General features: G+C 38.1%; 57 protein-coding genes and 3 tRNA genes (1 of these 60 only partly in view). 20 read left to right on the top strand and 40 right to left on the bottom strand.

What is annotated here, in order from left to right:
* From HMPREF0850_RS04550 to HMPREF0850_RS04470, 18 genes are all read right to left on the bottom strand, one after another.
* A protein-coding gene (locus HMPREF0850_RS04550; RefSeq protein ID WP_001211263.1) for a CtsR family transcriptional regulator crosses the window boundary here: on the bottom strand, positions 1-27 show its 5' end (the start). It extends 432 nt beyond the left edge of the window; the window shows 27 of its 459 coding nt (coding positions 1-27); the start codon lies at positions 25-27; the stop codon falls past the left edge of the window.
* 221 nt (positions 28-248) lie between these two features.
* On the bottom strand, positions 249-419 hold the full coding sequence (locus HMPREF0850_RS13005) for a helix-turn-helix domain-containing protein (RefSeq protein WP_000841982.1): 171 nt from the start codon (positions 417-419) through the stop codon (positions 249-251).
* Positions 416-664 carry a hypothetical protein gene (locus tag HMPREF0850_RS04545; RefSeq protein WP_000039417.1) on the bottom strand — a complete coding sequence of 83 codons (249 nt, stop codon included), beginning with the start codon at positions 662-664 and terminating at the stop codon, positions 416-418. The genes HMPREF0850_RS13005 and HMPREF0850_RS04545 overlap by 4 nt, the downstream gene beginning before the upstream one ends.
* 176 nt (positions 665-840) lie before the next feature.
* Positions 841-1,086 (bottom strand): hypothetical protein, encoded by a 246-nt coding sequence (locus HMPREF0850_RS04540; RefSeq protein WP_009013827.1) that lies wholly within the window; start codon positions 1,084-1,086, stop codon positions 841-843.
* Between the two features lie 72 nt (positions 1,087-1,158).
* Positions 1,159-1,887 carry an ABC transporter ATP-binding protein gene (locus tag HMPREF0850_RS04535; RefSeq protein WP_000136237.1) on the bottom strand — a complete coding sequence of 243 codons (729 nt, stop codon included), beginning with the start codon at positions 1,885-1,887 and terminating at the stop codon, positions 1,159-1,161.
* Complete coding sequence (locus HMPREF0850_RS04530) at positions 1,887-2,894, bottom strand: ABC transporter substrate-binding protein (protein WP_000754531.1); 1,008 nt, start codon at positions 2,892-2,894, stop codon at positions 1,887-1,889. Before HMPREF0850_RS04530 ends, HMPREF0850_RS04535 begins: the two co-directional genes overlap by 1 nt.
* A 38-nt stretch (positions 2,895-2,932) precedes the next feature.
* Complete coding sequence (locus HMPREF0850_RS04525; protein ID WP_025168363.1) at positions 2,933-3,691, bottom strand: ABC transporter permease; 759 nt, start codon at positions 3,689-3,691, stop codon at positions 2,933-2,935.
* The gene (locus HMPREF0850_RS04520) at positions 3,654-3,944 is read right to left on the bottom strand and encodes a thiamine-binding protein (RefSeq protein WP_000647670.1); all 291 of its coding nucleotides are present in this window, start codon (positions 3,942-3,944) and stop codon (positions 3,654-3,656) included. The genes HMPREF0850_RS04525 and HMPREF0850_RS04520 overlap by 38 nt, the downstream gene beginning before the upstream one ends.
* Positions 3,945-4,219: 275 nt before the next feature.
* Complete coding sequence (gene polA / locus HMPREF0850_RS04515) at positions 4,220-6,853, bottom strand: DNA polymerase I (RefSeq protein ID WP_009013825.1); 2,634 nt, start codon at positions 6,851-6,853, stop codon at positions 4,220-4,222.
* An 84-nt stretch (positions 6,854-6,937) separates the two neighbouring features.
* On the bottom strand, positions 6,938-8,047 hold the full coding sequence (locus tag HMPREF0850_RS04510; protein WP_000143410.1) for an SH3 domain-containing protein: 1,110 nt from the start codon (positions 8,045-8,047) through the stop codon (positions 6,938-6,940).
* Positions 8,048-8,138: 91 nt separating this feature from the next.
* A complete protein-coding gene (locus HMPREF0850_RS04505; protein ID WP_001278166.1) occupies positions 8,139-8,414 on the bottom strand; it encodes a Veg family protein in 276 nt (91 codons plus the stop codon).
* Position 8,415: 1 nt separating this feature from the next.
* Complete coding sequence (gene dnaB, locus HMPREF0850_RS04500) at positions 8,416-9,768, bottom strand: replicative DNA helicase (protein ID WP_000852472.1); 1,353 nt, start codon at positions 9,766-9,768, stop codon at positions 8,416-8,418.
* A gap of 43 nt (positions 9,769-9,811) precedes the next feature.
* Positions 9,812-10,264, bottom strand: coding sequence for a 50S ribosomal protein L9 (gene rplI / locus HMPREF0850_RS04495; protein ID WP_000864206.1), 453 nt, complete (start codon positions 10,262-10,264; stop codon positions 9,812-9,814).
* Positions 10,261-12,165 (bottom strand): DHH family phosphoesterase, encoded by a 1,905-nt coding sequence (locus tag HMPREF0850_RS04490; protein ID WP_000905411.1) that lies wholly within the window; start codon positions 12,163-12,165, stop codon positions 10,261-10,263. The genes rplI and HMPREF0850_RS04490 overlap by 4 nt, the downstream gene beginning before the upstream one ends.
* 226 nt (positions 12,166-12,391) lie before the next feature.
* Positions 12,392-13,570 (bottom strand): acetyl-CoA C-acetyltransferase, encoded by a 1,179-nt coding sequence (locus HMPREF0850_RS04485; RefSeq protein ID WP_009013824.1) that lies wholly within the window; start codon positions 13,568-13,570, stop codon positions 12,392-12,394.
* An 87-nt stretch (positions 13,571-13,657) separates the two neighbouring features.
* Positions 13,658-14,206 (bottom strand): ribosome hibernation-promoting factor, HPF/YfiA family, encoded by a 549-nt coding sequence (hpf, locus tag HMPREF0850_RS04480; protein ID WP_000599119.1) that lies wholly within the window; start codon positions 14,204-14,206, stop codon positions 13,658-13,660.
* A gap of 79 nt (positions 14,207-14,285) precedes the next feature.
* Positions 14,286-14,948 carry a ComF family protein gene (locus tag HMPREF0850_RS04475; protein ID WP_000995711.1) on the bottom strand — a complete coding sequence of 221 codons (663 nt, stop codon included), beginning with the start codon at positions 14,946-14,948 and terminating at the stop codon, positions 14,286-14,288.
* A complete protein-coding gene (locus HMPREF0850_RS04470; RefSeq protein ID WP_000861783.1) occupies positions 14,945-16,243 on the bottom strand; it encodes a DEAD/DEAH box helicase in 1,299 nt (432 codons plus the stop codon). Before HMPREF0850_RS04470 ends, HMPREF0850_RS04475 begins: the two co-directional genes overlap by 4 nt.
* A gap of 56 nt (positions 16,244-16,299) precedes the next feature.
* Between HMPREF0850_RS04470 and HMPREF0850_RS04465 the strand changes: the two genes are divergently transcribed.
* The gene (locus HMPREF0850_RS04465) at positions 16,300-16,935 is read left to right on the top strand and encodes a YigZ family protein (protein ID WP_000395731.1); all 636 of its coding nucleotides are present in this window, start codon (positions 16,300-16,302) and stop codon (positions 16,933-16,935) included.
* Between the two features lie 155 nt (positions 16,936-17,090).
* Positions 17,091-18,017: a cysteine synthase A gene (gene cysK, locus HMPREF0850_RS04460; RefSeq protein WP_001029448.1), complete on the top strand. Its 927-nt coding sequence runs from the start codon at positions 17,091-17,093 to the stop codon at positions 18,015-18,017.
* 114 nt (positions 18,018-18,131) lie between these two features.
* On the opposite strand, the gene tsf is transcribed toward cysK, so the two are convergent.
* The 12 genes from tsf to yfmF all read right to left on the bottom strand — a co-directional run bounded on the left by tsf (position 18,132) and on the right by yfmF (position 29,305).
* Positions 18,132-19,172: a translation elongation factor Ts gene (gene tsf / locus HMPREF0850_RS04455; protein ID WP_000808060.1), complete on the bottom strand. Its 1,041-nt coding sequence runs from the start codon at positions 19,170-19,172 to the stop codon at positions 18,132-18,134.
* A 78-nt stretch (positions 19,173-19,250) separates the two neighbouring features.
* Positions 19,251-20,030, bottom strand: coding sequence for a 30S ribosomal protein S2 (rpsB, locus tag HMPREF0850_RS04450; protein WP_000268473.1), 780 nt, complete (start codon positions 20,028-20,030; stop codon positions 19,251-19,253).
* Between the two features lie 222 nt (positions 20,031-20,252).
* Complete coding sequence (gene pcsB / locus HMPREF0850_RS04445; protein ID WP_000726997.1) at positions 20,253-21,458, bottom strand: peptidoglycan hydrolase PcsB; 1,206 nt, start codon at positions 21,456-21,458, stop codon at positions 20,253-20,255.
* Positions 21,459-21,551: 93 nt separating this feature from the next.
* Entirely contained in the window at positions 21,552-22,046 is a 495-nt protein-coding gene (gene mreD, locus HMPREF0850_RS04440) for a rod shape-determining protein MreD (RefSeq protein WP_001237918.1), read from the bottom strand.
* 2 nt (positions 22,047-22,048) lie between these two features.
* A complete protein-coding gene (mreC, locus tag HMPREF0850_RS04435) occupies positions 22,049-22,864 on the bottom strand; it encodes a rod shape-determining protein MreC (RefSeq protein ID WP_001078966.1) in 816 nt (271 codons plus the stop codon).
* A 59-nt stretch (positions 22,865-22,923) separates the two neighbouring features.
* A complete protein-coding gene (locus HMPREF0850_RS04430; RefSeq protein ID WP_000377875.1) occupies positions 22,924-23,718 on the bottom strand; it encodes an energy-coupling factor transporter transmembrane component T family protein in 795 nt (264 codons plus the stop codon).
* Positions 23,711-24,550, bottom strand: coding sequence for an energy-coupling factor transporter ATPase (locus HMPREF0850_RS04425; RefSeq protein WP_000513214.1), 840 nt, complete (start codon positions 24,548-24,550; stop codon positions 23,711-23,713). Before HMPREF0850_RS04425 ends, HMPREF0850_RS04430 begins: the two co-directional genes overlap by 8 nt.
* Positions 24,535-25,362 carry an energy-coupling factor ABC transporter ATP-binding protein gene (locus tag HMPREF0850_RS04420; RefSeq protein ID WP_000835734.1) on the bottom strand — a complete coding sequence of 276 codons (828 nt, stop codon included), beginning with the start codon at positions 25,360-25,362 and terminating at the stop codon, positions 24,535-24,537. Before HMPREF0850_RS04420 ends, HMPREF0850_RS04425 begins: the two co-directional genes overlap by 16 nt.
* Positions 25,359-25,904, bottom strand: coding sequence for a CDP-diacylglycerol--glycerol-3-phosphate 3-phosphatidyltransferase (gene pgsA, locus HMPREF0850_RS04415; RefSeq protein ID WP_000712144.1), 546 nt, complete (start codon positions 25,902-25,904; stop codon positions 25,359-25,361). Before pgsA ends, HMPREF0850_RS04420 begins: the two co-directional genes overlap by 4 nt.
* Positions 25,905-25,914: 10 nt before the next feature.
* Entirely contained in the window at positions 25,915-26,739 is an 825-nt protein-coding gene (gene rodZ, locus HMPREF0850_RS04410) for a cytoskeleton protein RodZ (RefSeq protein ID WP_001227950.1), read from the bottom strand.
* 35 nt (positions 26,740-26,774) lie between these two features.
* A complete protein-coding gene (yfmH, locus tag HMPREF0850_RS04405; RefSeq protein WP_000189297.1) occupies positions 26,775-28,058 on the bottom strand; it encodes an EF-P 5-aminopentanol modification-associated protein YfmH in 1,284 nt (427 codons plus the stop codon).
* A complete protein-coding gene (yfmF, locus tag HMPREF0850_RS04400) occupies positions 28,055-29,305 on the bottom strand; it encodes an EF-P 5-aminopentanol modification-associated protein YfmF (RefSeq protein WP_000424565.1) in 1,251 nt (416 codons plus the stop codon). The genes yfmH and yfmF overlap by 4 nt, the downstream gene beginning before the upstream one ends.
* A gap of 160 nt (positions 29,306-29,465) precedes the next feature.
* Here yfmF and yaaA point away from each other — a divergent pair, with 160 nt between their 5' ends.
* Together yaaA and recF are read left to right on the top strand one after the other, a co-directional pair.
* Positions 29,466-29,834, top strand: a complete 369-nt coding sequence (gene yaaA, locus HMPREF0850_RS04395) for a S4 domain-containing protein YaaA (protein ID WP_000455873.1) — start codon at positions 29,466-29,468, stop codon at positions 29,832-29,834.
* 2 nt (positions 29,835-29,836) lie between these two features.
* Entirely contained in the window at positions 29,837-30,934 is a 1,098-nt protein-coding gene (gene recF, locus HMPREF0850_RS04390; protein ID WP_000266697.1) for a DNA replication/repair protein RecF, read from the top strand.
* A 49-nt stretch (positions 30,935-30,983) separates the two neighbouring features.
* Here recF and guaB read toward each other — a convergent pair whose 3' ends face one another.
* Together guaB and trpS are read right to left on the bottom strand one after the other, a co-directional pair.
* Complete coding sequence (gene guaB / locus HMPREF0850_RS04385) at positions 30,984-32,462, bottom strand: IMP dehydrogenase (RefSeq protein WP_000073416.1); 1,479 nt, start codon at positions 32,460-32,462, stop codon at positions 30,984-30,986.
* Between the two features lie 161 nt (positions 32,463-32,623).
* Positions 32,624-33,649: a tryptophan--tRNA ligase gene (gene trpS, locus HMPREF0850_RS04380; protein WP_000165466.1), complete on the bottom strand. Its 1,026-nt coding sequence runs from the start codon at positions 33,647-33,649 to the stop codon at positions 32,624-32,626.
* Positions 33,650-33,844: 195 nt separating this feature from the next.
* Between trpS and HMPREF0850_RS04375 the strand changes: the two genes are divergently transcribed.
* Positions 33,845-35,467, top strand: coding sequence for an ATP-binding cassette domain-containing protein (locus HMPREF0850_RS04375; RefSeq protein WP_000958794.1), 1,623 nt, complete (start codon positions 33,845-33,847; stop codon positions 35,465-35,467).
* Positions 35,468-35,528: 61 nt separating this feature from the next.
* Positions 35,529-38,081, top strand: a complete 2,553-nt coding sequence (locus HMPREF0850_RS04370) for a YfhO family protein (RefSeq protein WP_000834503.1) — start codon at positions 35,529-35,531, stop codon at positions 38,079-38,081.
* Between the two features lie 21 nt (positions 38,082-38,102).
* Here HMPREF0850_RS04370 and HMPREF0850_RS04365 read toward each other — a convergent pair whose 3' ends face one another.
* Complete coding sequence (locus HMPREF0850_RS04365) at positions 38,103-40,757, bottom strand: YhgE/Pip domain-containing protein (protein WP_000472062.1); 2,655 nt, start codon at positions 40,755-40,757, stop codon at positions 38,103-38,105.
* 128 nt (positions 40,758-40,885) lie between these two features.
* Between HMPREF0850_RS04365 and HMPREF0850_RS04360 the strand changes: the two genes are divergently transcribed.
* On the top strand, positions 40,886-41,428 hold the full coding sequence (locus tag HMPREF0850_RS04360; protein ID WP_000665074.1) for a TetR/AcrR family transcriptional regulator: 543 nt from the start codon (positions 40,886-40,888) through the stop codon (positions 41,426-41,428).
* A 37-nt stretch (positions 41,429-41,465) separates the two neighbouring features.
* Here HMPREF0850_RS04360 and HMPREF0850_RS04355 read toward each other — a convergent pair.
* The 7 genes from HMPREF0850_RS04355 to rlmH all read right to left on the bottom strand — a co-directional run bounded on the left by HMPREF0850_RS04355 (position 41,466) and on the right by rlmH (position 44,646).
* Positions 41,466-41,539, bottom strand: a tRNA-Asn gene (locus HMPREF0850_RS04355).
* A 5-nt stretch (positions 41,540-41,544) separates the two neighbouring features.
* Positions 41,545-41,616, bottom strand: a tRNA-Glu gene (locus HMPREF0850_RS04350).
* A gap of 51 nt (positions 41,617-41,667) precedes the next feature.
* Entirely contained in the window at positions 41,668-42,420 is a 753-nt protein-coding gene (comE, locus tag HMPREF0850_RS04345) for a competence system response regulator transcription factor ComE (RefSeq protein ID WP_000866081.1), read from the bottom strand.
* Positions 42,417-43,736 (bottom strand): competence system sensor histidine kinase ComD, encoded by a 1,320-nt coding sequence (gene comD / locus HMPREF0850_RS04340; protein ID WP_001048119.1) that lies wholly within the window; start codon positions 43,734-43,736, stop codon positions 42,417-42,419. Before comD ends, comE begins: the two co-directional genes overlap by 4 nt.
* A 21-nt stretch (positions 43,737-43,757) precedes the next feature.
* On the bottom strand, positions 43,758-43,883 hold the full coding sequence (comC, locus tag HMPREF0850_RS04335; RefSeq protein ID WP_000799680.1) for a competence-stimulating peptide ComC: 126 nt from the start codon (positions 43,881-43,883) through the stop codon (positions 43,758-43,760).
* Between the two features lie 166 nt (positions 43,884-44,049).
* Positions 44,050-44,123: transfer RNA gene (locus HMPREF0850_RS04330), tRNA-Arg, on the bottom strand.
* A gap of 43 nt (positions 44,124-44,166) precedes the next feature.
* On the bottom strand, positions 44,167-44,646 hold the full coding sequence (rlmH, locus tag HMPREF0850_RS04325) for a 23S rRNA (pseudouridine(1915)-N(3))-methyltransferase RlmH (protein WP_000694218.1): 480 nt from the start codon (positions 44,644-44,646) through the stop codon (positions 44,167-44,169).
* 184 nt (positions 44,647-44,830) lie between these two features.
* Between rlmH and HMPREF0850_RS04320 the strand changes: the two genes are divergently transcribed.
* From HMPREF0850_RS04320 to HMPREF0850_RS0103110, 13 genes are all read left to right on the top strand, one after another.
* A complete protein-coding gene (locus tag HMPREF0850_RS04320; protein WP_000681799.1) occupies positions 44,831-46,021 on the top strand; it encodes a S1C family serine protease in 1,191 nt (396 codons plus the stop codon).
* A gap of 57 nt (positions 46,022-46,078) precedes the next feature.
* On the top strand, positions 46,079-46,837 hold the full coding sequence (locus HMPREF0850_RS04315; protein ID WP_000410355.1) for a ParB/RepB/Spo0J family partition protein: 759 nt from the start codon (positions 46,079-46,081) through the stop codon (positions 46,835-46,837).
* Positions 46,838-47,060: 223 nt separating this feature from the next.
* Complete coding sequence (dnaA, locus tag HMPREF0850_RS04310; protein ID WP_000660603.1) at positions 47,061-48,422, top strand: chromosomal replication initiator protein DnaA; 1,362 nt, start codon at positions 47,061-47,063, stop codon at positions 48,420-48,422.
* A 158-nt stretch (positions 48,423-48,580) separates the two neighbouring features.
* Positions 48,581-49,717: a DNA polymerase III subunit beta gene (gene dnaN, locus HMPREF0850_RS04305; RefSeq protein ID WP_000581140.1), complete on the top strand. Its 1,137-nt coding sequence runs from the start codon at positions 48,581-48,583 to the stop codon at positions 49,715-49,717.
* A 64-nt stretch (positions 49,718-49,781) separates the two neighbouring features.
* The gene (locus tag HMPREF0850_RS0103115) at positions 49,782-49,976 is read left to right on the top strand and encodes a DUF951 domain-containing protein (protein WP_000285184.1); all 195 of its coding nucleotides are present in this window, start codon (positions 49,782-49,784) and stop codon (positions 49,974-49,976) included.
* Positions 49,977-50,060: 84 nt separating this feature from the next.
* Complete coding sequence (ychF, locus tag HMPREF0850_RS04300) at positions 50,061-51,176, top strand: redox-regulated ATPase YchF (RefSeq protein ID WP_001218697.1); 1,116 nt, start codon at positions 50,061-50,063, stop codon at positions 51,174-51,176.
* A 71-nt stretch (positions 51,177-51,247) separates the two neighbouring features.
* Positions 51,248-51,817, top strand: coding sequence for an aminoacyl-tRNA hydrolase (gene pth, locus HMPREF0850_RS04295; protein WP_000163925.1), 570 nt, complete (start codon positions 51,248-51,250; stop codon positions 51,815-51,817).
* On the top strand, positions 51,818-55,321 hold the full coding sequence (mfd, locus tag HMPREF0850_RS04290) for a transcription-repair coupling factor (RefSeq protein WP_000258073.1): 3,504 nt from the start codon (positions 51,818-51,820) through the stop codon (positions 55,319-55,321).
* A 57-nt stretch (positions 55,322-55,378) separates the two neighbouring features.
* Entirely contained in the window at positions 55,379-55,645 is a 267-nt protein-coding gene (locus HMPREF0850_RS04285) for an RNA-binding S4 domain-containing protein (protein ID WP_001234973.1), read from the top strand.
* Positions 55,638-56,006, top strand: coding sequence for a septum formation initiator family protein (locus HMPREF0850_RS04280; RefSeq protein ID WP_000041917.1), 369 nt, complete (start codon positions 55,638-55,640; stop codon positions 56,004-56,006). The genes HMPREF0850_RS04285 and HMPREF0850_RS04280 overlap by 8 nt, the downstream gene beginning before the upstream one ends.
* Before the next feature lie 4 nt (positions 56,007-56,010).
* A complete protein-coding gene (locus HMPREF0850_RS13215) occupies positions 56,011-56,133 on the top strand; it encodes an SP_0009 family protein (RefSeq protein ID WP_000429343.1) in 123 nt (40 codons plus the stop codon).
* A complete protein-coding gene (locus tag HMPREF0850_RS04270; RefSeq protein WP_001224824.1) occupies positions 56,126-57,397 on the top strand; it encodes a serine hydrolase in 1,272 nt (423 codons plus the stop codon). The genes HMPREF0850_RS13215 and HMPREF0850_RS04270 overlap by 8 nt, the downstream gene beginning before the upstream one ends.
* On the top strand, positions 57,394-57,671 hold a 278-nt coding region (locus HMPREF0850_RS0103110; protein ID WP_001205616.1), incomplete at its 3' end, for an ATP-binding protein. The genes HMPREF0850_RS04270 and HMPREF0850_RS0103110, both read left to right, overlap by 4 nt.

Below are 57,671 nucleotides of genomic sequence, written 5' to 3'. Positions count from 1 at the left end.
GTGATCTGATGTATTTTTAAATCTCATAGTAAATCAAACTCCTTCTTTGAACCTTGACTATCTTTGACTATACTATCATTTAACACTCTATAAGTCAAATTTTTAAGGCTCAACCATTGGAAATACTGACTTTTTTAAAAAATACTTTGGCATTAATTCGCCTTAGTTTTTCTTGAAAGTTCCTAAAAAAGTCCACAAAAAAGAGCCCTGAAAAGGGCGTAACATTGACGAGTTCAGCAGGCAAGGAACTATAATTCGTTAAGCTGTTCCTGTTTTAATTCTGCTATAGCGTCTTTTAGTTCTTTTTCCCAACTGCTACAAGTTGACTTACTGATACTTAGTTCTTTAGCTATATAGTCAAATGATTTCCCAGACGCTCTTAGTTTAATAAATTCTGTTTTAGTTTCTTGACTTTTCATTCGTCGCCTTTGTTTTTTTCGTTATACTTGCCTAACATTTCAAAACCTTTATCAAAAGCGAAAAAACCTAAACCTAAAGAAAACGGCGCTCCGACTATTTCTATAACTTTTGCCCACCTTGTCCCAAAATCTTCTGAAAAATAAGCAAGTGCCCCAACGGCTACAACTGCTAAAATTAAAAAATACGCTCCCAAATCTGCATTTTCTGTTACTTTGGCTTTTTCTGTTCTACTTTTTTTACTCATAATAATCGCCTTTCATTTTTAGCCTTTCTACTTCCGCTAGCACGGTCAAACGTGCTTTTTTCTATATCTCCATTTCCCTAGTAAAGGAAACCTATTCCACCAACAATTCTAATTTTCTCTTAACTTTTAAAATTGTCTCCCAACTCATTCTGTTTTTCTTTTAGTATTTTCTGTTCCTATTTAATTTCTTTTCGATATTTATCTACAGATTTTTCAAAAATTAAATAACCTATAAATAATAATGTCGGAGTTAAAACTGTTCCCACTACGTTTTCAAATCTTTTTTCATCTAATCCTAATAACTTTGCAATATCAGGACTAAAGTAAATTATAAATCCTGATACTATAGCAATTGCAATAAATGCAAAGGAGACAACTGATGTTCCATTTTTTCTCCGTAATTTCTTCAGTCTGCTTAACATGTCGTACACTATTTCTATTGCTTTACAAAAAGGGCGCTGGTAAAGGATAATCTTCACCAACTCCCTATTTTTCTACTTATTTAAGCCTAATTCTGCTAATATTTGACGTTTGTAGGCAATTTTTTGTACTTCCTTGTCCTCGTCTTCAGACCAATCTAGTTTAATTTCTGAAACAATTTGCCCGGGGCGGTTTTTCAAGATATAGATGCGATCGCTGAGATTGAGTGCCTCCTCGATACTGTGGGTGATAATCAAGGTCGTCAACTCCAGCTGTTTGTGAATATCCAGATACCAAGCGTGAAGTTCCATCTTGGTCATCTCATCCAAGGCACTAAAGGCCTCGTCTAAGAGAAAGAGTTTGTGCCCAAAAAGGTAGGTACGGAGTAGGGCCACGCGCTGGCGCATTCCTCCGCTAAGTTCATGAGGATACTTATCCCTTACAGCCGTCAACTGAAAAGTAGCAAGGATTTCATCCGCGCGAGCAATAGCTTCTGCCTTATCAACCTTTTGAATCAAGAGGGGCAGGATAATATTGCCAAGTACCGTCTTATGTTCTAAGAGCAGATCCTTTTGCAACATATAACTCACGCGCCCCTTGGGATTCTCCTCGCCATCAAGGACAATTCTTCCCGACTGGACTTCTAAAATTCCTGCAATCAGGTTAAAGAGGGTAGTCTTTCCAACACCACTTGGACCTAGGATAGAAACCACTTCACCTGAAGTGACCTGCAAGTTGATATCCTCTAAAATCTTTTCCTCGCCATAGGCATAGCTTACCTGTTCTAGTCTAATTTCTGTCATTATTTTACAAATTCGTTAGTGAAGCCTTTGTCTGTCAAGTCTTCTTTAAGGATGCCATTTTCTTTATCCCACTTGTAGAAGGCATTCCAGCGAGCTGCATCAAATTGTCCCCATTTTTCCTTGTCGCTTGCGTATTCTTTCGACAAGTATTTTTGAGATTCAATGACAAAGTCACGTTTTTCCTTAAGTTCAGGTGCATTCTTGATGAGGATATCAGCTGCTTCCTCTGGGTGTTCCATAGCGTATTGGTAGCCTTTTTTGATGGCTTGGATGATTTTACGAGCTTCTTCTTTATTGTCTTTCAAATAGTCGTTGTTTGCGATGATAACGGGTGAGTAGTAGTCAAACTCCTTGACATAGTCTTTTAAGTACATGAAGTTAGCATCTACGCCTTGAGATTTGGCAAGGATACCATCCCAACCGTAGTAGATCCAAGCAGTGTCAAAGACGCCATTGGCAATCGGTGTGATGGAGTTTGAGTCGTTGTTTGGTACTTTTTCAACCTTTTCAAAATCTCCACCTTGTGATTCTACCAATGTTTTCAACATAGCAAGCTCAGTGGGGTCATTCCAAGTACCGTATTTCTTGCCAACCAAGTCTTTTGGACTGGTGACATTGTCAGATTTACGTGAGATGATCCCTGATGTATTGTGCTCTACGATAGCGGCAACGGCAGTGATTCCTGCCCCTTTTTCCAATTTCTTAGCCATGTAGTCTTGGAAATACACTGCAAATGGTGCCTTACCATTGATAACCAAGTCAGAAGAGCTTTCTTCTGGTGGCAATTTCAAATCAACATCCACTCCAGCTTCTTTGAAATAGCCTTTTTCCTTGGCTACATAAAGCCCTGTGTGGTTGGTATTTGGCGTCCAGTCTAGAATAAAGTCAATCTTCTTGAGTTCTGCTTCTTTGTTATCCTTAGAAGCAGTCCCTTGACCACAAGCCACAAGCACGACAGCTACAAAAGCCGTTATAAGCGTTAAAAACACTTTCCATGTTTTTTTCATTTTGATTTCCTCTTTTCTTTTTCTCAAACGTTCTTGTCCTATGAACGTTTCCATTTAATCACATATTTTTCGCTGACATCGACCAACTTCATACCCAGAAGGCTAATAATCGACACCAGAATAATAATGGCAAACATAGTATCATACTGAAACAGTTTCTTGGACTGAATCATGTAAACACCTAGTCCTTCAAAGCCTCCCAACCACTCAGATACCACTGTTGTGATAAAGGCGTAGGAGACACTGACCCTCAGACCTGCATAAAAGTAGGGCAGGCTGACAGGGATTTTAAAATGCCAAAGGATTTGCCAAGGCTTGGCCCGCATCAGACTAAACAAGGTCAGCATATCCTTGTCACAATGCCTAAATCCGTCTAAAATGCTGACGATGATAGGGAAGGTTGTCGTCAAGATAATCAAGACAATCTTGGGCAAAATCCCATAACCTAGCCACAAGACCAAGATAGGGGCTATGGCAATGGTCGGGATAGTCTGGACAACCACCATCATAGGGTAGATAAGGTCATTGAGCCAAGTCAGACTATCCATGAGCACAGCCATGATACAAGCAATCAAGACTCCTAAAACTAGACCTAGCAAAGCCACTCTCAAGGTCGCCCAGCTATGGTGCCAGAGAAATTCTCTGTCACGAACAAAGGCCTGGAGAATTTCAAAAGGGGTTGGCAGGATAAACTTGGGTAAAAGTTTGAATATTCCCGCTAACTGCCAGATTGACAAGACTCCTAGAAAACCAAATAGACTAATGTGACGTCTCAGTATACTTTTTAAGTTTCTCATCAATACTTAAAATTTCTCCTACATTTATTTTGACATTGGCAAAGACATTATCTGCCTCCTGCCCTGCCACTTCTAGTGCGTCTTTGAGAATGCGCATGAGCTCATCAAACTCCCCTTCCAAGACCGTTTCAAATGGTGTCACCACCATGATCACGGACTGAGCTTGCAGATAAGCAATAACCTGATCGATAATAGCAATTCGATCAATCCCCTGTGATAAGGGCAAGACCTGCAAGGCAATGCTTGCTTTCATAAAAACCTCCTCTTCTAGGCTTCCTTTTGACAAAAAGAAAACCCCTTCCATATACGGAAAAGGTGCAGAATTCGGCTAAGTATCCTTCCCTACGCTGGCATTACCCAGATCAGGTGCGGTCGAAGTTTAACACTTCCTCTCAGACTGTACACAGACTCCCGTATCTTATATGGACATATGATAACGCAAAAAAAAGGATAAGTCAAGGAAACTGCTTACAGAAAATCATGAAAAAGAGTTTGAAGGCAAGTACTTCAAACTCTATCATATCTTTCTTATTTAGCCTCGTACCAAGTTGCTCCTTCATTTTCATCTGCAATGAGAGGAACACTGAGCTGGATGGCTTCTTCCATGGTTTGTTTCACCAGTACTTTGACGGCTGCTAATTCTGCCTTTGGAACTTCAAGAACGATTTCATCGTGCACTTGCAACAGCATCTTGGTCTGATAGCCACCTTCAACTAGAGCTTTGTCTAGCTGGATCATAGCAATCTTGAGAATATCTGCTGCTGAGCCCTGGATAGGAGAGTTGATGGCAGTTCGCTCTGCAAAACCACGAATGTTGAAGTTGCGCGAATTGATATCTGGCAACTCACGACGACGCTTGAAGAGGGTCTCTACATAGCCCTTATCACGCGCTTCACGCACCACCTCATCCATGTAGTTTTTAATACCTGGGAAACGTTCAAAGTAAGTGTCAATGTAGGCTTTTGCTTCCTTACGGCTGATGCCTAGATTATTAGACAAACCAAAGTCTGAAATCCCGTAAACCACTCCAAAGTTAACCGCCTTGGCATTACGACGGTCGTTTGGAGTCACATCCTCAGGACGTTCAATTCCAAAGACCCGCATGGCCGTTGAAGTATGGATATCAGCTCCTTCTTGGAAAGCCTTAATTAAGTGCTCATCTTTAGAAATATGAGCCAAAACGCGCAACTCAATCTGCGAATAGTCCGAGCTGAGCAGCACACTATCCTCCCACTCAGGCACAAAAGCCTTACGAATGAGACGGCCTTGCTCCAAACGAACAGGGATATTTTGCAAGTTTGGATCCACACTAGACAGACGCCCAGTCTGGGTCAAATCCTGTACATAGCGCGTGTGAATCTTGCCATCAGCCAAAATCCAGTCCTGCAAACCAATCACATAGGTAGATTGAATCTTAGCAATCTGACGATAATCGAGGATTTTCTTAACAATCGGCGCAATAGGAGCCAGTCGCTCTAGCACATCCACCGCTGTCGAGTAACCTGTCTTGGTTTTCTTGGTGTATTCTAGAGGCAGACCAAGCTTTTCAAAGAGCAGCACGCCCAACTGCTTAGGGGAATTGATATTAAACTCTTCACCAGCTAGTTCGTAAATCTCTTGAGTGAGTTGCTCAATGACGACCTCATTTTCAGCCTGCATCTCAAGCAGGGTTTCTTTTTTGACCTTGATCCCAGCGATTTCCATCTTGGCAAGGACAAAAGCTAGAGGTTGCTCCATGTCATAGAGGAGATCTAACTGCCCGTGTTCACTGAGTTTTTCAAGCAAAACAGGCTCGGTCTCAACCAAAACAGCAACCTTGCGAGCCAAATGCTCCAAGAATTTCTCTCGTTCAGGGATGGCTTTCTTAACTCCCTTGCCGTAGAAAGTCTCATCATCAACCAAGTAAGTCTGGCCATAGAGATTCGCAATGGTTGAAATTTCATTGTTCTCGACAGTAGAGAGGAGGTATTTGGCCAAGCGACTGTCAAAAGCAGGAGCCTGCAGGTTCAAACCAAAACGATTTAAAAGAACCTTAGCTTTCTTAAAGTCATACACTTTAAGAGGTGTTTTTTCTAAAAATTCCTTGAGAATCGGCTCCTGCAAGAGCTCAAGTTTATCTGTGGCGTAAAGTCTATCTCCGCAGGACCAGGCAAAACCAACCAAGTCATCTGTATGGTAGTTCTCACCAAAGAGTTCAAAGTGGAAGATAGAGTCGGCACTCAGCATGTCTTGACTGACGTGGTCAACGATAGTGAAATCCAAGCTCTCAGGCGCATCCTTCGACGAAACATTTAGAGCTTGTTTGAGCTGTTTGAAGCCCATCTCATCGTAGAATTTCCCGAGATTTTCCACATCTGGGCCATTATATACCAAGTCTTCCAGACCAATCTCAATCGGTGCCTGAGTCTCAATGGTCGCCAAGGTTTTAGACAAAAAGGCTTGTTCCTTATCATTGATGAGATTTTCCTTCATCTTAGAAGCCTTCATCCCATCGATATTTTCATAAATACCCTCAAGCGAACCATGCTCCAGCAAGAGTTTGATACCCGTCTTTTCACCAATCTTAGTAACACCAGGGATATTATCAGATTTATCCCCCATGAGGGCCTTAAGATCGATAAACTGAGCTGGGGTAATGCCCATCTTTTCCATAAGGTAATCTGGTGTAAAGGCCTCAAACTCAGCCACACCTTTCTTGGAAATCTCGACCACCGTATGCTCATCCGTCAACTGGATCAAGTCCTTGTCTCCGCTGACGATTGTCACATCAAAAGAATCCTTCTCAGCCAAACGACCTAGGGTCCCGATGATATCATCTGCCTCATACTGGGGCAGCTCATAGTGGCGAATCCCAAGATGGTCTAACAACTCACGAATGAAGGGAAATTGCTCACGAAACTCATCTGGAGTTTTAGCACGACCACCCTTGTAGTCTGCATACATCTCTGTTCGGAAAGTCGTCTTACCTGCATCAAAGGCTACCAAAACATGGCTGGGCTCAACCCGCTCTAAGACATGATTCAACATGAGTTGAAAGCCATAGATTGCATTGGTATGAAGGCCATTAGCATTTTTAAAACGATCCAACTGCTGATAGAGCGCAAAAAAAGCTCGAAAAGCAACAGAAGATCCATCAATTAATAATAATTTTTTCTTGTCCATACACCCATTATAAAGGAAAGAGGGGAAAAATACCATAGGAAAGAATAGGCAAATGGTAGTGAATTCCTCTTTTTTATATTCTTTCTAGATTCTCGCTCCATTACTATCTACTCGATAGCCATCCACAGTGGTATTCACTGCTAAAGCCCCTGAAGCCTTGACGTAGTAATACTTTCCTCCTACTTGGAACCACTGGCTAGACTTCATAGCCCCTGAACTTTCCAAATAATACCATGTTCCATTTTCCTTGAGCCAACCTGTCTGCATCTCCCCTGATGCCTTTAGATAGTACCAATGCGAGCCATCCTTCACCCAACCTGTTGACATAGTACCATTGCCTTTAAAGTGATACCAACTGCCATTTATTTTCTTCCAACCAGTTGCGAGTTTCCCGTTCTCACGGTAATTCCAAATACCGTTTTGCTTCTTCCAACCATTCTCCACCGATTCTGGTTCCATATACTGGACGTATCTCCTCATTCCACTATAGGACAGGTAACTAAGCCACTTATAACCGTCCTTTTCTACGATTTGATCGTAGCTAACATTTTCACCAGGATAGTAGTAGTCGATAACTTGCGCTGTGCTTGACGGCTGGTTTCGAATGGCAGACTTTTGAGTAAACGTGTGAGTCCCACTATACGCCAACCCTGACCTGATAGGATTTCCAGTTCTACCATCATTCCCTACCAAGTCCTTAAAATGGATAAAGCCTGTCATAGAGCTAGCTTTTACGCTGCGACGATTGTATTTCTCCCTAACTCCATAGTTATACTCTTCGATCTCAATCGTATCCCCTAATACATTTGATACCCAGGCCACATGCCCATAATAACCTTCTGTCGACCAAGCGATAGAGCCAATTTCTGGCTTGCTATCAACACGGTAGCCTTCTCGCCTTGCGCGGTGCCCCCATTCATTTGCATTTCCATAAGCAGGCGGGATCTCAAAGCCATTCACACTACTCAAACGAAAGGCCGCAAAAGACGTACACTGGCGAGAATACATCCGCCACTGGTCGATTTCTACACTACCATTTTTATAGTGAAGCGGGTAGTCATCTCCAAGCGCTACACTATCAGCTTTAACCGATTCACCACCAAACAAAAAAGCACTCGTAACCAACAATGTAGCCAATCCTACACCCAACTGCGTATATCTACTCTTCTTAACTCCTGATTTTAAAAACGTCATTCATTCTCCTTATATAATATAAATTTCCGAGGTTCCCCTCGTTTATACTATTCGGGAAAAAAAGAAAAAAGTGAGCAAAGCCCACTTCATTTTAGGATTCTTGGTCTAGATAGCGAATCAAATTCTTCTCTGTCAAGATATCTGAGTAGGTGAAAGATTCAACGTAAACATTAGCTTGTTTGTCCCCCTCAACATCCCCAAATTCAACGATAAATAGGGACGGATAAACCTCAATTAGCTTACCCAATCTATTTTTTTGGCGCTTACGGCCGTTTTCCAAAGTCATTTCAACGACTTGTCCCTCATGCGCCTTGATTTCTTCTTTGATTTTTTTCATCTTGGCTACATCTGTAAATGCATCTGACATCTTATGCCTCCCTCTTTGAGATACTTGAAAATTTATTGTATTCTTTTTGGAAAATCAATTCCACCGTTCCACGAGCTCCACTACGGTTTTTCTCGATGATAACCTCTACCTTGTTATTTGGAATTCCTTCCTCTTCTTCACCCGCACGATCGTAGTAGTCGTCACGGTATAGAAAGGCTACGATATCTGCATCCTGCTCGATAGAACCCGATTCACGAATATCAGACAAGACTGGTCTCTTATCCTGACGCTGTTCCACTCCACGAGATAACTGACTAAGAGCAATGACTGGAACTTTCAATTCCTTAGCTAGAATTTTCAACTGACGAGAAATTTCAGAAACTTCTTGTTGGCGGTTTTCACGACCAGTCCCTGTGATAAGCTGTAGGTAGTCGATCAAAATCAAGCCTAGATTGCCTGTTTCTTGAGCCAGTTTGCGTGAGCGCGAACGAATTTCCGTAATCCGAATCCCTGGTGTATCATCGATATAGATACTCGCGTTGGCCAGATTCCCTTGGGCAATGGTATACTTTTGCCATTCCTCATCAGTCAATTGACCCGTACGGATAGAATGGGACTCCACCAAGCCTTCGGCCGCCAACATACGATCTACTAGACTTTCCGCACCCATTTCCAGTGAAAAGATAGCTACAGTCTTGTCTAACTTGGTTCCGATATTCTGAGCAATGTTCAAGGCAAAGGCTGTTTTACCGACCGCAGGACGAGCTGCGATAATAATCAGTTCCTCCTCATGGAGACCTGTCGTCATATAATCCAAATCACGGTAGCCCGTTGCAATACCCGTGATATCCGTTGTTTGTTGTGACCGAACTTCTAGGTTTCCAAAGTTGATATTTAAAATATCACGGATATTTTTGAAACCACTACGATTGGCGTTTTCACTAACATCAATGAGTCCCTTTTCAGCCTGCGCAATGATTTCATCTACAGGCTTAGAAGCCTCATAGGCTTGGTTGACAGAGTCTGTCAACTTGGAAATCAAGCGACGTAGCATAGCCTTTTCTGCAACGATTTTAGCATAATACTCCGCGTTAGCTGAAGTTGGTACAGAATTGACAATTTCGACAAGGTAAGACAAGCCACCAATATTTTGGAGATCCCCTTGGTTATCCAAAATCGTTCGAACTGTCGTCGCATCAATCGCCTCTCCACGATCCGACAAATCTACCATCGCTTGGAAAATCAACCGATGAGCATACTTAAAGAAGTCTCGAGAATCAATGTATTCTCGGACAAAAACGAGCTTGCTCTCATCTATAAAAATAGCCCCCAGAACAGATTGTTCGGCCAAAATATCCTGAGGTTGAACTCGCAGTTCCTCTACTTCTGCCATCCGACTTTCCTTCCTTTTATAATCTTGTCAAGAAGTTGTAAACTTAACCTTCTTTTACACGAAGATTGATGACGCTTGTTACATCTTGGTAGATTTTTACTGGTACATCAATCAAACCTACTGCTCGAATTGGTGCTTTTACTTGAATGTGACGCTTGTCAATATTGATACCAAACTGCTTTTGCAATTCTTCTGCAATTTTCTTGTTGGTGATGGATCCAAAGGTACGGCCATCTGGTCCAACTTTTTCAACAAACTCTACGACAGTCTCTTCTGCTTCAAGCTTGGCTTTGATGGCTCTTGCCTCTGCTAACATCTCTGCATGAGCCTTTTCTTCTGATTTTTGTTTTCCACGCAATTCACCGATTGCCTGAGCAGTCGCTTCCTTAGCCAAATTCTTTTTAATCAGGAAGTTTTGGGCGTAGCCAGTTGGCACTTCCTTGATTTCGCCTTTTTTCCCTTTTCCTTTGACATCTGCTAAAAAGATTACTTTCATTCTTCTTTCTCCTTTTCTTTTAATTCATCTAAAATAAGTTGAGTCAATTTTTCTCCAACTTCTGATAGACTCATATCCTTAATCTGCGCAGCAGCTAGGTTAAAGTGACCACCACCGCCCAACTCTTCCATAATGCGTTGGACATTGATTTTACTGCGACTTCGAGCTGAGATTGAGATAAATCCTTGTGTATTTTTTGCTAGAACGAAACTAGCCTCAATACCAGACATAGCCAACATAGCATCGGCAGCCTTACTGATGACAACCGTATCATAAGTAGTTGAGTCCTCAGCTTGGGCAATTAAGACATCTGAACCCAATTTACGTCCTTGTAAAATGAGTTCATTTACCTCACGATATTCTTCAAAATCTGTCGCAGCAATCTCCTGGATAGCAATACTGTCACTTCCCCGTGTTCTGAGGTAGCTAGCTACATCAAAGGTTCTACTCGTTACTCGTGACGTAAAGTTTTTGGTATCCAGCATCATACCAGCCATCAGTACACTAGCCTGCATACGACTCAAACGATTTTTCTTAGAATTTTGGAACTGAATCAACTCTGTGACCAACTCACTCGCACTACTTGCTCCACTTTCGATATAGGTGATGACTGCATTCTCAGGGAAATCCTGATCACGTCTATGATGGTCAATAACAATAGTTTGAGTGAACAAATCATAAAAATCTTTTGACAAAGTCAAAGCCGTCTTGGAATGATCCACTAAAATCAACAAAGAGCGCTTGGTGACCAATCTCATCGCATCAGCCAGAGGCAAGAGCTTAGTGACACCCTCTTTTTCCAAAAAGTTGACCGCACGCTCGATATCTGGTGACATTTGATCTGCATCGTAGACCGCATAGCTATTTTCAGTAATATTGCTCGCAAACAGCTGCATACCGACCGCAGACCCCAAGGCATCCATATCCAGATTCTTGTGCCCGACTACAAAGACTTGGTCTACACTTCTAATTTTATCTGAAATAGCTGTCATCATGGCTCTGGTACGTGTTCTTGTTCTCTTAACAGAGGCTGCGGAACCACCACCAAAGTAGACTGGGTTCTTGGTTTCATCATTTTCCTTGACAACCACCTGGTCCCCACCACGAACCTCAGCTAGGTTTAAGTTCCTTAGAGCGACTTTCCCTATCTCATCATGATTTCCATCACCATAAGAAAAGCCCATGCTCAAGGTCAATGGCAACTGTCTCTGTTTTGCCTCCTCACGAAAGGCATCAATCACAGAGAATTTATCATTCATCAAACCCTCAAGAACTGTGTAATCAGTAAATAAATAAAAGCGGTCCATACCCACACGCCGAGAAAACATAGCATACTTACTAGCAAATTCTGAAACAAAATTTGCCACAAAACTATTGATATGACTAATATCGGAGTCGGAGGTTGCATCTTCTAGATCATCGTAGTTGTCTACCGAGATAACCCCAATCACTGGTCGACTGGTTACCAATTCGACAGTTGCTTCGTACTCCCCAGAAACATCAAAGAAATACAAAACACCCGAAGCCTTGTCCATATGAACAGCATAGCGTGTTTCGCCTAAAGTAGCATACGAACCAGGATTCCCAACAGAAGCTTTGATAATGGTTTGAATCAAGTCAACATCAATTTCGCCTTCTTCAGTCGTCAAAATCAACTCAGCATAAGGATTAAACCATTCGACTTCGCCACTGGATAAATCTAACTTCAGAACACCAACTGGCATTTGATCGAGCAGCGTGTTCAAGCTATCTTCCGCTTGATGGTTTACGTATTGGATTTGTTCAATTTCGCTCTTTTCATACCGTTTTTTTTGCCAGATGAATAAAAGCAGATAAAGAAGTACAAATAAAAACAAGGCACTGATTGTTACAACATTATTTTGTGAAAAAATAATCAGCATTGTTAAGGTTCCGAAAGTTGCAATCCCTAGTAGAACCGCAGAAATCGGGGTTAAATTATTTTTTTCATTCTAAACCTCTTGCGCATTATTATATCACAAAAAGCCTTAAAAAGCGACCTTTAAAAAGAGGTAAGCCTTTCTTTCATGATTGATCTCTTCTAATTCTCAGACACAAAAGTAGGAGGGATTCATCACCCTCCTACCCACGTGTTCAGATTACTATCATCTAACGTTCCACGATAAGAGCTGTTCCCATTCCCCCTCCGATACAGAGAGTTGCTAACCCAGTTTTAGCATCACGTTTCATCATCTCATGTACCAGAGTCACTAAGATACGACAGCCTGAAGCTCCAATTGGGTGACCGAGAGCAATCGCGCCACCATTGACATTGACAATATCTGTGTTGAAGCCTAGAGTTTTACCGACTGCACAAGTCTGGGCAGCAAAAGCTTCATTTGACTCGATCAAGTCGAGATCATCAACTGTCAAATTACCTTTTTCAAGAGCCTTGCGAGTTGCATAAATCGGCCCACATCCCATCATCTTAGGATCCAAACCTGCACTTGCATACGAACGAATGCGGACAATCACTGGCAATCCTAATTCTTCAGCTTTTTCAGCACTCATGATTAGGACTGCTGACGCCCCATCATTGATGCCTGAGGCATTTCCCGCTGTAACAGAACCGTCTTTTTTGAAAACAGGACCTAGCTTAGACAAGCTCTCCAAGCTGGCATCTTTTCTAGGAAATTCATCTGTATCAAAGACAATAGGATCACCTTTGCGTTGAGGAATGACCACTGGAACAATCTCTTTCTTAAAGCGTCCAGATTCTATAGCCGCCACTGCTCGTTTTTGTGATTCCAAAGCAAGAGCATCTTGTTCATCCCGGCTAATACCATATTCTTCAGCCACATTCTCAGCTGTAATCCCCATATGGTATTCGTTAAAAGCATCAGACAAACCGTCCTTAATCATGGTATCTACAACTTTCGAATCGCCCATACGGCCGCCCCAACGGAAGTTTGGCAAAACATATGGAGCCTGACTCATGTTTTCTGCACCACCAGCTACGACAATATCTGCATCGCCACACTGAATCGCTTGAGCAGCTAACTGAACTGCCTTCAAACCAGAACCACAAACCTTATTAATAGTAAAGGCTGGTGTAAATTCAGGAAGTCCCGCATGAATACTCATTTGGCGAGCCACATTTTGGCCTAAACCTGCGCCTAGGACATTCCCCATAATCACTTCGTCTACTTGCTCTGGTTTAATATTCGCTTTTTCCAAAGCACTCTTAATTACCAAAGATCCCAAATCAACAGCTGAAACATTCTTCAAGCTTCCTCCAAAGGAGCCTATAGGAGTCCGCACTGCCGAAACAATCACCACGTCTTTCATAACTACCTCCATTTATGCCTCTTATAATGATGCAATACAAAAGTGGTTTACAATTGTGTAAACCACTTTTACATAGTTGTCAAGATTTTATGATTCCTTAACTTCTAGCAAACCAACTTCACCATCCTCACGGCGATACAAAACATTTGTTGTTTGATCTTCTACGTCTACATAGATAAAGAAATCATGTCCCAACAAGTCCATTTGAAGAAGAGCTTCTTCCAAATCCATTGGTTTTAAATCAATTTGTTTTGAACGAACCACTTTTGGCTGCACAACATTTGCATCTTCAACTAAAGCATCTGTAAAGAGTTGGCTTGTTGCAACCTTATTTTTATTCTTGCGTTCGATTTTTGTTTTATTTTTTCGAATCTGGCGTTCAATTTTATCTGTTACAAGATCGATAGAACCATACATATCTTGAGAAATATCTTCTGCACGAAGAGTAATTGACCCAAGTGGAATTGTTACTTCAACTTTTGCTGTTTTTTCACGGTAAACTTTCAAGTTGACACGTGCATCCAACTCTTGTTCAGGTTGAAAATATTTTTCGATCTTTTCGAGTTTAGAAACTACATAATTGCGAATTGCTTCTGTTACTTCTAGGTTTTCACCACGGATACTATATTTAATCATATAAGTACCTTCTTTCTAAACATTTTTATTTTTCTAACTATATTATAACGCTTTCATTTTCATTTTGCAAATTTTTTCCTTATCTTACAAGAGAAAAAGTTTTGACTTCCAAAACACCTGCCTCTTCAAAAAGTCGCTTCACACGATTGATAGTCGCCCCTGTCGTATAGATGTCATCAATAACCAAAATCTTCTTAGGAAGAGGGGCCTCTGTTTTAATATAAAAAGGAATTTCAGTAGCTAATCGTTCTGAGCGATTCTTAGAAGAACTAGCCTTCTCTTCTCTTTTCCCTAGTAAATCTTGAAAGGAAAATCCTGCTGCCTCAACCAAACCTTCAACCTGATTAAATCCTCTCTCAAGCAATCTTTCAGGACTTAGGGGAATTACCACAAATTCATAGTCTCTATACTTTTTCAACTCATCTGCAAGTACAGGAGTAAAAACCTTTCTAAGCAGAAAATCCCCATCAAACTTATATCGACTAAAGAAGTCTTTCATAGCTTGATTATAGGTGAAGATTGCTTTATGATCAACTTGAATCCCATCTTCACACCAAAGTTTACAATCTTGACACGTTGTTGACAACCCTCTTTTCATGCAGTTTGGACAATGGTCTTCACCAATCTTCTCAAAAGTAGAATCACAAGCTGAGCAAAGATAGTTGTGCTCATTCTTAAACAGTAAGAGGTGACTAAATGTCAAGTCACTCTTTGTTGACTGGCCACATAATAAACAATTCATAATCCCGCCTCCTTGTTCATCTGCTTGATTTCCTTGATTGCCTTTTTGATGGAAGTATTTAATCCATCATGAAAGAAGAGCAACTTACCAGTTGGTCTGTCCATACTACGCCCAACTCGCCCACCAATCTGAATCAAGCTAGACTTGGTAAAGAGACGATGATTAGCTTCTACTACGAAAACATCCACACAAGGGAAGGTAACTCCACGCTCTAAAATTGTCGTACTGATCAGTATCGTCAACTCTCCATCTCGAAAAGCTTGCACCTGCTCTAATCGATTTTCTGTGACAGAGGAAACAAAGCCGATATTTTCATTTGGAAACTGTTCCTGCAATATTTCTTTTAGTTTCTCGCCTTTTTTAATTTCTGATGCAAAGATTAACAAGGGATAACCTGTTCTTCTCTGCTTCTCAATGGAGCTCTTTAACTTAGGTGACAACTGACTCTTATCTAAATAACGATTAAAATCCGATAACCAGACTGGTTTAGGAATAATCAAAGGATTTCCATGAAACCGTCTCGGCAAGCTTAATCGTTTTAATTCTCCTGTGCGAACCTTCCTATCTAACTCATCTGTAGAAGTTGCTGTAAGGAATATCCTTAATCCATCCTCCTTTACACTATTCTTTACAGCATAGTAAAGCATAGAGTTGTCAACATAAGGAAAGGCATCTACCTCATCCACTATCAACAAATCAAAAGCATGATAAAATTTTAATAACTGATGAGTTGTTGCAACTACTAAGGGAGTTCGAAAATAGGGCTCTGATTCGCCATGGAGTAGCGCTATATCGCAAGCAAAGTCATTCTGCAGTCGCTTATACAGTTCCAAACATACATCAATTCGAGGACTGGCCAAACAAACTGCACCACCATCATCAATCACTTTAGCTACAACTTGATAGATCATCTCTGTCTTTCCAGCACCTGTCACAGCATGAACCAAGGTTGGCTCTTGCTTGTCTACCGCTTGAAGAAGTCCCTCTGACACTTTTTCCTGAAAAGGTGTTAACTGACCACGCCATTTGAGAACATCTTGCTTAGGAAAATCTTCCTGCGTAAAATAGTATAAAGCTTGATCACTCCTGACTCGCTTCATCAATAAACACTCCCTACAATAGTAAGCACCAATGGGCAAATACCATTCTTCTAGAATGCTACTATTACACCGTTGACAGAAAAGTTTTCCCTTCTCTTTTCTCATTGCTGGTAGTTTCACGGCCATTTGACGTTCTTCTTTAGTTAATTCTCTCTCAGTAAACAAGCGACCGAGGTAATTTGGATCTACTTTCATACTTCTTTATTCGTAAATATCTAGCTCTTTTTGTATTTTTTTAGTACAATAAAATCATGGAATTTAGAACAATTAAAGAGGATGGGCAGGTCCACGAAGAAATCAAAAAATCTCGCTTTATCTGTCATGCAAAGCGTGTCTATAGTGAAGAAGAGGCTCGTAATTTCATCACGGCCATCAAAAAAGAACACTACAAAGCTACCCATAACTGCTCGGCTTTTATTGTAGGGGAACGCAGTGAGATTAAGCGCACGAGTGATGATGGTGAGCCTAGTGGTACTGCTGGAGTCCCTATGCTCGGTGTCTTAGAAAATCACAATCTTACCAATGTCTGCGTAGTGGTTACTCGCTACTTCGGGGGAATTAAGCTAGGTGCTGGTGGTTTAATTCGTGCTTATGCAGGTAGTGTGGCCTTGGCTGTCAAAGAGATTGGCATTATTGAAATCAAAGAGCAAGCTGGTATAGACATTCAAATGTCTTACGCTCAATACCAAGAGTACAGTAACTTCCTTAAAGAACATGATCTCATGGAGCTGGATACAAACTTTACAGATCAAGTCGATACGATAATTTATGTTGACAAGGAAGAGAAAGAAAATATCAAGGCTGCTCTTGTGGAGTTTTTTAATGGAAAGGTTGCTTTAACAGATCAAGGTTTACGAGAAGTTGAAGTTCCTGTAAACTTATTGTAAACAAAAATATAGATAGCACCTACTAAATTTATTCGCAGATTTACAGCTCAGACCTTTGATATAAAAAAATCCTATCGCTTTGATAGGATTTCTATATTTTACAAATAGCCTTGAGCGCGTTATACTAGTATCATCTTATACAAAGAGGTATATCTATGGCTATTTATAACAATATCACTGAACTAATCGGACAAACACCGATTATTAAACTTAACAGCATTGTTCCAGAGGGTGCTGCAGATGTTTATGTAAAACTTGAAGCTTTTAACCCTGGATCGTCAGTAAAAGACCGTATTGCCCTTAGCATGATTGAAAAAGCGGAACAAGATGGTATTCTAAAACCAGGTGCTACCATTGTTGAGGCAACGAGTGGAAATACTGGTATCGGACTTTCTTGGGTAGGTGCTGCTAAGGGATATAAAGTTGTTATCGTCATGCCCGAAACGATGAGTGTGGAACGACGTAAGATTATCCAAGCCTATGGTGCTGAACTCGTCCTTACTCCTGGTAGCGAAGGAATGAAAGGCGCAATTGCCAAGGCTCAGGAGATCGCAGCTGAACGTGACGGCTTCCTTCCACTCCAATTTAACAATCCAGCTAATCCTGAAGTACACGAAAGAACAACAGGAGCTGAAATACTGGCTGCTTTCGGTTCTGATGGACTAGATGCTTTTGTGGGTGGTGTTGGTACTGGTGGAACGATTTCAGGTGTTTCTCACGCTCTTAAAGCAGCAAATCCAGACATTCAAGTTTATGCAGTTGAGGCAGACGAGTCAGCTATCTTGTCTGGTGAAAAACCAGGACCTCACAAAATTCAAGGTATCTCAGCTGGATTTATTCCTGATACACTTGATACAAAAGCCTATGACGGTATCGTCCGTGTAACATCAGATGATGCCCTTGCGCTTGGCCGTGAAATCGGCGGAAAAGAAGGGTTCCTTGTTGGGATTTCTTCAGCCGCAGCGATTTACGGGGCAATTGAAGTTGCCAAAAAATTAGGTACAGGTAAGAAAGTCCTTGCTTTAGCACCAGATAACGGCGAACGTTATCTGTCTACAGCACTCTATGAATTTGAAGTGTAATCTCCTAAATGCACTTAGCCCTTATTATAGGGCTTTTTCTTTGTTCAATTTAAAGAAAAATCTAAGTTCCCTACAGCAAAAGAAAAAGGAAGCAAATTGCTTCCTCTTTTATCATTAGTTATTCAAGGCTGCTGCCATTGTAGCTGCAACTTCAGCTTCGAAGTCATTTGCAGCTTTCTCGATACCTTCACCAACTTCAAAGCGAGCGAACTCAACTACTGAAGCGTTAACTGAATCAAGGTATGCTTCAACTGTCTTGCTATCATCCATGATGTAGACCTGAGCAAGAAGTGTGTAAGCTTGGTCAACTTTAGTGTTGTCAAGCATGAAGCGATCCATTTTACCTGGGATGATTTTGTCCCAGATTTTTTCTGGTTTGCCTTCTGCAGCCAACTCAGCTTTGATGTCAGCTTCAGCTTGAGCAATTACTTCTTCAGTCAATTGTGCTTTTGATCCATACTTCAAGTGTGGAAGGGCTGGTTTGTTAACCATTGCACGGCTTTCGTTGTCTTGGTCGATTACGTGGTTCAATTGTGCTAACTCATCTTTAACGAATTGAGCGTCCAATTCTTTGTATGAAAGAACTGTTGGTTTCATCGCTGCGATGTGCATTGACAATTGTTTAGCAAGAGCTTCGTCTCCACCTTCGATAACTGAGATAACACCGATACGACCACCATTGTGTTGGTAAGCTCCAAAGTGTTGTGCATCTGTTTTTTCGATCAAAGCAAAACGACGGAATGAGATTTTTTCTCCGATAGTTGCTGTTGCAGATACATAAGCTGCTTCAAGAGTTTCACCTGAAGGCATTGTCAAAGCAAGTGCTTCTTCGTTGTTAGCTGGTTTTCCTTCAGCAATTACTTTAGCTGTAGCATTTACCAAGTCAACGAATTGAGCGTTTTTCGCAACGAAGTCAGTTTCAGCGTTTACTTCAATTACTGCTGCAACGTTACCGTTAACATAAACACCAGTCAAACCTTCTGCAGCAACGCGGTCAGCTTTCTTAGCTGCTTTCGCCATACCTTTTTCACGAAGCAATTCAATCGCTTTTTCGATATCACCGTCTGTTTCTACAAGCGCTTTTTTAGCGTCCATAACACCGGCACCAGATTTTTCACGCAACTCTTTTACAAGTTTAGCTGTAATTTCTGCCATTTTGATTCTCCTATATTTTTTAAAAATAGGAGAGCCGGGCTACGCCCCGCCCTCCTAGGTAATTACTATTTGTATGAATTAAGCGTTATCGCCTTCTACAACTTCAACGATTTCTTCGATTGAGTCTGCTTGAGCTTCTGAAGCTGCAAATTCTGCTTCAACTGCTGCTGCATCTTCTCCTTGGCGTCCTTCGATGATAGCGTCAGCCAATTTAGCTGTGATCAATTTAACAGCGCGGATAGCGTCATCGTTAGCTGGGATGATTACATCGATATCGTCTGGATCAGTGTTTGTGTCAACCATCGCTACAACTGGGATTCCCAATTTTTTAGCTTCTTTAACAGCGATTTGCTCTTTATGTGGGTCAACTACGTACATTACATCTGGGATACGAGGCATGTCTTCGATACCACCCAAGAATTTTTCAAGACGTGCACGTTGCTTGTTAAGAAGTGCAACTTCTTTCTTAGGAAGAACGTCGAAAATTCCTTCTTCTTCCATACGTTTGATTTCTTTCAAACGAGCAATACGTTTTTGGATAGTTCCCCAGTTAGTAAGAGTTCCACCCAACCAACGGTGGTTGATGAAGTATTGACCTGAACGTACAGCTTCTTCAGCAACAGCGTCAGCAGCTTGTTTCTTAGTACCAACAAACAATACAACTGCATCGTTAGCTGCTGCGTCACGCATAAAGTCGTATGCTTGGTCAGCGTATTTTACAGTTTGTTGCAAGTCGATAACGTGGATTCCGTTACGCTCAGTGAAGATGTACTTAGCCATCTTAGGGTTCCAGCGACGAGTTTGGTGACCAAAGTGTACACCAGCCTCAAGAAGTTGTTTCATTGAAATTACTGCCATGAGTATTTCTCCTTTTTGTTTTTTCCTCTTCTAGATTTCAACTTGCAAAACGACCCAGGGGCAACAGTTTCACAATTCATCAAGAATGAGTATTATCGTTTACACGACAGGTTTTATTCTATCATATTTCAACAGTATTTTCAAGCTATTTAGTAGAATTTTAGTAGGACTTTCGGATAAAAACATTAAAAGAGACTCGATTGAGTCTCTTCGTTTTATACATTAGTTTGGATAGATATATGTTACGTAACCTTCAGAAGTTGTAGTTGGGTTGAACCATCCACGTTTGTTTCCGATTGTACGATCTCCACCGTAGTTTGATTCTGATACTTGAATACGAGTTGATGATGAAACTGCTGTAACAACCGCTACGTGTCCATAACCACCATCATTCCAACATGCAATCGCACCAACTTGTGGAGTTGAACCTGTGCGGAATCCTGCTGCGGCTGCACTTGTTGCCCACTGAGCTCCGTTGCCCCAGTAATCTCCAGCCCAAGGTGCCAATGTTTTAGCTCCCCAAGTACATTCACCAGTTGGATAACTTGAAGCATTTGAGCTGTATGTTGGACGTTGTCTAGCAGGCGCTGGCGCAGGTGCCGGAGTGTAGCTTGAATCTTCCTCGTCAGTTGTTGATGTTGCCTGTACTTGAGCAGAGAAACTTGTGTTTCCAGAAGCAACAACTGACTGCTGTTGGCTTGTTTGACGTGCTCTGTAAGCTGTTTCTGCTTCTGCAGCCGCACGTGCTTCTGCCTCTGCTGCCGCTTTCTGCTCTAGCAAACTAACTTTCTCACCTTCTGCAGTAGCTTTCTCAGCAGCAAGATTCAACTCTGCAACCTTCAACTCAGCTTGCTTAGTTGTCAATGCCTGCGCATCATCAGCCAGTTTTTGTTGGTTCGCAATAACTGTATTGATTGCTTCATTATTGGCTACTTGTTTATCAGAAATTGCTTTTTTATCAGCCTTTTGTTGCTCCAACATTTTGTTGTTAGCCGATACAATCTCGCTCATTGCAGCAACACGCGAAATGGCTTCTGTGATTGATTTTGAATTTACAATTGTATTAATGTAGCTAGTCGCAGCTCCATTTGTCTGTGCGCTACGTGCTTGTTTTTCTAAAGAAGCATTACGAGCCACGATATTTTTAGAAAGCTCTGTAATTTCTCCTTCAAGTTTTTTAGATTCAGCTTGTAATTTTTCGTTTTCGGATTGCAAGCTTGCTTGCTCTGCTTGAATTGTTGAAACTTGACCTTGGATTTGATCCACTTGCTTTTGAGCTTCTTGTTGTTGCGCTGTTAAACTGCTAATTTTATTATCTTGAGCAGCAATTTTTTCATCAGTTGTTTCTGCACGAACAGTTGTCAATACTGCCGTTTGTGAGACCAATACTGTACTTAACAAAAGTGACGCTAAGATTTTTTTCTTCATATGCTGTCGATACTCCTTCTATTTGAGACATTACTAGTATACCAAAAAAAGACATAATAAATATTACGCCTTTGTTACATTTATATTTCTTTCTTATAGATAAATTTTTTCAAAAATAAATTGAAAAATGACAATCCATAAGAAGTTCAAAATCATTGATGGGACAAGGCTATAGACGATGAATACCGGCATGGAATCTACAGTCAGTCCTACGGCAAGAGCCAAAAGATAGCTCCCCATATCAAACAGAAAACTGATCACAATAATGGTCAACATCCTTGTCCAACGATTTGTCAAAATCACGCTATTGAACTTGTGGAGCGAAGCACCTATCAAGATAAACAAAAGCGTGGCAATTCCAATCAAGTGGAAAAAATAGATATCGTAAACCAAACCCACTATAAAACAATAGGCTAGGTAGAGATATTCCGATACTTCGATTGTCTCAAATAAGAGAAACAAAAACAGAAAATGACTGGCTAAATGAAAGTGGGGGAAAAAGGATCCCACCAGTTGTCCAATATGAGCATCAATTAGCACAACAAAAGGGAGTAAAAAGAAAATACCAATTTGTTTTAACAATCTCATTGCTAATTCCCCACTAACTCTACCACATGAAGATCTTTGATATCAGCACTTAACTTTACAGTTACCTCTCGTGTTAGATAGTCACTGCTGTGCGTTGTACCAACAATTTCTCCAACAGGAATATCTTTGACATTAAAGTTTCCTAGCCCACCTGTAGTCACCTTGTCTCCAGCACTGATGTCACTATTACTATTTAATTGACTGATTTTAAGCAGTTCAGATTCCTTGTCATAACCAACGATAATTCCGTAAATTTCAGTAGAACCATGTTGGATTTTAACAGAGATCTTATCCGTGTTTTCAGCGTTGGTTAAAAGATTGACAGTTGTTGAATGATCTTCCACCTTTGAAACACTACCAACCAAGCCCCCGTTTGCAATGGCCAACATATTTTCAGAAGCTCCTTTTAAACTTCCTACATCAATTGTTAACTCTTGCTTCCAAGATACTGGAGCACGCATAATCACATCTGCTGCTAGGGTTTTTGTAGCCTGTAATTTTGACTTCATCTCTAGCAACTGACGTAGTTGTTCATTTTCTGTTTTTAAACGTTCTGATTGATTAGACTCCACCTCTAATTGATAGAGTTGTTTTTTTAGACTCTCGTTTTCATTGTAAGTCTGCGTCAAATGGCCCAAATCCGATTTGAAAGCATCAAACCACTGAAAAGGTTTTTGAACAATTCTATCTACTAAGGAAATCCCATCTCCTAGTTTCGTCACAATAGCGCTTGAATAGGTTGTTACCAATAGTACAGAAACTGCCAGAACTGTGACAAAAACGATGATTAGATATTTTGATTTTTTAAAACGGTTCATATTCCTACCTTTTTACTAAAGATCTACTACTGTGATTTTTTATCAATCTTACGAATCCACTAAGATTTTAAGAAAAATAAGAGACATCCCAGCACCAGAATCACAAGAATCGCCAGTGTATCCTTTTGACTCCATCTCAATTGTCTATACTGACTTCTACCTTTTCCTCCCTGATAACCACGCGCTTCCATGGCTATTGCCAATGAATCTGCACGCTTTAAGCTCGTAGCAAAAAGAGGAATTAAAATCGGAATCATAGCCTTTACTTTTTGAACGATGCTACCTTCGCCAAAGTCAACTCCACGGGCTTTTTGAGCATTCATAATCCTCGTTGTGTCATCCATCAAGGTTGGAACAAAACGCAAACTCATTGATAACATGAGACCAATTTCATGAACGGGAACTTTCACGCGTTTCAGCGGTGCTAAAAGAGCTTCAACTGCAGCTGCCAGACTCAAAGGCATGGTCGTTAAGGTTAGCAAAGTTGAAAAGAAAATAATCAACACAAAACGACAGAAAATGATTCCAGCTTGTTGCAACGCATAATCCGTTATTCTTATAAAAGAAAACTCAAATAGGACATTTCCACTTGAAATGAAAAAGAGCTGAAAAAGAGTTGTAAAAGCAATCAGGAAGAACATGGATTTTAATCCCTGAATGAAAAATGAGAGGGAGACGCCCGACAAAGCGATAAATATACCTGTCGCTACAAACAGAATGAGATTAGCGAGGGGATTATTGGCCCAAAATACAATCAAAATCAGCAGGATCATGGCAAGCAATTTACTACGTGGATCCAAGCGATGAATGATGGAATCCCCTGGTATATAACGTCCTAAAATCATACTATCCATTTAGCGACTCCTTAAACTCCTCTATCTTGATTGGCAGTTTTTTAAAAGCTATACCTCTATCTGCCAAACGTTTGCAAAAGGCTGTGATTTTAGGCACACCTAACTGCACATTTTCCATAAAGGCTACATCTTGGAAAACTTCGCTCGGTTTACCACTTTTGACTAAGCTTCCCTTTTCCATAACGTAAACCTGATCAGCATACTCAGCTACATCATCCATCAAATGCGTTACCAGAACAATTGTCATTCCAGAAAGGTGAAGTTTTTTAAACAGGGTCATCAATTCTTTTCTGCCCAGAGGATCTAGCCCTGCTGTCGGCTCATCCAAAACCAAGACAGTTGGCTCCATGGCTAGCATACCCGCTATAGCCACACGTCTCATCTGGCCACCCGAAAGTTCAAAAGGACTGCGCTCAAAGAGTGACTCATCGATGCCTACCAAGGCTAACTTTTCACGCGCAATTTTCTTGGCCTCTTCCTCAGAAACTCCAAAATTTTGCGGTCCAAATGCAACATCTTTCAAAACAGTCTCTTCAAAAATCTGATTTTCAGCAAATTGAAACACTAGACCAACCTGCTTTCGAATCTGGCGAATTTCTTTATTGGTTGATGTAGGGGTAATGACGGTATCGAGAACTCGAACAGAACCCTTACTTGGTAGCAATAGGCCATTTAAAAGCTGTAAAATCGTTGACTTCCCACTACCCGTGTGTCCTACTAAAGCTGTATAGGAATTATCCTCAATCGTCAAAGAAACATCAGTCAAGGCTGATGAAGATAGGGGTGTCCCCTCTTGATAGGTAAAGCTCACATTTTCTAGAGTAATTCCCATAACTTGTCCTCTAGCTCTCCTTCTGTCAAATATCCATCCGGCAACTGATAACCAGTCTCTCTCAAAGATTCTCTCAATTGATTAGTAAAAGGCTCATCTAACCCTATCTGGTCAAGGTCATCCCGAGAAAAAAGTTCTCTTGGGTTGCTGGTTGACTCCACTTGGCCTTTTTTCATGACCAAGACACGATCACTCATCGCAACTTCTTCCAAATCGTGCGTAATGGAGACGACTGTCATCTGGTGGTATTTTCGAATCTCTTGAACTGTCTGAATCAGTTCTCTGCGTCCCTCAGGATCCAACATACTTGTAGCCTCGTCCAGAATCAAAATAGCTGGTCTCAAGGCAACAACTCCTGCAATAGCCACCCGTTGTTTTTGTCCACCAGACAAACGAGCTGGTTCTCTCTTCTTAAAGTCCAGCATACCTACCAACTCCAAAGATTCAGCCACTCTCTTTTTCATTTCTTCACGAGGAAGTCCCTGATTTTCTAGGCCAAAGGCAACATCATCTTCAACAGTCGCCCCTACAAATTGGTTATCTGGATTTTGAAAAACCATACCAATTTGACGACGCAAGTCCCAAACATTCTCAGAGGACAGCAATTGGCCATCTATCCAGATTTCCCCAGACTCTGCTTCAAGCAAGCCATCAATCAAACGGATAGTTGTCGATTTCCCACTCCCATTATGGCCTACAATCGAAAGCCATTCTCCCCGTTTCACGTGAAACGAGACATTATTAACATCATAATAATCTTGGTCTTCCTTATAACGAAAAGACAGATCTTTTACTTCAATAATCGATTTCATTTCGAACCAAATGTCCCTTTGAATACATGAGCGCTACCCTTGAAATAATCATAACCAGAGTAGATAGTGAAAAATAAAGCTATATAAAGCAACAGTTGACCAATTAAATTCCAATGTAAGAGCAAAAAGATAATGGCAAACATTTGACTAAAGGTCTTAATTTTCCCTGGCATCGCTGCTGCTAGAACTGTCCCTCCCGTCTCAACAAGCAACAAACGCAAGCCTGTCACCGCAAGTTCACGACAGATGATAATAGCAACAACCCAAGCTGGAGCCATACCTAACTCAATCAACATGATAAAAGCTGACATAACCAACAGCTTATCGGCCATCGGATCTGCAAACTTTCCAAAGTTGCTGACTACATTCCATTTTCGAGCAAGATAGCCATCAAGATAATCCGTTATACTAGCAACTGCAAAGATGATTGCTGCCAGCAAGTGACTGCCTTGTGAATGGCCAAAAGTCAAAATAAGAATAAAGAGAGGTATAAAGAGAATTCTACCAATTGTTAATACATTAGGGATTTGTTCTTTTTTCATTGTTTCTTCCTTAGTCTGTAGTGAATGTAAGTGTTACAGTTCCAGTCTGAGTCGTCAACTTGGAAGTATCAACTGTTTGATTATCTACAGTCACAGTAACTCCCTTCACTACACCTAAGGTGATAGTAACGGGATTCTTAGTTGAAACTGTTGTTTTTGCATTTTTATTGTCTGCAGATAGTGTCACACCACCCTCTAGCTCGCTTCCTGAAACACTAACCCAGCTAGTTACATCCGAAACTGCCAGCTGAACCGTAGCTGTTTCCTTACTCGTTTTATACCGAGCTTCAATGCGGTTTCCTTCGCCTGACACTGTAATAGTTGATTCCGTAGTAGAAGACGAGCTAGACGTCTGACTACTAGAAGATGAACTAGTTGAAGTTGTGGAACTAGTTGAGCTCACAATACTATAATTAGGCGAAGAAGGACGCGTTGGTTGAGTCTGGATATAATTCCAAACATAATAAGTCACAAAAATTAAAATCGACAAAGCAAATAGAACGAAATAAAACAAGGGGAGATAAGACGTTTTTTTCTTATTTGATCGTCTACGACCAGACAAGTCTTCTTCATCAACATCTACCTCTTCGTAGGTAATCATGCTTCCCGAATCATAGGCATCCAAAATGATTCGCTCGTCCAATTCAACCGCCCAGGCATATTTTCTCAAAAAAGAACGAGCATAAAATGGACTAGGAAGTTGATCAAAATCATCAGCCTCCATAGCCTCTAATAAATTCATCTGAATATCCGTTTTTGCCTGCAGTTCTTCTATACTCAATCCCTGGTTAATTCTGGCTAGACGCAGAACCTCACCAATTGTTTTTTTTCTCATACTTAGCATTCCTTCTTTCTAGGGTTACTTATCTTTTAAGCTGGAAAGATTGTAAAATCAACTAGATCACCATCATCTATCAAACGATGACCTGCTTCAAGAACATCGTCTAAAGTAATTTCTTGTAAAATTTTTGGTAAATCCAAAATAGTTTCTCCTCTGTCGACTGGCTCATATTGTGTCGCAATAAACTCCAAGGAGTTCATACTACTGAAAAATTCCCCAAACATCTCACTCTTAACAAGATCCAGATGTTCCTCTGTAAGATCTGAATCTTTCGTAAAGTTGCGAATAGCCTTTCGAAATTGATGCGACAACGAAACAGGTTCTTTCGTTTCCATCGTCAACATCACAAAATGAAAGCGACTGTTGACTTCAACCTCAAGTGACAATGACGCATCCAACTTCCCTGTCTCATATAACTTTTGAAATCGCTCAGAGGTCCAACCAAACATCATCGTAAACAATAATTTTAGCAAAACATTATAACGGTAGCAATCTTCTGCTGCCACCTCACCTGCTCCCCTAATTCCAACAGCAAGTTTTGGAGAAGAGACTTCCATCCGGAGACTGTCTGTTTCTTTGACAGGCTGTAAAGCAAGCTTCTCCTTCCTTACTACCATTTCTTCCAAGTTTCTAAGTTTCTTTTGCGAAAAATACTTCTCAACTGTATCTACATCAAAATTCCCAACTAAAAACAAAGACATATTGACAGGTTTGTAAAAGGCTGTAAAGTTATCTTTTAAGTCATTTAGCTGGATATTGTTAATTGACTTTTCACTTCCAACAATATCTGCTGCCAGAGGAGTATTGGGATAAAGATTTGCTAATGTTGTAAAAAACAGACGCGAATCTGGATCGTCTTGGTACATCTCACGTTCCTGTTGGATAATTTCCCTCTCCATCTCAACTGAATCTTCTGTAAAATGAGCAACTGTTACCAATTCTTCAAGCAAATCCAAATTTTCTGATAAATGATCTATTGTCGAAAACAAATAACTCGTCTTTGTAAAACTTGTAAAAGCATTGCTATCAGCTCCCAAGCGTGTAAAAGACTCCATAATATCTTCAGCATTTTCTCTCTCAAACAGTTTGTGTTCAAGAAAATGTGCAATTCCAGCTGGATAACACTGTAAACCTTTTTCAGATAGTGTAAAGTTTGTGTCTACTGATCCAAATCGAACTGTTACAACTCCGTAAACTTCATTAAATTGTTTCTTAGGAAGGAGAGAAACTATCAATCCATTTGATAGACGAGTCTGATAAACCGTCTCCTTTACAGCAGGATAGTATTTTTCTTCAAAGGTAACTGGTGTCATTCTATTCCTTCCATAAAGTATATCGCTTGTAACCGGACACTATTTGCTGCTTTGCAGATAGCTTCTTTATCAACTTGATTTAATTTTTCAATCCAATTGTCAAAATCTGATGTAGATTTCCCTAACAAACTTTTCAAGTAAACTCGCTCGATTAGTGAGCTTTGACTATCTTGCGCAAGCAACAAGGTTCTGCTAATCATCTCCTTAGTCTGTTCAATCTCCAAATCTGTAAAATTACCTTTTTTTAGTTCAAGTAATTGATGATTCATCAATTTTCTGGCTTGATTGCGCTTTTCTCGGTCAATGCCAGCATACATCCTCAATTGACCACTAAATAAATCCAATTGACTGGAGATAGTGTAGGCTAGACCAGCATTTTCCCGAACATTTGTAAAAAGCTTAGAGTGAGCAAAACCACCTAACAGACCATTCATTACTACCATGGCTAAATGATGCTTGTCTCCATAGCTCGTAGAACAATGGTAAGCCAATTCCAAAACAGATTGGCCCACATTCTTACGAACCATTCCTTCCCGAAGGACATTTGAATATGGTTGTTTGTACTGAGGCTTGACATCGATTTGACGCCCAGTAAAGGAGAATGACCTCAACCACTCCTTCACTTCTACTTCATTAAAATCACCCAAGAAAAAGAAATCAATTCGATCATTTTTCAGAGCATCTTGAAAGCAAGTGTAGCTACTTTCCGGAGACTCATTTGAAATGCGATTTCGTAAATCACTGTATCTCAATTGAAGACGCTCATCACGGAAGAACAAGCTATCCAACTCCTTATGAGCAAAATAAAATGAATCATCCATATCAGTAGCCAAACTAGCCAATAACTGTTTTCTTTCAATTTCAAATAAGGCTGGCTCAAAAGCACCATCTTGAGCTAAGGGGGCAAATAAAGTCTGGCTCACCAGTTCAAAAATTTGAGAAGTCAAGACATTCTTTTTACTTAAAAAATCATCCCTCACATAGGTAAATGTTAGGTCAAGAATATGTACCTGTCCCCTACGATAAGCACTCGTAGAAATATCTGTTCCATACAAACTTGCCAAATATCTGCGAAAAGCTTGAGATGTTGGGTAAGCTTTATTGGCAGTTTCCAACATACTTGCACTTAACATGCGTCCCGCTATTGTCTCAAGAGATAAGGGAGCAGTAAAACGAATAGTGATTTTATTTGTTTTAAACTTTTTGGATTGAACAAAATGTGCTGAAATTCCAGGCACCAACTCCATACCTTACCTCCTTACATATAGAGTTCTATTATACCACGAAAATCAAAATTTTTCTTGTTCTCTTTATAGCTTTCAAAAGTAAAATCGTTTTCATTTTGACTGACTTTCCTTCAGTTATTTCAGGGAAAATATGGTATAATACCTTAGATTGAGGTGAATTATGGAATACAAATTATTTGAAGAATTTATTACGCTCCAAGCCCTCCTAAAAGAGCTTGGAATTATACACAGCGGCGGTGCTATCAAATCCTTTTTAATGGAGCATCAAGTTTACTTTAATGGTGAATTAGAAAGTAGACGTGGGAAAAAAATCCGTATTGGAGATACGATTGACATCCCTGATTTAAAAATTGACATCACCTTGACACAACCAAGTTTAAAAGAGCAAGAAGAATACCAAGCAGATAGGATTGAAAAAGAGCGGATTGCTAAACTTGTCAAAGAGATGAACAAGGGTGTAAAGAAAGAAAAACAAAAAACCACTTTATCACCTAAAACCAAACAAGCTCCACGTTTTCCAGAAAGATAATCATGTGGCTCCAACATTTAACAATAAAAACCTTTCGAAACTACAAAGAGACGAAAATTGATTTTAATCCAAAATTAAACGTCTTTTTGGGTCAAAATGCGCAAGGAAAAACCAATATTCTAGAAGCAATCTATTTCTTGGCCTTAACACGCAGCCATCGTACTCGAACAGATAAAAATCTCATTCATTTTGATGAAGAACAACTCCATCTTTCTGGCTTGCTACAGAAAAAAACAAGCTCTATACCTCTAGAAATTGATTTAACACCAAAAGGGCGTGTGACTAAAGTCAATCACTTAAAACAAGCTCGCCTCTCAGACTATATCGGACATATGAATGTGGTTCTCTTCGCACCTGAAGATCTCCAGTTAATTAAAGGAGCGCCCTCCGTTCGTCGAAAGTTTATAGATATAGAACTAGGACAAATTAAACCAATCTACTTGTCAGACTTGTCAAACTATAACCATATACTCAAGCAAAGAAATACTTACCTAAAATCCAATCAAAAGATTGACGAAACATTTTTGTCGGTCTTGGATGATCAGTTAGTAGAGTATGGTTGCCGCGTCATAAAGCATCGGATAAAATTCATTAAAGACTTAGAGAATTTTGGTCAAAAAAAACACTTAGAAATTTCAAATCAATCAGAAGAGTTGTCAATATCTTATCAATCAACTGTCAACTTCACTAATGAAGAAGTCTTAATGGATTCTTTTAAAATGGCTTTAGAGAAAAGTAGATCAAGAGATTTATTTAAAAAGAATACTGGTGTTGGCCCTCATCGAGATGACATTGCTTTCTATATCAATGGTATGGATGCTAGTTTTGGAAGTCAAGGTCAACATCGTAGTCTTGTACTTTCTATCAAACTAGCAGAGATTGAACTAATGGAAAGTATTACTAAAGAATCTCCAATATTACTACTTGACGATGTTATGAGCGAACTTGACAACACTAGACAACTAAAATTACTAGAAACCATTTCTCACTCTATCCAAACCTTTATCACAACAACAAGTTTAGACCACTTGCAAAATTTGCCAGAAAATCTTAGTATCTTCAATATCCGAAATGGTAAAGTATCTGTAAATCCACATTAACAACTTTGTAAACAAAAAGAACTCCTGAAATTCAGGAGTTCTTTTCTTCTTACATAGAGTAGTTTGGCGCCTCATTAGTGATTTGTACATCATGAGGATGGCTTTCTTTCAAACCTGCACCCGACATTTCAATAAATTGAGCGTTGTCATGCAATTCTTTAAGGTTAGCTGCACCACAGTAACCCATACCAGAGCGAATACCACCAATCATTTGGAAAACAATATCAGCTGCTGCGCCTTTATAGGCTACGCGACCTTCAATTCCTTCTGGAACAAGTTTGTTCGCTTCATTGACAGAACCTTGGAAGTAACGGTCACTTGAACCTTTCTTCATTGCAGCGATTGACCCCATACCACGGTAAGTCTTGAATTTACGTCCTTGGAAGATTTCCGTTTCACCTGGTGCTTCGTCTGTTCCAGCAAACATTGATCCAAGCATAACTGCATTTCCACCTGCAGCAAGGGCTTTTACAATATCTCCAGAATACTTGATTCCACCATCAGCAATAATTGTTTTTCCATATTCGCGCGCAACGGCTGCCGCATCATAGATTGCTGTCACTTGTGGGACACCCACACCTGCAATCACACGAGTAGTACAGATAGAACCTGGTCCGATACCGACTTTGACAACATCTACACCTGCATCATAAAGAGCACGTGCACCTTCTGCAGTGGCAATATTACCAGCAATCAAAGTGCGATCTGGGAAATGAGCACGAATTTCAGCAATTTTACGTAGAACCCCAGCAGAGTGACCATGAGCAGTATCAATAACAATTGCGTCAGCTCCTGCTTCGAAGAGAGCCTCTGCACGTTCAAATGTATCTGAAGTGACACCTACCGCACCAGCAACTAGAAGACGACCAAATTCATCTTTCGCTGCATTTGGAAACTCAATCACTTTTTCAATATCTTTAATAGTAATTAAGCCAGAAAGACGACCTTCTTCGTCAACCAAAGGAAGTTTTTCAATACGGTGTTCTTGAAGAATGCTTTCAGCTGTTGCAAGATCTGTACCGACAGGAGCAGTGACAAGATTTTCACTGGTCATGTGGTTTGAGATTGGCTGATTGTAATCTGAAATAAAGCGAAGATCTCGGTTTGTCAAAATACCAACCAATTTACGATTTTCAAGTGTTTCCACAACTGGAACACCACTGATACGGTAACGTCCCATCAGTTCGTCTGCTTCAGCAATAGTGTGTTCTGGAGTCAAGAAGAATGGATCAATAATAACACCATTTTCAGAACGTTTTACCTTGCGAACTTCGTCCGCTTGTTGCGCAATTGACATGTTTTTATGGATTACTCCGAGACCACCAGCACGAGCAATGGCAATGGCCATTTGGCTTTCTGTGACTGTATCCATCGCGGCTGTAATAATTGGGATATTTAAAGTCAGATTATCTGCCAATTTTGTTGTTAAATCTGCATCATTAGGCAACACATGACTTTCTGCTGGAATGAGCAATACATCATCAAAGGTAAAACCTTTTTTCAAAAATTTAGTGTCCCAATTAGACATTGAAGTTTCCTCTTTTCTTTCTTTTTGAGCTGACTCTTTTTGTATTGTATCTATCATACCATTCTATGAAAATTTGTCAATTATATTTATAACAGAAAACATAAAAAAACTATCTCTGTGATTCTATGGAAGAGATAGTTTTACGATTCATATTTTATCTATTATTTAAAATAATTTAGTCCCATTGCTCCCTTAACTTCAGATAGAGTTTGCCCTGCAACCTCACGAGCTTTTTCACTACCTTTTTGAAGCATATTGTAAACTTCTCCCATATCCTTAGCAAATTCGATACGGCGCTCACGAATAGGACCAAGTTCGCGTTCGAGTATTTCAAGTAGATAACGCTTCGTCTTCACATCGCCAAGACCACCACGTTGATAGTGTTCTTTCATCTCTGCAATGTCTTGAGCATCTTCAGGACGACCAAACACATCTAGATAATGGAAAACCATATTTCCTTCAATCTTACCTGGATCCTCGACTCGAATATGGTCTGGATCAGTATACATGCTCATGACTTTTTTACGCAAGGTATCCGCATCATCAGCTAGATAAATACCATTATTAAGGGATTTAGACATCTTGGCATTTCCATCTAAACCAGGCAAACGCCCTGCTCTCTCATTTTCTGGATAAATACCTTCCGGTTCCACCAAGACATCACAGTTATAAGCATTATTGAAGGAACGAACAATCTCGCGAGTTTGCTCAATCATTGGTTTCTGATCTGTTCCTACAGGAACATAATTGGCCTTGAAGGCAGTAATATCTGCTGCTTGCGCAATCGGATAAACCAAAAATCCTGTCGGAATACTTTCTCCAAATCCTTTTTGAGCAATCTCTGTTTTCACTGTAGGATTGCGCTCCAAACGTGCTAATGAAACTAGATTCATATAGTACATAGATAGTTCAGCCAATTCTGGAATCTGGCTTTGAATAAAGATAGTTGATTTACTTGGATCCAATCCAACTGCTAAATAATCCAAGGCAACATTCCCAATCGATTCTACAATCGTTTGAGGGTCTTTGGCGTGATCTGTCAATGCTTGTTGATCTGCCAAAAAAACAAACATCTCATACTTGTCTTCTTCCTGCAGTAATACTCTATTTTTAAGACTCCCAACATAATGTCCAATATGCAGTTTTCCTGTTGGGCGATCTCCTGTTAAAATAATGGGTTTCGTCATTTTTTTCTCCTTCGAAATGGTCTCTTCAATTATAGCATTTTTTTGTTAAAATAACAGAAAATTATTTAAATCAAACAACTAACTCATTGTAAATAAACCTGTAAACTTAATTGACATGAAATTGACAAAGAAAAATTTGAATATTTCTCTCTTTTCTAGTAGAATAAATGTATTACATATTATAGGAGAAAAACATTGCTTACAGTATCTGATGTTTCACTACGTTTTAGTGATCGCAAACTTTTTGATGATGTCAATATCAAATTTACAGAAGGAAATACATACGGATTAATTGGTGCTAATGGTGCTGGGAAGTCTACATTCTTAAAAATCTTAGCTGGTGATATCGAGCCAACAACTGGTCACATCTCTCTTGGTCCAGATGAACGTCTCTCTGTTCTCCGTCAAAATCATTTTGACTATGAAGACGAGCGAGTTATTGATGTCGTCATTATGGGAAATGAAAAACTTTACAACATCATGAAAGAAAAAGATGCCATTTACATGAAGGAAGATTTTTCCGATGAAGATGGTGTTCGTGCAGCCGAACTCGAAGGTGAATTTGCCGAACTTGGAGGTTGGGAAGCAGAAAGTGAAGCATCCCAATTACTTCAAAACCTAAACATTCCAGAAGAATTGCACTATCAAAACATGAGCGAATTGGCCAATGGTGAAAAAGTGAAGGTTCTCCTTGCTAAAGCCTTATTTGGTAAACCTGATGTTCTTCTCTTGGATGAGCCGACCAACGGTCTTGATATCCAGTCTATTACTTGGTTAGAAGACTTCTTGATTGACTTTGATAACACCGTTATCGTTGTATCCCATGACCGCCACTTCTTAAACAAAGTATGTACCCACATGGCTGACCTTGACTTTGGAAAAATCAAACTCTATGTCGGAAACTACGACTTCTGGAAGGAATCTTCTGAGCTTGCTGCTAAATTGCTAGCAGACCGTAATGCCAAAGCGGAAGAAAAAATTAAACAATTGCAAGAATTCGTTGCTCGATTCTCTGCCAATGCTTCTAAGTCAAGACAAGCAACGTCTCGTAAAAAAATGCTTGACAAGATTGAATTAGAAGAGATTGTGCCATCTAGTCGTAAATATCCATTTATCAACTTTAAAGCAGAACGTGAGATTGGTAATGATCTCTTGACAGTAGAAAATCTAACTGTAAAGATTGATGGTGAAACTATTCTAGACAATATTAGTTTCATCTTGCGTCCAGGTGATAAGACAGCTCTGATTGGACAAAATGACATCCAAACGACTGCATTAATTCGTGCAATTATGGGTGACATCGACTATGAAGGAACTGTCAAGTGGGGAGTTACTACTAGCCGTTCTTACTTGCCAAAAGACAACTCGGCTGATTTTGCAGGAGGAGAGTCAATCCTTGACTGGTTGCGTCAATTTGCAAGTAAAGAAGAAGATGACAATACCTTCCTACGTGGTTTCCTTGGTCGTATGCTCTTTTCTGGTGATGAGGTTAACAAACCTGTAAACGTCTTGTCAGGGGGAGAAAAAGTGCGTGTCATGCTTTCAAAACTCATGCTCTTGAAATCAAATGTCCTTGTACTTGATGATCCAACAAATCACTTGGATTTGGAATCTATCTCAAGCTTGAACGATGGATTGAAAAACTTTAAAGAATCAATCATCTTTTCCAGTCATGACCACGAGTTTATCCAAACTTTGGCAAACCATATCATTGTTTTGTCTAAGAATGGCGTCATTGATCGTATCGATGAAACCTATGATGAATTCCTAGAAAATGCAGAAGTACAAGCAAAAGTTAAAGAACTTTGGAAAGACTAAATAAGACTTCAAAACTCAGTTGGGGTAACCAACTGAGTTTTCTATCATTCTATGAGGTAACATGAAATCATTTTTTAAAACATATTGGACCTATTTTGTTTCTTTCATCATTCCTTTAGTAATTATGACCGGAGTATACCTAACTCAAGGTATCTACTGGAATAGCGATACATCTCCACTATTAGGAGATGGTTTCCATCAATACGTTATTTTTGATGTGGCTTTACGAAATATTTTACATGGAAATGGTAGTTTGTTTTACACCTTTACAAGTGGCCTCGGACTGAATTTCTATGCTCTATCTAGTTATTACTTGGGTAGTTTTCTCTCACCTCTGGTTTACTTTTTTAATCTGTCGAATATGCCAGATGCTGTTTATCTGACCACTCTATTAAAATTTGGATTGATTGGTCTGTCAACCTACTTTAGTTTGAATAGATTATTTAAAGATATTCCAAAATTTTTAAAACTAGCCTTATCTACTTCTTATGCTCTGATGAGCTTCACTGTCAGTCAGTTAGAGATAAAAACCTGGTTAGATATTTTTATCTTGATTCCTTTAATTATAACTGGCTTACACATGCTTATAACAGAAAACAAGCGCCTACTATACTTTACAAGCTTGTCAATCTTGTTTATCCAAAATTATTATTTTGGATATATGACGGCATTGTTCCTAATTTTCTGGTATCTCTGCCAAATTTCTTGGGACTTTAAAACTCGAAAATCATCTTTTCTTGATTTTGTTGTTACCTCCTTTTTAGCAGGAATGGCTAGTTTGATTATGACTCTTCCTACACTGTTTGATTTACAAACTCATGGAGAGAAGTTAACTGCCATCACAAAATTACAAACAGATAGTAGCTGGTATCTGGATATTTTCGCAAAACAATTCATTGGATCTTTTGATACAACTAAGTATGGATCTATACCAATGATTTTTGTTGGATTGCTTCCCTTTATTTTAACAATTCTATTTTTCACAATAAAATCCATAAGGTTTCACGTGAAACTTACCTATGCAATTTTCTTTACTTTTTTAATAACAAGCTTTTACATAGAAGCACTTGATTTATTTTGGCAAGGGATGCATACCCCAAATATGTTTTTACATCGCTATGCTTGGATCTTTTCTACTCTGTTAATTTATACTGCAGCAGAAGTCTTAAATCGTCTGAAAGAACTGAAGCTCTGGAATCTATTTATCTCACTTTTTCTTGTACTAACAGGATTTTTGGCTACTGTCTATTTCAAATCACACTATTCTTTTTTAACTGATTTGAATATCCTACTCACTCTTGAATTTCTACTAGTTTATGCTCTTTTACTTCTTGCAGTCATTAGAAAATTTATCTCTGTAAATCTATTTGCAATTCTTTTGTCTTTATTTATAACAGCTGAGATAAGCTTAAATGCTTCATCTCAAATGGAAGGAATAGCTAAAGAATGGGCCTTTGCTTCTCGTAGCGCCTATAATAGAGATATCACTGCTATGGAATCCATTCTAAACCAAATTGACAATCCATTTACACGTACTGAAAAACTGCAAATTCAGACTGGTAATGACAGTATGAAATTTAACTACAATGGAATCTCTCAATTTTCGTCTGTACGAAATCGTTCAGCTAGCACTAGTTTGGACAAACTGGGATTCAAATCCTCTGGAACCAACCTCAATCTCCGTTATGCAAATAATAGTCTTTTAGCAGATAGTTTATTTGGAATCCAGTACAATATTTCTGAAAATTCACTTGATAAGTATGGCTTTCAAGAGATTTATCAAAAGGACCATTTAACCTTATATAAAAATCAACTCTCTTTACCCATTGCCTTTGCCACTCAATCTATTTACACAGATGTAAATTTTAACAATCACACTCTAGACAATCAGGCTCTATTTATAAACCAGCTTGCTAATCTCAACTTAAATTACTTCTCCCAAATAGCATATGATAAAACAGATACTTCAGATGGTTTAACAAGTATCACAGGTTCTGCGAATGAAGATGCAAAGATTGATTATCAAATTGAGGTTCCTCAAAATAGCCAAGTCTATCTCTCTTTTTCAAATCTTCATTTTACAAACGATAAGCAAAAGAAAGTTGACATCCTTGTCAATGGAGAAAAAAAGACTTTTACAACTGACAATGCATTTAATTTCTTTAATTTGGGTTATACTGAAGAACAAAAAACTTTCAATATCAGTGTTAGTTTCCCTGGAAATTCTCAGGTGTCCTTTGAATCTCCAACCTTCTATCGTTTAGATACTCAGGCTCTTACTGAGACAATTCAAAAGATTAAAGAACAACCTGTAGAAGTATCCACCTCTAAAAATAAAGTCTTTGCTACATATGAAGTAAAACAAGATACCTCTATTTTCTTCACTATTCCTTATGACAAAGGTTGGTCTGCATACCAAGATGGGGAAAAACTTGAAATCAAGCAGGCTCAGACTGGTTTTATGAAAGTTGATGTTCCAAAGGGAAAAGGCACCATTACACTTTCCTTTATCCCCAATGGTTTTGTTATTGGAGCAGCCTGCTCACTAACTGCCCTTCTTCTTTTTGGGATCTATAATCACAGACGAAATTTATCTAAGACAGAAAAAGATTGACCAATTTCTTGGCCAATCTTTTTAATCTTCTTCCATTTTCTTAGGTTGATAAGCTAGCATACCTAAAGCAGTAAAGAAAGCTAGAGTTATAATAAGGAAAATCACTTGATGATGAATATTTCCTGTCATAGAGATTGTTTGTCGTAAGCCTGATACAGAGTAACTCATTGGTAACCAAGGATTGACACCTTTAAAGAAATCATTTGTCAAAGCAAGTGGATAAGTCCCTGCACTTGATGCTAACTGTAATAAAAGCAAAATAAGAGAAAAGAAAGCTCCTATACGGCTATTCCATGTTTTTAATGCAGTTACCATAGACATAAATGTTAAGCTTGCGATAATAATTAAGAACAAGGTTCTCATTTCATGATTTGCTGTTAGACCAATAAGATGAACGCCACCATAAACTAAAACACCTGCTAAGACAGCTATAATCCCATTTATTTCAGAGCGAGACTTCAACCAAGCCCAACGACTCTCTGGATGACGTCCAGAAGGCAACTTAGCAAAAATCATATTGGTAGATATAGCAGCAACAAAAAGAGCAACTGATATCATATAAGGAGCCATGGCAATCCCATTTACAGGAACTTGGTCATTATCTGTTTTTGAGAGAACTAGAGGATTAGATAATGTTTCTGCATTTTGAGATTCTGTTGATGCTGATTTGAGTTGATTATTCGCATTGCCTAATCCTTGTCCTAATGAATCAACTCCTGTCTGTAAATCTTCAAGACTAGAGGTTAAGGTTGTTCCACCTTCTGCTAGTTTTCCAGCACCATCTGCAATCTTCATAGCACCACTTCCTAGTTGGGATGCTGCAGAAAGTAACTCTGTTGATTTGTCTGTTAATTGACCAGAGCCAAATTGTAATTTGGTAAGACCTGCTATCAGCTCTGGACTCTTATTATTCAATTGAGCAGAACCAGATGACAAGCTTTCTATACCTGATACTAATTCTGGAGCTTTTCCAGCTAACGCATCTACTCCAGCTGTCAAGGTTGATGTATTTTCTGTCAACTTACTTGATCCAGAAACTAATTGATCTAAACTAGTTGTTAAACTTGCATTCTTTTCACTTAGTTTATTGGCACCTATAGAAATTGTGTCCAGTCCCTTAGTATAGTTTACAACTCCTTTTTCAATTGACTGACTTCCAAGAACTAACTGATTGTCTACAGTAGTTTGCAACTTTGTAAAACCACTTGACAATGTTGTCAAGGATCTAGATGCTGCAGGTAAAAGTTGATTTGCCTTCGTCTGCACATCAGATAGATTAGTTACTTGTTGTTCTGAATTCTCTATACTTTCTTTCAATCCTCCTACTGTCGTTAAAATTGTTTTTGCTGACTCAATAGTAGAATTAGAATTTTTAGAACTAGCTTCTGTCAGTTCTTTCTTCTGTTCCTCTGTGAGAGATTGATAAGTAGCTGTTGATTGAAGGTTAGCTATAGTTTTCTCTTGTTCTGTCTGACTTTTGGTCACAATATCCTGTGCAAGAGTTGTTAGATTTGGCAAAGCTTCTGATAATGTCTTTTTCAGTTGAGTATTATCTGCTATCGTAAGAGCTTGTAGTGTTTTATTCAGTTCTCCTAGACTAGTTGCCAATTGAGTAATTTGTTCATTTTGTTGAGATGAGGACTTTAATTGACTTGAAATTTCTTTAATACCAGTATTTAATTGCTCTATTCCATCTCTTAGTGTATCTGATTGATTGGATAATTGACTTGTTCCATTAGAAAGTTCTTTCACACTACTTGTATAAGCATTTACACCAACTGAAAATTGATTGAGACCTGTATCCAGTTGTGAAACGCCAGCTGTGTAGGACTTTATACCTGTATTTAGCTGATTTACACCTGTCACCAACTCAGGAGTTTTTGACGCTAATTGACCAAGTCCAGTGTCAACTTGTGAGACGGCTTTTGTATAACTTTGTAAACCACTATTAAAAGTCCCTAAACCAATATGTAATTGCTCTATTGCAGATACATAGCTAGATAAACCTTTTGTAAATTGATCCGCTCCATTTGAAAAAGTTACAGTTGAGTTTGCTAAAGTATTAAGATTTGCCGTCAATGTTTGACTTCCCGTCACCAATTGATTCGCTCCATTAGCCAATTGTTCACTTCCATCAGCTGCCTTGTTTATTCCAGACTTCAAGTCATTCATTTTTTGAAATAAAGCCTTGGTATACGTTTCAGTTACATTAGTAGAGACGGTTTGCTTTAATTGTGTCATTGCAGAATCACTCATCTTGCTTGCAATAAAGCTATGTCCACTTGAAGTCTGGTAATCAATCTGCATCTGTTCAGGATGATTTGTTAGGATAGAAGCAGCCTTTTCAGATAAGTCACTTGGTAAAGTCACTACCATGTAGTAGTCACCATCTTCTAGGCCTTTTTCCCCTTCCTCCTCATTAATAAAATGAAAATCTAAAGCCCTATTTTCTTTCAAATTAGACACCATGTCTTCACCTATTGTCATTGTCTGTCCATTATAAGAAGCTTCCTTATCTTTATTGACAACTGCCACAGGCAACTCTGACAATTGACCATATGGATCCCACATGGATGATAAAAATATAATGTTGTATAAAGCTGGAATGAGAGAAATCCCTATCATTACAATGATAAAGGTCGGTTTTTTAAATATTGCTTTCCACTCTTTAAACATATTTCCTCCTTTTTTAAACATATTGTCTAAAATTTTGATATAATAGATTATACATCAAAAAATCCAAATTACAAGGTAAAAAATACTTTTTTAGACACATCGTCTATTTTTGTATACAAGGAGGAATTATGAAAGAAAGCAACAAACGTTTAAAAACAAAACGAATTATCGAAAATGCCATGGTTCAATTATTGATGGACCAACCCTTTGATCAAATTTCTACTGTCAAGTTAGCAGAAAAAGCCGGAATCAGTCGTTCCAGCTTTTACACTCACTACAAGGATAAGTATGATATGATTGAGCATTACCAAAGTAAGCTCTTTCATACCTTTGAGTATATTTTCCAAAAACATGCTCATCATAAAAGAGATGCTATTTTAGAAGTATTTGAATATTTAGAGTCTGAGCCACTCTTGGCTGCACTCTTATCTGAAAATGGTACCAAAGAAATCCAAAATTTCTTGAGAAATAAGCTTCACATTATACTTAGCACAGACCTTCAGAAACGCTTTATGAAACTACAACTCAATCCAATTGAATTAGAATACAGTAGCATTTATCTAACAAATGCCCTTTTTGGTGTTTGCCAGACTTGGATTGCTCACGGGAAAAAAGAAAGTCCGCGAGAAATGACCGACTTCCTTATGAAAATGTTAGGTGATACAAACTGAAAGAAAAAGAACACCATAAGGTGTTCTTTTTATCTGACTCCGCCAGTAGGACTCGAACCTACGACATCATGATTAACAGTCATGCGCTACTACCAACTGAGCTATGGCGGATAAAATAGTCCGTACGGGATTCGAACCCGTGTTACCGCCGTGAAAAGGCGGTGTCTTAACCCCTTGACCAACGGACCATCTATCTGTAGCAGATATAACCATTATATCAATTTCTTACTAATTGTCAATCACTTTTTAGTTTTTTTCTCTAGAATATCTTTTAGTTTGCGAACTTTCAAACGGGTAATCGGGCAACGATGATCTTCATAAAAGACAACTTCTAGATTCTTTCGATCAATTTCTCTCACATTTCCAATATTAATTAGGAAAGATTTATGAGGAGAATAAAATCGCTGGGTATGTTTGTCCTTCTCCTGAATATCTGTCATGGTTCCATAGAACTCTTTGGCAAAATTCTTACCAATAATTCGCAGTTTATGAGAAACACCTGTTGTTTCGATATACAAAATATCATGGTAAGGGATTTTCAAATCATTTCCCTTATAGTTATAATCAAAATAGTCTACAACATCTTCGTTTTCAAGCAGCATGCTCTTAGTGTAAAAAATACTCTGCTCGATGCGTTTTTTGAACAATTCATCATTGATATCTTTATCAACAAAATCTAGGGCTGATACCTGGTATTTGTACGTTAAGGTAGCAAATTCAGATCGACTGGTAATAAAGACAATAATAGCATAGGGATTGTGATGACGGATAAACTGTGCCACTTCAAATCCCTTTTTCTCAATCCCGTGAATATCGATATCTAGGAAATAAAGCTGATTTACTTCATCATTTTCGATATATTCCTTAAACTCACGAACTTTTCCTGTTGTCTTGTAAGAAATAGGAATATTTGATTCCTCAGAGATTTCATTCAATATTCTCTCAAGTCTCACTTGATGCTCAATAACATCTTCTAAAATTAATACTTTCATTCAAATTCCCTCTTAAATCTAATAATTTGTCTAAATGTGCTGTCTTCCATCTCTGTTTCTAACATAATGTTGTCATATTTATCTAGAATCTCTTTGACATTATTAAGCCCTAAACCTCTATTTCTTCCCTTGGTAGAGAAACCTAAGGCAAATAAGTCCTCTGAAGGCGTCATAGTGATTTTACATGAATTCTGGATGACTATAACTGTCTCAAAATCCATTTTAATGACTGCAACTTCCATTTGTTTCAAGTAACTATCCGCGGCTCCTTCAACAGCATTGTTTAAGAGAATACTCATGATGCGAACAAGATCAAGTAAATCCATTGACAATCTAGTAATAACATCCTTTACTTCCAATGTAAACTCTACATCATTATTTCGTGCATAAACAATGGATTGAGCAATCAAACTACGTAAAGCTGAATCTTCTAAATTGTTCAAATCAAAGTAAGTATATTTTTCTGAACGCAGTTTTTGATTCGCTTTTACTAATACTTCATTGTAAACTCTGTCAATTTCCTGTAAATCTTCACTGTCAATTGCCATTTGCATGCTGACAAGCATACCTGCATAGTCATGACGAAAACCTCGAATTTCATTATACAACTTGACAATTTCATCAGTATAAGTCTGTAAATGCTTTTGTTCAAATTTCTTCTGCTTTAGGGCAATCTCTTTTTCAATTTGAACCTTATAAGAATTCATTGCAAAGAAAATCAATAACAAGCAAATAAAAACAATGGTTGATAAAATACTTCCAAAACTATTTAAATGAGAAATAGTACTCACGATATCTGAAATAAAAGAGACGATATGCAAGAAGATAAATGCATATAGTACTTTTTTCAAAAAAGAATAGAGATATTCTTTGTCAAAATATTTAAACTCCAAATGGAAATAAGATATGACAATTTTAATAACCAAATAGGTTAAAATAAGTACAAATATAATAAAATAATTATTATATTCTAATGCAATATCATCTCCTGTTATAGATGATAAAGTTACCGATATAAAGTTATTACTACTATGATATAAGAGAGAAAATAATAGGCTTATAAAAACTCCCTTAGACTTATCATACTTCTGAAATCCAACAAAGTAACCAAATATGAGTAAAGGAAATAAAAATTTAGACAAACCGTAACCATCTAAGGCTAGCAAATACATTATTTCTTCTAATATTAATTGTAGTAAAAAGACATAAAGACTATAAATATATTTTTCTTTTTTAGTTGCATTACAAGTCCATTCATAAATTTTACTAATGATAAAAACATAAAAAAAAGCTATTACTAATCCAAATAAATTCATTACTTTTTACCTTTATTTTAGTTATTTTCTTTTTGGAAAAATAAGATTACGTATTAATTCTGGAATTCTCCATTCCCCACCCCGAATCTCCTGCAATTCTGTTTCTGTTACTTCTTTAAATTGTTCCAACTTTACTGTATTTTTCATAATGAAATCTCCTGTATTGTTTTTCTTGTAAGTTATCTTACAAATCTATTATACAAAATGAAGATCACTTAAGAAAAATTTCTTCTCAACTGTACTTTTTTACACCTGAAATGCACCTTTTGAAGAAAAAAGCTGGGAAATAATCCCAGCTTTTTCTTTAATGTACTGATCCCAGCAGGATTCGAACCTGCGACCGTTCGCTTAGAAGGCGAATGCTCTATCCAGCTGAGCTATGAGACCTAACATGACCATTCTATCAAAAAACAAGAAGTAAGTCAATCTTCTATTTATGATAAGGGGATCCCTGCTGAATGGTAAAAGCACGATAAATTTGTTCAACAAGAACTAATCTCATTAACTGATGTGGCAAGGTCAAACGTCCAAAACTAACAGAAAGATTCGCTCGATACTTCACAGCAGGGGATAGTCCCAGACTTCCACCAATAATAAATGTAAGGGTAGAAAATCCCTTTATAGAAGCCTGTTCCAGCTGTCTACTGAATTCTTCTGAAGAGAGAGTTTTTCCTTCAATTGCCAACACAACAACAAAATCCCTTTCTCCAACTTTAGAAAGAATTCGATTTCCCTCTATTTCTAATATTTTGTAATTTTCTGACTCACTTGCCTTATCTGGAGTTTTTTCATCAGCTAACTCAATGATTTCTACAGTGGCAAAACGAGATATACGTTTACTATATTCAGCAATGCCATCTTTAAGATATTTTTCCTTCAGTTTTCCAACTGTTACAATTTTTATTTTCATTCTTCTATTCTAACATATTCACACTTCATTTCACATCTTATTCACAAAGAATTATCTAGTAAAACTAGCAAATTCACAGAAAAAAAGCGAGTTATCCACAACTTGTGTAAAACTTCTACCTTTAAGCTTGAATTAAGTTAATAGATTTATACTTTAATCAAATAAAAAACAAACGGAGGCGTTTATGAAACACTTACAAAAATTTTACAAAAAAGGATTTACCTTTCTTATCATCATTCTGATAGGATTTTTGAGTGGTGCCCTAGGAAGTTTTGTGACACTGCAACTTTATCAAAAACAAGTAAGTCAAGCCACAAATAACACTACAAACACTGTTACTCAGACTTCCTACAAAAATGAAAATGCAACAACTCAGGCCGTTAATAAGGTAAAAGATGCCGTTGTGTCGGTCATCACTTATTCAGCAAATCGGCAAAATAGTGTTTTTGGAAATGACGAGACAGATACGGATACCGACTCTCAACAGGTAGCAAGTGAAGGTTCTGGTGTTATTTACAAAAAGAATGGGAAAGATGCCTACCTTGTGACAAATACCCACGTTATTAAAGGAGCTTCAAAAGTTGATATCCGTTTAGCAGACGGTACAAAAGTTCCTGGTGAAATTGTCGGTTCTGATACGTTCTCTGATATTGCTGTCGTAAAAATTTCTTCAGAAAAAGTCACAACCGTAGCAGAATTTGGAGATTCTAGCAAACTAAATGTTGGTGAGACTGCAATCGCAATTGGTAGTCCTCTAGGATCCGAATATGCCAATACAGTTACCCAAGGAATCATTTCAAGTCTCAATCGAAATGTCTCTCTAAAATCTCAAGATGGTCAAGCGATTTCTACAAAAGCTATTCAGACAGATACGGCCATTAACCCTGGTAACTCTGGTGGTCCACTTGTAAACATTCAGGGCCAAGTTATCGGGATTACATCAAGTAAAATTGCAAGTAATGGTGGAACCTCTGTCGAAGGTCTTGGTTTTGCAATCCCATCAAATGATGCTCAAAATATTATTAAACAGCTTGAAAGTGACGGTAAAGTGACTCGCCCTGCTCTTGGAATTCAAATGGTTAATTTAGCTAATATCGGAGCTAGTGATCTTAGAAAACTCAATATTCCAAGTAGCGTAACTTCTGGTGTAGTGGTAAAATCTGTTCAAAGTAATATGCCTGCATCTGGTCACCTTGAAAAATACGACGTTATTACCAAAGTTGACGACAAGGAGATTTCTTCGTCAACAGATTTACAGAGTGCTCTTTACAACCATTCTATCGGAGACACTATTAAAATCACCTACTATCGAAATGGGAAAGAGGAGACTACAACTGTTAAACTAGATAAAAGTACAAGTGATTTAGAATCTTAATTGACATCAGTGTAAAGAAAACTTTACATATAATAAAAGATATGTTAGTGTAGAATCATGGAAAAATTTGAAATGATTTCTATCTCGGACATACAAAAAAATCCTTACCAACCTCGGAAAGAATTTGATGTAAAAAAATTAAAAGAATTAGCTCAGTCAATCAAAGAAAATGGGCTAATCCAACCAATCATCGTTCGTCAATCTCCTGTAATTGGTTATGAAATCCTTGCAGGAGAAAGACGATATCGAGCTTCTCTCTTGGCTGGTCTGACCTCTATTCCAGCAGTTGTAAAACACCTCTCAGATCAGGAAATGATGATTCAGTCTATCATTGAGAATTTACAGAGAGAAAACTTGAATCCAATTGAAGAAGCACGCGCCTACGAATCTTTAGTAGAGAAAGGATTTACTCACACTGAGATAGCGGATAAAATGGGAAAATCTCGTCCTTATATCACTAATTTTATTCGTTTGCTTTCCCTACCAGAGCATATCTTAGCTGAAGTAGAAAATGGAAAAATTTCTCAAGCTCATGCACGTTCACTAGTTGGTTTGGATAAAGAGCAACAAGAATATTTCTTCCAATTGATCAAAAACGAAGATATCTCTGTGAGAAAGTTAGAAACACTGCTGACAGAGAAAAAACAAAAGAAGCAGAAAAAAAGTGATTCTTTCATCAAAGATGAGGAAGATAAATTAAAAAAACTACTTGGATTGAATGTAGAAATTAAACTTTCTAAAAAAGATACTGGAAAGGTTATTATTTCTTTTTCAAGCCAAGAAGAATATGACAGAATTATCAACAGCCTGAAATAAGGCTGTTCTTTTATTTTTTCAACCCACAAATTTATCCACTATTTTTTATAGCAAAAAATCAAAGAATTCAAGGGAATCCCTCACTTATCCCCAACCTGTGGATAAAAAATGTAAACATTGTGGATTCTTTTCCACAGATTGTGGAAAAATGCTAGCATCTATGGTAAAATAAATCTAACAATAAACCTTTTTACATCAAATATAGCAAAGGAGGGGATAATCGGTGAAAGAAAAACAATTTTGGAATCAAATCTTGGAATTGGCTCAAGAAAGATTGACACGTTCTATGTACGATTTCTACGCCACACCTGCTGAACTCATAAAAGTGGAGGGAAATGTAGCTACTATCTTTTTACCTAGACCTGAAATGGAAATGGTTTGGAAAAAACAGCTCAAAGATATCATTGTGGCTGCTGGTTTTGAAGTTTATGATACTGAAATAAAAACTCAATTTGTCTTAACAAAGCCTGAGGAAGAATCTTCAACCTATGTCATGGATTCTGAAAATAGCAATCATTATGTTGCTTCACAGGCCAATCTTGCTATTCCATATTCTGAAACAGGATTGAAGGAAAAATATACCTTTGATAACTTTATTCAAGGAGATGGGAATATCTGGGCTAAGTCTGCTGCTCTGGCTGTTTCCGAAGATCTCGCCTTGACTTATAATCCCCTTTTCATTTATGGTGGTCCTGGACTAGGGAAAACCCACTTACTGAATGCTATCGGAAATGAAATTCTAAAAAATATTCCTGAAGCTCGGGTTAAGTATATTCCTGCTGAAAGTTTTATCAATGATTTTCTTGAACACCTGAGACTTGGGGAAATGGAGAAATTCAAAAAGACTTACCGTAGCCTTGATCTCTTACTGATCGATGATATCCAATCTCTCAGCGGTAAAAAAGTTGCAACTCAAGAAGAATTTTTCAATACCTTCAATGCTCTTCATAGCAATCAAAAACAAATCGTTCTGACTAGTGACCGAAGTCCTAAACATTTAGAGGGCCTTGAGGAAAGACTTGTCACGCGCTTTAGCTGGGGCTTGACTCAAAATATCACACCACCTGACTTTGAAACACGAATTGCCATTCTTCAAAGTAAAACGGAACATTTGGACTATAATTTTCAAAGCGATACACTAGAATACCTAGCAGGTCAATTCGATTCAAATGTTCGAGAACTTGAAGGAGCAATCAACGATATCACTTTAATTGCCAGAGTAAAGAAGATTAAGGATATCACCATTGATATCGCTGCTGAAGCTATCAGAGCTCGCAAACAAGATGTTAGCCAACTGCTAGTCATTCCAATTGACAAAATCCAAACTGAAGTTGGTAATTTTTATGGAGTGAGTGTCAAAGAAATGAAAGGGACGAGACGAGTTCAGAATATCGTTTTGGCGCGTCAAGTAGCCATGTATCTAGCTAGAGAACTGACAGATAATAGTCTTCCAAAAATCGGAAAAGAATTCGGAGGAAAGGATCATACCACCGTTATTCATGCCCATGCTAAAATTAAATCCTTGATTGACGAAGACGATAATTTACGTTTAGAAATAGAAGCAATCAAAAAGAAAATTAAGTAGCTTGTGGATAACTTTTCCTTTCTTATCTTTTTTATCCACATTTTTTAAACAAGCTAAAAAGCTTGAAGTCATTAAATAGAAATCAGTTTTCCACAGAATTCACACACTCTATTATTTCTATTATCCTTCTAATACTAAAAATAAATAAAGGAGAATCCATGATTCATTTTTCAATTAATAAAAATTTATTTCTACAAGCCTTAAATACCACAAAACGAGCAATTAGCTCAAAAAATGCTATTCCAATTTTATCAACAATCAAAATTGACGTTAACAATGAAGGAATTACTTTAATTGGATCAAACGGGCAAATTTCTATTGAGAATTTCATTTCTCAAAAGAATGAAGATGCAGGTCTTTTGATTACTTCCTTAGGTTCGATTCTTCTTGAAGCTTCTTTCTTTATCAATGTTGTATCTAGTCTTCCAGACGTAACGCTTGATTTCAAAGAGATTGAACAAAAACAAATTGTCTTAACAAGCGGCAAATCAGAAATCACCCTAAAAGGAAAAGATAGCGAACAATATCCACGAATCCAAGAAATTTCAGCAAGTACTCCTTTGGTTCTTGAAACAAAACTGCTCAAGAAAATTATCAATGAGACAGCTTTTGCTGCAAGTACGCAAGAAAGTCGTCCCATCTTAACAGGTGTACACTTCGTATTGAGCCAACACAAAGAACTAAAAACAGTTGCGACAGACTCTCATCGTCTTAGCCAGAAAAAATTGACTCTTGAAAAAAATGGCGATGATTTCGATGTTGTAATTCCTAGTCGCTCTCTACGCGAATTTTCAGCTGTATTTACGGATGATATTGAAACAGTGGAGATTTTCTTTGCAAATAATCAAATCCTCTTTAGAAGCGAAAATATTAGCTTCTATACTCGTCTCCTAGAAGGAAACTATCCTGATACGGATCGTTTGATCCCAACAGATTTTAATACTACAATTACTTTTGATGTGGTTAATTTGCGTCAATCTATGGAGCGTGCTCGTCTCTTATCAAGTGCAACTCAAAATGGTACTGTGAAGCTTGAAATTAAAGGTGGAGTTGTTAGTGCCCATGTTCATTCTCCTGAGGTTGGTAAAGTAAACGAAGAAATCGATACGGAGCAGGTGACCGGGGATGATTTGACTATTAGTTTCAACCCAACTTACTTGATTGATTCCCTCAAGGCTTTAAATAGTGAAAAAGTGACCATTAGCTTTATCTCAGCTGTTCGTCCATTTACTCTTGTGCCAGCAGATACTGACGAAGATTTCATGCAGCTCATCACACCAGTTCGTACAAATTAAGTGAAAGAGGTTGAGCCTGGCTCGCCTCTTTTATGATATAATCGAAAAAGAAAAGGAGAGTAGTATGTATCAAGTTGGAAATTTTGTTGAGATGAAAAAACCACATGCTTGCACAATTAAATCAACTGGTAAAAAAGCCAATCGTTGGGAAATTACACGCGTAGGGGCAGATATCAAAATCAAATGTAGCAATTGTGACCACCTTGTCATGATGAGTCGCTATGATTTTGAACGAAAAATGAATAAGATTATTGACTAAGAACCCTTAGTTAGAGGGTTAGCAAGTTTTCCCTTTTTGTGTTATAATGTTAGGGATTGAAATGAGAACGGAGAATGAGAAACTATGGCTTTAACAGCAGGTATCGTTGGTTTGCCAAACGTTGGTAAATCAACCCTTTTTAATGCAATTACAAAAGCAGGAGCAGAGGCGGCAAACTACCCATTTGCGACTATTGATCCAAATGTTGGAATGGTAGAAGTTCCAGATGAACGTCTACAAAAACTAACGGAAATGATTACTCCTAAAAAGACAGTCCCAACAACATTTGAATTTACAGATATTGCAGGGATTGTAAAAGGAGCTTCAAAAGGAGAAGGGTTGGGTAATAAATTCTTGGCCAATATTCGTGAAGTGGATGCGATTGTTCATGTTGTGCGTGCTTTTGACGACGAAAATGTTATGCGTGAACAAGGACGTGAAGATGCCTTTGTGGATCCACTTGCAGATATTGATACCATTAACCTAGAGTTGATTCTTGCTGACCTAGAGTCAGTAAATAAACGCTATGCGCGTGTAGAAAAGATGGCACGTACGCAAAAAGATAAGGAATCTGTGGCAGAGTTTAACGTCCTTCAAAAAATTAAACCTGTCCTTGAAGATGGAAAATCAGCTCGTACCATTGAATTCACAGATGAGGAACAAAAAGTAGTCAAAGGACTCTTCCTTTTGACCACTAAACCAGTTCTTTATGTTGCTAATGTGGATGAGGATGTGGTTTCAGATCCAGATTCTATTGACTATGTTAAAAAAATTCGAGAATTTGCAGCGACAGAAAATGCAGAAGTAGTCGTTATTTCTGCGCGTGCTGAGGAAGAAATTTCTGAGTTAGATGATGAAGATAAGCAAGAGTTTCTTGAAGCACTTGGCTTGACAGAATCAGGTGTTGATAAGTTGACTCGAGCTGCTTACCACTTACTTGGACTTGGAACTTACTTCACAGCTGGTGAAAAAGAAGTTCGCGCTTGGACCTTTAAGCGTGGTATGAAAGCTCCTCAAGCAGCTGGTATTATCCACTCAGACTTTGAAAAAGGTTTTATTCGTGCAGTAACCATGTCATATGAGGATCTAGTGAAATATGGATCTGAAAAGGCTGTAAAAGAAGCTGGGCGCTTGCGTGAAGAAGGAAAAGAATATATCGTTCAAGATGGCGATATCATGGAATTCCGCTTTAACGTTTAATTAACATTTTAAATAGTGTCAATTAGGTTGGAAAAAAATTCCAACCCTTTTGGCTTTTGAAAGGAAAATAAATGACTAAATTACTTGTTGGATTAGGAAATCCAGGGGATAAATATTTTGAAACCAAGCACAACGTTGGATTTATGTTGATTGACCAATTGGCTAAAAAACAAAATGTCACCTTTACACATGACAAGATATTTCAAGCTGACCTAGCATCTTTTTTCTTCAATGGAGAAAAAATTTATCTGGTCAAACCAACTACTTTTATGAATGAAAGTGGAAAAGCAGTTCATGCTTTATTGACTTACTATGGTTTGGATATTGAAGATTTACTCGTTATTTACGACGATCTTGACATGGAAGTCGGGAAAATTCGTTTAAGATCAAAGGGCTCAGCAGGTGGCCATAATGGTATCAAGTCTATTATTCAACATATAGGTACTCAGGTCTTCAACCGTGTTAAAATAGGTATTGGCAGACCTAAAAAAAGTATGTCAGTTGTTCACCATGTTTTAAGTAAGTTTGATCAGGATGACTATGTAGGTATTTTACAGTCAATTGACAAGGTTGACGATTCTGTAAACTACTATTTACAAGAGAAAAACTTTGTGAAAACAATGCAGAGGTATAACGGCTAAATGGTGACTTTATTAGATTTATTCTCAGAAAATGATCAGATAAAAAAATGGCATCAAAATCTGATAGATAAGAAAAGACAACTAATACTTGGTTTATCAACGTCTACCAAGGCTCTTGCAATTGTAAGCAGTCTAGAAAAAGAAAATAAGATTGTGTTACTGACTTCAACTTATGGAGAAGCAGAACGAATTATCAGTGATCTTCTTTCTCTCTTAGGAGAGGAATTTGTCTATCCATTTTTGGTCGATGACTCTCCTATGGTAGAGTTTTTGATGTCTTCGCAAGAAAAAATCATTTCTCGGGTTGAAGCTTTGCGTTTTTTAACTGATTCATCTAAGAAAGGGATTTTAGTTTGTAATATCGCAGCAAGTCGCTTGATTTTACCTTCTCCAACTGGGTTTAAAGAAAGTATTATAAGGATTGCAGTTGGCGAAGAATATGACCAATACGAGCTACTTTACAAATTAAAGGAAATAGGCTATCGCAAAGTTACGCAAGTACAAACTCAAGGTGAGTTTAGTATTCGAGGAGATATTTTAGATATTTTTGAGATGTCTCAGTTAGAACCTTTCCGAATCGAGTTTTTTGGTGATGAAGTAGATGGTATTCGTACTTTTGAAGTCGAAACACAACTATCAAAAGAAAATCAAACAGAACTCACTATCTTTCCAGCTAGTGATATGCTTTTAAGAGAAAAGGATTATCAACAAGGTCAGTCAGCTTTGGAAAAGCAAATTTCGAAGACTCTATCACCGATTTTGAAATCCTATCTAGAAGAAATTTTGTCAAGTTTTCATCAAAAACAAGTACATTCAGATAGTCGAAAGTTTTTATCTTTATGTTACGATAAAACATGGACTATATTTGATTATATTGAAAAAGATACACCAGTATTCTTTGATGATTATCAAAAATTGATGAATCAGTATGAAGCCTTTGAAAGAGAATTAGCGCAATACTTTACAGAAGATTTACAGAATGGTAAATCATTTTCTGATATGCAGTATTTTGCTGATACTGAGCAAATCTATAAAAAACAAAGTCCAGTGACCTTTTTCTCCAATCTCCAAAAAGGATTAGGAAATCTCAAGTTTGATCACATTTACCAATTTAATCAATATCCTATGCAGGAGTTTTTCAATCAATTTTCTTTTCTTAAAGAAGAAATTGAGCGATATAAAAAAATGAACTACACCATTGTTCTGCAGTCCAGCAATTCAATGGGAAGTAAAACATTGGAGGATGTTTTAGAGGAATATCAGATTAAATTGGATTCCAGAGATAAGTCAAGTATCTGTAAAGAATCTGTAAACTTGATCGAGGGTAATCTAAGACATGGTTTTCATTTTGTAGATGAAAAAATTCTCTTGATTACTGAACATGAGATTTTTCAAAAGAAATTAAAACGTCGTTTTCGAAGACAACATGCGTCAAATGTAGAGCGATTAAAAGATTATAATGAACTTGAAAAAGGGGACTACGTTGTTCACCATATTCATGGAATTGGTCAATATCTAGGCATTGAAACAATTGAAATCAAAGGGATTCACCGTGATTATGTCAGTGTTCAATATCAAAATGGGGATCAAATCTCCATCCCAGTAGAGCAGATTCAGTTACTGTCCAAATATGTTTCAAGTGATGGTAAAGCGCCAAAACTTAATAAATTAAATGACGGTCATTTTAAAAAGGCCAAGCAAAAAGTTAAGAACCAGGTAGAGGATATAGCTGACGATTTAATCAAACTCTATTCTGAACGTAGTCAGTTGAAGGGTTTTGCTTTCTCAGCTGATGATGATGATCAACATGCTTTTGATGATGCCTTCCCTTATGTTGAAACGGATGATCAACTTCGTAGTATTGAGGAAATTAAGAGAGATATGCAGGATTCTCACCCCATGGATCGACTTTTAGTTGGGGATGTTGGTTTTGGGAAGACTGAAGTTGCAATGCGTGCAGCCTTTAAGGCGGTCAATGATCACAAACAAGTTGTTGTTCTAGTTCCGACGACGGTTTTAGCGCAACAACACTATACAAATTTTAAAGAGAGATTCCAAAATTTTGCAGTTAATATTGATGTGCTGAGTCGCTTTAGAAGTAAAAAAGAGCAGGCAGAGACACTTGAAAAATTAAAAAATGGTCAAGTTGATATTTTGATTGGAACGCATCGTGTTTTATCAAAAGATGTTGTGTTTTCAGATTTGGGATTGATGATTATTGATGAGGAACAACGATTTGGTGTCAAGCATAAGGAAACTTTGAAAGAACTGAAAAAACAAGTAGATGTTCTAACCTTGACTGCAACACCAATCCCTCGTACTCTCCACATGTCTATGCTGGGAATCAGAGATTTGTCTGTTATTGAAACTCCTCCAACCAATCGCTATCCGGTTCAAACCTATGTTTTAGAAAAGAATGACAGTGTGATTCGTGATGCTGTTTTACGTGAAATGGAGCGTGGAGGTCAAGTTTACTATCTTTACAATAAAGTTGACACGATTGACCAGAAGGTTTCAGAATTACAGGAGTTGATTCCAGAGGCTTCAATTGGTTATGTTCATGGGCAAATGAGTGAGATTCAGTTAGAAAATACTCTACTGGATTTCATTGAAGGTCAGTATGATATTTTGGTGACGACTACCATTATTGAGACAGGAGTTGATATCCCAAATGCCAATACTTTATTTATTGAAAATGCGGACCATATGGGCTTGTCAACCTTGTATCAATTAAGAGGAAGAGTTGGTCGTAGTAATCGTATTGCTTATGCCTATCTCATGTATCGTCCAGAAAAATCAATTAGTGAAGTCTCTGAGAAGAGATTAGAAGCGATTAAGGGATTTACAGAATTGGGCTCTGGATTTAAGATTGCGATGCGAGATCTTTCGATTCGTGGTGCAGGAAATCTATTAGGAAAATCGCAGTCTGGTTTCATTGATTCTGTTGGTTTTGAATTGTATTCGCAGTTATTAGAGGAAGCTATTGCTAAACGTAACGGCAATGGGAATACAAGAACTAAAGGAAATGCTGAGTTGATTTTACAAATCGACGCCTATCTTCCTGACACTTATATTTCTGACCAGCGACATAAGATTGAAATTTACAAGAAAATTCGTCAAATTGACAATCGTGTCAACTATGAAGAATTACAAGAAGAGTTGATGGACCGCTTTGGAGAATATCCAGATGTAGTGGCCTATCTTTTAGAGATTGGTTTGGTCAAATCATATTTGGATAAGGTATTTCTAGAACGTGTGGAAAGAAAAGAGAATAAGATTACGGTTCAATTTGAAAAAATTACTCAGCGACTGTTCTTGGCTCAAGATTATTTTAAAGCCTTATCCGCAACGAACTTAAAAGCAGCCATAGCTGAGAATAAAGGATTAATGGAAGTTGTATTTGATGTTCGAAACAAGAAAGACTATGAAATTTTAGAAGGTCTGCTGATTTTTGGAGAAAGTTTATTGGAGATAAAAGAATCAAAGGAAGCAAATCTCATCTGACATTTTTCTTCTATAAAAAGGATAAAAATGATACAATAATAATTTGAGGTAATAAAAATGAGATTAGACAAGTATTTAAAAGTATCACGAATTATTAAGCGTCGTACAGTCGCAAAAGAAGTAGCAGATAAAGGTAGAATCAAGGTGAACGGAATCTTGGCCAAAAGTTCAACGGATTTAAAAGTTGATGACCAAGTTGAAATTCGTTTTGGAAATAAGTTGTTGCTTGTTAAAGTATTAGAGATGAAAGATAGTACAAAAAAAGAAGATGCAGCAGGCATGTATGAAATTATCAGTGAAACACGGGTAGAAGAAAATGTCTAAAAATATTGTACAGATGAACAATCCTTTTATTCAAAATGAACACCAACGTCGTCGTTACCTGATGAAAGAGAGACAAAAACGAAATCGCTTTATGGGTTGGGTTCTTATTTTGATGATTTTATTGTTTATTTTACCAACTTATAACTTGGCCCAAAGCTATAATCAGTTACTGCAACGTCGTCAGCAATTGACAGAGTTGAAAGAACAATACCAAACTCTTAGTGATGAAAAGGATAAGGAATCTGCTTTTGCTGCGAAGTTGAAAGATGAAGACTATGTAGCAAAATATGCACGCGCCAAGTACTATTACTCAAAGAAACGAGAAGCAATTTACACCATTCCTGATTTGCTTCCGAGGTAATGTCATGGAAAATTTATTAGAAGTTGTTGAGCAATTTTTAAGTTTATCAGATGAAAAATTAGAGGAATTGGCAGCTAAAAACCATTTGTTACGATTACAAGAAGAAAGGGAAGAGAAGAATGCGTAAGTTCTTAGTAGTGTTATCACTACTATCTGTTTTTATCATAACTTCAAGAGTAGTTAGCACAGAAAAACAGCTCCCTTACTCTTCACAAGAAATTTATTATCTAACTGAGTCTGATCATGGATTCTACTATAAAGAAGTTCTTGAATCGCCAATGGTTTATGGAGAAACAGCTGTCTATGCTAATGAAGATCTTGTAAAGGAGTCTGGAAAATTGACTTCTGAAACCACCTTTAAAATTGTAGAATGGCGTTTGAATAGACAAGGTATTCCTGTTTTTAAATTAAACAATCATCAGTTTATCGTTGCAGATAAGCGCTTGGTCTATGATCAAAGTCAAGTTCAAACTCAAAATAGACAAGTATGGTTGGAACCGGGGTTTGTTATCTATAACAGTCCTTATGGTGCTAAAGAAATTTCTTCATCCCTCTCTCCCTATCAACGCGTAACAGTAGATAGAACCCTCTTTGCTGAGGGACAAGAATTTCTTCATATTGATCAAGTTGGGTGGGTATCAAAAGAGTTCGTCTCAGAAGAAGACAATCGCATCCAGAAGGTTCAAGAAGTCTTATCAAACAACTATCAGAATGAAAATTATTCTATTTATGTTAAACAACTGAGTACAGGTAAAGAGGCTGGGGTGAATGAAGACAGCAAACTCTATGCAGCTAGCATCTTGAAACTAGCCTACCTTTATTATGCTCAAGATAAGATAAATCAGGGGGAATATACGCTGAACAGTAACTTTAAGTATATCCCAGAGGTAAATAGCTTTCCCGGATCCTATAAACCAGAAGGTAGCGGTAGTTTACCTAAAACAGGAGACAACAAAGACTACAGCCTCCAACAATTAATTACTAAGGTAACAAAGGAGTCTGACAATGTTGCTCATAATATTTTAGGTTATTACGTGACCAATCAATCTGACGGGGCTTTTAAAGAAAAAATGTCCACCATTATGGGTGAAGATTGGGATGTGAATGATAAATTAACTTCTTCAAAAATGGCTGGAAAGGTCATGGAAGCTATTTATAATCAGAATGGCTTTGTACTAGAGTCTCTAAGTAAGACGAATTTTGATAACCAACGAATTGCGAAAGGTGTTTCGGTTAAGGTAGCTCATAAAATTGGAGATGCCGACGAGTTCAAACATGATACTGCCATTGTCTATACAGACTCTCCTTTCGTTCTCTCTATTTTCACCAAAAATTCTGATTATGACACCATTGCTAAGATAGCCAAGGATGTCTATGAGGTTCTAAAATGAGGGACCGGGATTTTTTAAATCATTTTCTCCAAAAAGAGTATTTCAAAAAACATTCTAAAATCGTATTAGCTCTGTCTGGTGGACTGGATTCGATGTTTTTATTTCATCTATTGTCTACTTATCAAAATGAGTTGGGAATTGAGTTGATTTTAGCACATGTCAATCACAAGCAGAGAAGTGAGTCTGACTGGGAGGAAAATGAACTAAGGAAGTTAGCTGATGCAGCTGGACTTCCTATTTATATCACAAGCTTTTCAGGAGACTTTTCAGAGGC

The sequence above is a fragment of the Streptococcus sp. M143 genome (genome assembly GCF_000162495.1).
Classification (GTDB): domain Bacteria; phylum Bacillota; class Bacilli; order Lactobacillales; family Streptococcaceae; genus Streptococcus; species Streptococcus dentisani.
The sequence above is the reverse complement of the archived record's forward strand: the minus strand, read 5'-3'. Positions and strand labels throughout refer to the sequence as shown.

Excerpts from the sequence above, each read along its gene's own strand:
- mfd (WP_000258073.1), top strand. The coding sequence starts at position 51,818 with ATGGTGACTTTATTAGATTTATTCTCAGAAAATGATCAGATAAAAAAA.
- HMPREF0850_RS04425 (WP_000513214.1), bottom strand. The coding sequence starts at position 24,550 with ATGGGAATTACTCTAGAAAATGTGAGCTTTACCTATCAAGAGGGGACA.
- recF (WP_000266697.1), top strand. The coding sequence starts at position 29,837 with ATGTGGCTCCAACATTTAACAATAAAAACCTTTCGAAACTACAAAGAG.
- pcsB (WP_000726997.1), bottom strand. The coding sequence starts at position 21,458 with ATGAAGAAAAAAATCTTAGCGTCACTTTTGTTAAGTACAGTATTGGTC.
- rpsB (WP_000268473.1), bottom strand. The coding sequence starts at position 20,030 with ATGGCAGTAATTTCAATGAAACAACTTCTTGAGGCTGGTGTACACTTT.
- comE (WP_000866081.1), bottom strand. The coding sequence starts at position 42,420 with ATGAAAGTATTAATTTTAGAAGATGTTATTGAGCATCAAGTGAGACTT.
- HMPREF0850_RS0103115 (WP_000285184.1), top strand. The coding sequence starts at position 49,782 with ATGTATCAAGTTGGAAATTTTGTTGAGATGAAAAAACCACATGCTTGC.
- trpS (WP_000165466.1), bottom strand. The coding sequence starts at position 33,649 with ATGACGAAACCCATTATTTTAACAGGAGATCGCCCAACAGGAAAACTG.
- HMPREF0850_RS04470 (WP_000861783.1), bottom strand. The coding sequence starts at position 16,243 with ATGAAAGTAGATCCAAATTACCTCGGTCGCTTGTTTACTGAGAGAGAA.
- HMPREF0850_RS04285 (WP_001234973.1), top strand. The coding sequence starts at position 55,379 with ATGAGATTAGACAAGTATTTAAAAGTATCACGAATTATTAAGCGTCGT.
- yfmF (WP_000424565.1), bottom strand. The coding sequence starts at position 29,305 with ATGGAGTTGGTGCCTGGAATTTCAGCACATTTTGTTCAATCCAAAAAG.
- HMPREF0850_RS04530 (WP_000754531.1), bottom strand. The coding sequence starts at position 2,894 with ATGAAAAAAACATGGAAAGTGTTTTTAACGCTTATAACGGCTTTTGTA.
- HMPREF0850_RS04525 (WP_025168363.1), bottom strand. The coding sequence starts at position 3,691 with ATGAGAAACTTAAAAAGTATACTGAGACGTCACATTAGTCTATTTGGT.
- pgsA (WP_000712144.1), bottom strand. The coding sequence starts at position 25,904 with ATGAAAAAAGAACAAATCCCTAATGTATTAACAATTGGTAGAATTCTC.
- HMPREF0850_RS13215 (WP_000429343.1), top strand. The coding sequence starts at position 56,011 with ATGGAAAATTTATTAGAAGTTGTTGAGCAATTTTTAAGTTTATCAGAT.
- guaB (WP_000073416.1), bottom strand. The coding sequence starts at position 32,462 with ATGTCTAATTGGGACACTAAATTTTTGAAAAAAGGTTTTACCTTTGAT.
- HMPREF0850_RS04365 (WP_000472062.1), bottom strand. The coding sequence starts at position 40,757 with ATGTTTAAAGAGTGGAAAGCAATATTTAAAAAACCGACCTTTATCATT.
- HMPREF0850_RS04485 (WP_009013824.1), bottom strand. The coding sequence starts at position 13,570 with ATGAAAGACGTGGTGATTGTTTCGGCAGTGCGGACTCCTATAGGCTCC.
- HMPREF0850_RS04430 (WP_000377875.1), bottom strand. The coding sequence starts at position 23,718 with ATGGATAGTATGATTTTAGGACGTTATATACCAGGGGATTCCATCATT.
- mreD (WP_001237918.1), bottom strand. The coding sequence starts at position 22,046 with ATGAGATTGTTAAAACAAATTGGTATTTTCTTTTTACTCCCTTTTGTT.
- rplI (WP_000864206.1), bottom strand. The coding sequence starts at position 10,264 with ATGAAAGTAATCTTTTTAGCAGATGTCAAAGGAAAAGGGAAAAAAGGC.
- HMPREF0850_RS04465 (WP_000395731.1), top strand. The coding sequence starts at position 16,300 with ATGGAATTTAGAACAATTAAAGAGGATGGGCAGGTCCACGAAGAAATC.
- HMPREF0850_RS04505 (WP_001278166.1), bottom strand. The coding sequence starts at position 8,414 with ATGTCAGATGCATTTACAGATGTAGCCAAGATGAAAAAAATCAAAGAA.
- HMPREF0850_RS04360 (WP_000665074.1), top strand. The coding sequence starts at position 40,886 with ATGAAAGAAAGCAACAAACGTTTAAAAACAAAACGAATTATCGAAAAT.
- comD (WP_001048119.1), bottom strand. The coding sequence starts at position 43,736 with ATGAATTTATTTGGATTAGTAATAGCTTTTTTTTATGTTTTTATCATT.
- ychF (WP_001218697.1), top strand. The coding sequence starts at position 50,061 with ATGGCTTTAACAGCAGGTATCGTTGGTTTGCCAAACGTTGGTAAATCA.
- polA (WP_009013825.1), bottom strand. The coding sequence starts at position 6,853 with ATGGACAAGAAAAAATTATTATTAATTGATGGATCTTCTGTTGCTTTT.
- HMPREF0850_RS04370 (WP_000834503.1), top strand. The coding sequence starts at position 35,529 with ATGAAATCATTTTTTAAAACATATTGGACCTATTTTGTTTCTTTCATC.
- mreC (WP_001078966.1), bottom strand. The coding sequence starts at position 22,864 with ATGAACCGTTTTAAAAAATCAAAATATCTAATCATCGTTTTTGTCACA.
- HMPREF0850_RS04535 (WP_000136237.1), bottom strand. The coding sequence starts at position 1,887 with ATGACAGAAATTAGACTAGAACAGGTAAGCTATGCCTATGGCGAGGAA.
- cysK (WP_001029448.1), top strand. The coding sequence starts at position 17,091 with ATGGCTATTTATAACAATATCACTGAACTAATCGGACAAACACCGATT.
- tsf (WP_000808060.1), bottom strand. The coding sequence starts at position 19,172 with ATGGCAGAAATTACAGCTAAACTTGTAAAAGAGTTGCGTGAAAAATCT.
- yaaA (WP_000455873.1), top strand. The coding sequence starts at position 29,466 with ATGGAATACAAATTATTTGAAGAATTTATTACGCTCCAAGCCCTCCTA.
- rodZ (WP_001227950.1), bottom strand. The coding sequence starts at position 26,739 with ATGAGAAAAAAAACAATTGGTGAGGTTCTGCGTCTAGCCAGAATTAAC.
- HMPREF0850_RS13005 (WP_000841982.1), bottom strand. The coding sequence starts at position 419 with ATGAAAAGTCAAGAAACTAAAACAGAATTTATTAAACTAAGAGCGTCT.
- HMPREF0850_RS04475 (WP_000995711.1), bottom strand. The coding sequence starts at position 14,948 with ATGAATTGTTTATTATGTGGCCAGTCAACAAAGAGTGACTTGACATTT.
- rlmH (WP_000694218.1), bottom strand. The coding sequence starts at position 44,646 with ATGAAAATAAAAATTGTAACAGTTGGAAAACTGAAGGAAAAATATCTT.
- hpf (WP_000599119.1), bottom strand. The coding sequence starts at position 14,206 with ATGATTAAATATAGTATCCGTGGTGAAAACCTAGAAGTAACAGAAGCA.
- HMPREF0850_RS04490 (WP_000905411.1), bottom strand. The coding sequence starts at position 12,165 with ATGCTGATTATTTTTTCACAAAATAATGTTGTAACAATCAGTGCCTTG.
- dnaB (WP_000852472.1), bottom strand. The coding sequence starts at position 9,768 with ATGGCAGAAGTAGAGGAACTGCGAGTTCAACCTCAGGATATTTTGGCC.
- yfmH (WP_000189297.1), bottom strand. The coding sequence starts at position 28,058 with ATGACACCAGTTACCTTTGAAGAAAAATACTATCCTGCTGTAAAGGAG.
- HMPREF0850_RS04520 (WP_000647670.1), bottom strand. The coding sequence starts at position 3,944 with ATGAAAGCAAGCATTGCCTTGCAGGTCTTGCCCTTATCACAGGGGATT.
- comC (WP_000799680.1), bottom strand. The coding sequence starts at position 43,883 with ATGAAAAATACAGTAAAGTTGGAACAATTTAAAGAAGTAACAGAAACA.
- HMPREF0850_RS04315 (WP_000410355.1), top strand. The coding sequence starts at position 46,079 with ATGGAAAAATTTGAAATGATTTCTATCTCGGACATACAAAAAAATCCT.
- pth (WP_000163925.1), top strand. The coding sequence starts at position 51,248 with ATGACTAAATTACTTGTTGGATTAGGAAATCCAGGGGATAAATATTTT.
- HMPREF0850_RS04540 (WP_009013827.1), bottom strand. The coding sequence starts at position 1,086 with ATGTTAAGCAGACTGAAGAAATTACGGAGAAAAAATGGAACATCAGTT.
- HMPREF0850_RS04320 (WP_000681799.1), top strand. The coding sequence starts at position 44,831 with ATGAAACACTTACAAAAATTTTACAAAAAAGGATTTACCTTTCTTATC.
- dnaN (WP_000581140.1), top strand. The coding sequence starts at position 48,581 with ATGATTCATTTTTCAATTAATAAAAATTTATTTCTACAAGCCTTAAAT.
- HMPREF0850_RS04420 (WP_000835734.1), bottom strand. The coding sequence starts at position 25,362 with ATGAAATCGATTATTGAAGTAAAAGATCTGTCTTTTCGTTATAAGGAA.
- HMPREF0850_RS04510 (WP_000143410.1), bottom strand. The coding sequence starts at position 8,047 with ATGACGTTTTTAAAATCAGGAGTTAAGAAGAGTAGATATACGCAGTTG.
- HMPREF0850_RS04270 (WP_001224824.1), top strand. The coding sequence starts at position 56,126 with ATGCGTAAGTTCTTAGTAGTGTTATCACTACTATCTGTTTTTATCATA.
- HMPREF0850_RS04545 (WP_000039417.1), bottom strand. The coding sequence starts at position 664 with ATGAGTAAAAAAAGTAGAACAGAAAAAGCCAAAGTAACAGAAAATGCA.
- HMPREF0850_RS04280 (WP_000041917.1), top strand. The coding sequence starts at position 55,638 with ATGTCTAAAAATATTGTACAGATGAACAATCCTTTTATTCAAAATGAA.